General features: G+C 63.2%; 46 protein-coding genes. 25 read left to right on the top strand and 21 right to left on the bottom strand.

The features are described 5' to 3' along the window. Positions 1-1,110: CaiB/BaiF CoA transferase family protein (locus B3M53_RS08560; RefSeq protein ID WP_286800078.1), on the top strand; the 1,110-nt coding region annotated here is incomplete at its 5' end. Position 1,111: 1 nt separating this feature from the next. Here B3M53_RS08560 and B3M53_RS08555 read toward each other — a convergent pair. After that, positions 1,112-1,864, bottom strand: a complete 753-nt coding sequence (locus tag B3M53_RS08555) for a GntR family transcriptional regulator (protein ID WP_022701278.1) — start codon at positions 1,862-1,864, stop codon at positions 1,112-1,114. A gap of 88 nt (positions 1,865-1,952) precedes the next feature. Further along, positions 1,953-2,735: an enoyl-CoA hydratase/isomerase family protein gene (locus B3M53_RS08550; protein ID WP_273021216.1), complete on the bottom strand. Its 783-nt coding sequence runs from the start codon at positions 2,733-2,735 to the stop codon at positions 1,953-1,955. Positions 2,736-2,922: 187 nt separating this feature from the next. On the opposite strand from B3M53_RS08550, the gene B3M53_RS08545 reads away from it, so the two are divergent. Further along, a complete protein-coding gene (locus B3M53_RS08545) occupies positions 2,923-3,138 on the top strand; it encodes a hypothetical protein (protein ID WP_022701280.1) in 216 nt (71 codons plus the stop codon). Between the two features lie 82 nt (positions 3,139-3,220). Here B3M53_RS08545 and B3M53_RS08540 read toward each other — a convergent pair whose 3' ends face one another. Beyond that, positions 3,221-4,408, bottom strand: coding sequence for an acyl-CoA dehydrogenase (locus tag B3M53_RS08540; RefSeq protein ID WP_022701281.1), 1,188 nt, complete (start codon positions 4,406-4,408; stop codon positions 3,221-3,223). 262 nt (positions 4,409-4,670) lie between these two features. Between B3M53_RS08540 and B3M53_RS08535 the strand changes: the two genes are divergently transcribed. The 3 genes from B3M53_RS08535 to B3M53_RS08525 are packed head-to-tail and all read left to right on the top strand — an operon-like array spanning position 4,671 to position 6,999. Further along, positions 4,671-5,114: a thioredoxin family protein gene (locus B3M53_RS08535; RefSeq protein ID WP_273021217.1), complete on the top strand. Its 444-nt coding sequence runs from the start codon at positions 4,671-4,673 to the stop codon at positions 5,112-5,114. Further along, positions 5,111-6,184 (top strand): NAD(P)/FAD-dependent oxidoreductase, encoded by a 1,074-nt coding sequence (locus B3M53_RS08530; RefSeq protein WP_273021219.1) that lies wholly within the window; start codon positions 5,111-5,113, stop codon positions 6,182-6,184. Before B3M53_RS08535 ends, B3M53_RS08530 begins: the two co-directional genes overlap by 4 nt. After that, entirely contained in the window at positions 6,184-6,999 is an 816-nt protein-coding gene (locus B3M53_RS08525; protein WP_273021221.1) for a PhzF family phenazine biosynthesis protein, read from the top strand. The genes B3M53_RS08530 and B3M53_RS08525 overlap by 1 nt, the downstream gene beginning before the upstream one ends. 6 nt (positions 7,000-7,005) lie before the next feature. Here the strand turns inward: B3M53_RS08525 and B3M53_RS08520 are convergent, their stop codons facing one another. Further along, positions 7,006-7,569, bottom strand: a complete 564-nt coding sequence (locus B3M53_RS08520; RefSeq protein ID WP_273021223.1) for a hypothetical protein — start codon at positions 7,567-7,569, stop codon at positions 7,006-7,008. Positions 7,570-7,733: 164 nt separating this feature from the next. Here B3M53_RS08520 and B3M53_RS08515 point away from each other — a divergent pair, with 164 nt between their 5' ends. Continuing rightward, the gene (locus tag B3M53_RS08515; RefSeq protein WP_273021225.1) at positions 7,734-9,032 is read left to right on the top strand and encodes a trypsin-like serine peptidase; all 1,299 of its coding nucleotides are present in this window, start codon (positions 7,734-7,736) and stop codon (positions 9,030-9,032) included. A gap of 9 nt (positions 9,033-9,041) precedes the next feature. Here B3M53_RS08515 and B3M53_RS08510 read toward each other — a convergent pair whose 3' ends face one another. Beyond that, positions 9,042-10,055 (bottom strand): DUF481 domain-containing protein, encoded by a 1,014-nt coding sequence (locus B3M53_RS08510; RefSeq protein ID WP_022701287.1) that lies wholly within the window; start codon positions 10,053-10,055, stop codon positions 9,042-9,044. Between the two features lie 154 nt (positions 10,056-10,209). Between B3M53_RS08510 and B3M53_RS08505 the strand changes: the two genes are divergently transcribed. Beyond that, a complete protein-coding gene (locus B3M53_RS08505) occupies positions 10,210-10,944 on the top strand; it encodes a lysoplasmalogenase (RefSeq protein WP_273021227.1) in 735 nt (244 codons plus the stop codon). Here B3M53_RS08505 and rpoH read toward each other — a convergent pair. Continuing rightward, a complete protein-coding gene (gene rpoH, locus B3M53_RS08500) occupies positions 10,941-11,831 on the bottom strand; it encodes an RNA polymerase sigma factor RpoH (protein WP_160093200.1) in 891 nt (296 codons plus the stop codon). The genes B3M53_RS08505 and rpoH overlap by 4 nt on opposite strands. A 610-nt stretch (positions 11,832-12,441) precedes the next feature. Here rpoH and B3M53_RS08495 point away from each other — a divergent pair. Both B3M53_RS08495 and B3M53_RS08490 read left to right on the top strand, forming a co-directional pair. Further along, positions 12,442-12,960: a GNAT family N-acetyltransferase gene (locus B3M53_RS08495; RefSeq protein WP_273021229.1), complete on the top strand. Its 519-nt coding sequence runs from the start codon at positions 12,442-12,444 to the stop codon at positions 12,958-12,960. A 74-nt stretch (positions 12,961-13,034) separates the two neighbouring features. Continuing rightward, the gene (locus tag B3M53_RS08490) at positions 13,035-13,922 is read left to right on the top strand and encodes a bile acid:sodium symporter family protein (protein ID WP_273021230.1); all 888 of its coding nucleotides are present in this window, start codon (positions 13,035-13,037) and stop codon (positions 13,920-13,922) included. Here B3M53_RS08490 and B3M53_RS08485 read toward each other — a convergent pair. Further along, a complete protein-coding gene (locus B3M53_RS08485) occupies positions 13,919-14,923 on the bottom strand; it encodes an RluA family pseudouridine synthase (protein ID WP_414690715.1) in 1,005 nt (334 codons plus the stop codon). The two genes, B3M53_RS08490 and B3M53_RS08485, sit on opposite strands and share 4 nt — an antisense overlap. Before the next feature lie 186 nt (positions 14,924-15,109). On the opposite strand from B3M53_RS08485, the gene B3M53_RS08480 reads away from it, so the two are divergent. From B3M53_RS08480 to sppA, 3 genes are all read left to right on the top strand, one after another. Then, complete coding sequence (locus B3M53_RS08480) at positions 15,110-17,446, top strand: TonB-dependent receptor (RefSeq protein ID WP_273021233.1); 2,337 nt, start codon at positions 15,110-15,112, stop codon at positions 17,444-17,446. Between the two features lie 137 nt (positions 17,447-17,583). Then, positions 17,584-19,311, top strand: a complete 1,728-nt coding sequence (locus B3M53_RS08475; protein WP_273021236.1) for an alkaline phosphatase D family protein — start codon at positions 17,584-17,586, stop codon at positions 19,309-19,311. Between the two features lie 96 nt (positions 19,312-19,407). Next, the gene (gene sppA / locus B3M53_RS08470; protein WP_273021238.1) at positions 19,408-21,273 is read left to right on the top strand and encodes a signal peptide peptidase SppA; all 1,866 of its coding nucleotides are present in this window, start codon (positions 19,408-19,410) and stop codon (positions 21,271-21,273) included. 61 nt (positions 21,274-21,334) lie between these two features. Here sppA and B3M53_RS08465 read toward each other — a convergent pair whose 3' ends face one another. Beyond that, on the bottom strand, positions 21,335-22,201 hold the full coding sequence (locus tag B3M53_RS08465; protein WP_273021239.1) for a LysR family transcriptional regulator: 867 nt from the start codon (positions 22,199-22,201) through the stop codon (positions 21,335-21,337). Positions 22,202-22,305: 104 nt separating this feature from the next. Between B3M53_RS08465 and B3M53_RS08460 the strand changes: the two genes are divergently transcribed. Continuing rightward, positions 22,306-22,938, top strand: a complete 633-nt coding sequence (locus B3M53_RS08460; protein WP_273021241.1) for an FMN-dependent NADH-azoreductase — start codon at positions 22,306-22,308, stop codon at positions 22,936-22,938. Between the two features lie 60 nt (positions 22,939-22,998). Here the strand turns inward: B3M53_RS08460 and folE are convergent, their stop codons facing one another. After that, on the bottom strand, positions 22,999-23,628 hold the full coding sequence (gene folE / locus B3M53_RS08455; protein ID WP_022701298.1) for a GTP cyclohydrolase I FolE: 630 nt from the start codon (positions 23,626-23,628) through the stop codon (positions 22,999-23,001). Between the two features lie 291 nt (positions 23,629-23,919). On the opposite strand from folE, the gene cysS reads away from it, so the two are divergent. The 4 genes from cysS to B3M53_RS08435 are packed head-to-tail and all read left to right on the top strand — an operon-like array spanning position 23,920 to position 27,090. Continuing rightward, a complete protein-coding gene (gene cysS, locus B3M53_RS08450; protein WP_273021244.1) occupies positions 23,920-25,308 on the top strand; it encodes a cysteine--tRNA ligase in 1,389 nt (462 codons plus the stop codon). Between the two features lie 39 nt (positions 25,309-25,347). Beyond that, positions 25,348-25,785, top strand: coding sequence for an iron-sulfur cluster assembly scaffold protein (locus B3M53_RS08445; protein WP_273021246.1), 438 nt, complete (start codon positions 25,348-25,350; stop codon positions 25,783-25,785). Positions 25,786-25,834: 49 nt separating this feature from the next. Next, on the top strand, positions 25,835-26,191 hold the full coding sequence (gene yidD, locus B3M53_RS08440; protein WP_273021248.1) for a membrane protein insertion efficiency factor YidD: 357 nt from the start codon (positions 25,835-25,837) through the stop codon (positions 26,189-26,191). A 14-nt stretch (positions 26,192-26,205) separates the two neighbouring features. After that, positions 26,206-27,090, top strand: coding sequence for a glycosyltransferase family 2 protein (locus B3M53_RS08435; RefSeq protein ID WP_273021250.1), 885 nt, complete (start codon positions 26,206-26,208; stop codon positions 27,088-27,090). 13 nt (positions 27,091-27,103) lie between these two features. Here B3M53_RS08435 and B3M53_RS08430 read toward each other — a convergent pair whose 3' ends face one another. From B3M53_RS08430 to B3M53_RS08420, 3 genes are all read right to left on the bottom strand, one after another. After that, positions 27,104-27,658: a DUF305 domain-containing protein gene (locus tag B3M53_RS08430; RefSeq protein WP_273021252.1), complete on the bottom strand. Its 555-nt coding sequence runs from the start codon at positions 27,656-27,658 to the stop codon at positions 27,104-27,106. Between the two features lie 102 nt (positions 27,659-27,760). Next, entirely contained in the window at positions 27,761-28,663 is a 903-nt protein-coding gene (locus tag B3M53_RS08425) for a hydroxymethylglutaryl-CoA lyase (protein ID WP_273021253.1), read from the bottom strand. Further along, positions 28,660-30,363 carry an ArnT family glycosyltransferase gene (locus tag B3M53_RS08420; RefSeq protein ID WP_273021254.1) on the bottom strand — a complete coding sequence of 568 codons (1,704 nt, stop codon included), beginning with the start codon at positions 30,361-30,363 and terminating at the stop codon, positions 28,660-28,662. Before B3M53_RS08420 ends, B3M53_RS08425 begins: the two co-directional genes overlap by 4 nt. Positions 30,364-30,474: 111 nt before the next feature. Here B3M53_RS08420 and B3M53_RS08415 point away from each other — a divergent pair, with 111 nt between their 5' ends. Both B3M53_RS08415 and B3M53_RS08410 read left to right on the top strand, forming a co-directional pair. Beyond that, on the top strand, positions 30,475-31,203 hold the full coding sequence (locus B3M53_RS08415) for a glycosyltransferase family 2 protein (RefSeq protein ID WP_273021255.1): 729 nt from the start codon (positions 30,475-30,477) through the stop codon (positions 31,201-31,203). Between the two features lie 60 nt (positions 31,204-31,263). Next, entirely contained in the window at positions 31,264-31,752 is a 489-nt protein-coding gene (locus tag B3M53_RS08410) for a hypothetical protein (RefSeq protein WP_022701306.1), read from the top strand. A 633-nt stretch (positions 31,753-32,385) separates the two neighbouring features. On the opposite strand, the gene phaR is transcribed toward B3M53_RS08410, so the two are convergent. Continuing rightward, positions 32,386-32,982, bottom strand: coding sequence for a polyhydroxyalkanoate synthesis repressor PhaR (gene phaR, locus B3M53_RS08405; protein ID WP_022701309.1), 597 nt, complete (start codon positions 32,980-32,982; stop codon positions 32,386-32,388). Positions 32,983-33,187: 205 nt separating this feature from the next. On the opposite strand from phaR, the gene B3M53_RS08400 reads away from it, so the two are divergent. Together B3M53_RS08400 and B3M53_RS08395 are read left to right on the top strand one after the other, a co-directional pair. After that, positions 33,188-33,910, top strand: coding sequence for a beta-ketoacyl-ACP reductase (locus tag B3M53_RS08400; protein WP_349678832.1), 723 nt, complete (start codon positions 33,188-33,190; stop codon positions 33,908-33,910). Between the two features lie 70 nt (positions 33,911-33,980). Next, positions 33,981-34,712, top strand: a complete 732-nt coding sequence (locus B3M53_RS08395; protein ID WP_273021259.1) for a DUF4908 domain-containing protein — start codon at positions 33,981-33,983, stop codon at positions 34,710-34,712. Between the two features lie 9 nt (positions 34,713-34,721). Here the strand turns inward: B3M53_RS08395 and B3M53_RS08390 are convergent, their stop codons facing one another. Continuing rightward, complete coding sequence (locus tag B3M53_RS08390; protein ID WP_273021261.1) at positions 34,722-35,174, bottom strand: cupin domain-containing protein; 453 nt, start codon at positions 35,172-35,174, stop codon at positions 34,722-34,724. A gap of 62 nt (positions 35,175-35,236) precedes the next feature. Here B3M53_RS08390 and B3M53_RS08385 point away from each other — a divergent pair, with 62 nt between their 5' ends. Beyond that, the gene (locus B3M53_RS08385) at positions 35,237-36,358 is read left to right on the top strand and encodes a hypothetical protein (protein ID WP_273021263.1); all 1,122 of its coding nucleotides are present in this window, start codon (positions 35,237-35,239) and stop codon (positions 36,356-36,358) included. On the opposite strand, the gene gloB is transcribed toward B3M53_RS08385, so the two are convergent. Continuing rightward, positions 36,359-37,126, bottom strand: a complete 768-nt coding sequence (gloB, locus tag B3M53_RS08380; RefSeq protein WP_273021265.1) for a hydroxyacylglutathione hydrolase — start codon at positions 37,124-37,126, stop codon at positions 36,359-36,361. It lies immediately after the preceding gene. A 104-nt stretch (positions 37,127-37,230) separates the two neighbouring features. On the opposite strand from gloB, the gene B3M53_RS08375 reads away from it, so the two are divergent. Then, positions 37,231-38,016, top strand: a complete 786-nt coding sequence (locus B3M53_RS08375) for a class I SAM-dependent methyltransferase (RefSeq protein ID WP_273021267.1) — start codon at positions 37,231-37,233, stop codon at positions 38,014-38,016. Then, positions 38,013-39,092 carry a histidinol-phosphate transaminase gene (gene hisC / locus B3M53_RS08370; protein WP_273021269.1) on the top strand — a complete coding sequence of 360 codons (1,080 nt, stop codon included), beginning with the start codon at positions 38,013-38,015 and terminating at the stop codon, positions 39,090-39,092. The genes B3M53_RS08375 and hisC overlap by 4 nt, the downstream gene beginning before the upstream one ends. Before the next feature lie 76 nt (positions 39,093-39,168). Here the strand turns inward: hisC and B3M53_RS08365 are convergent, their stop codons facing one another. Genes B3M53_RS08365 through ftsE form a run of 5 tightly spaced genes read right to left on the bottom strand, consistent with a single transcriptional unit; the run spans position 39,169 to position 43,150 of the window. Beyond that, the gene (locus B3M53_RS08365) at positions 39,169-40,212 is read right to left on the bottom strand and encodes a DUF2125 domain-containing protein (protein ID WP_273021271.1); all 1,044 of its coding nucleotides are present in this window, start codon (positions 40,210-40,212) and stop codon (positions 39,169-39,171) included. Further along, on the bottom strand, positions 40,209-40,943 hold the full coding sequence (locus B3M53_RS08360) for a lysophospholipid acyltransferase family protein (RefSeq protein WP_040705002.1): 735 nt from the start codon (positions 40,941-40,943) through the stop codon (positions 40,209-40,211). Before B3M53_RS08360 ends, B3M53_RS08365 begins: the two co-directional genes overlap by 4 nt. Before the next feature lie 22 nt (positions 40,944-40,965). Then, complete coding sequence (locus B3M53_RS08355; protein WP_160093224.1) at positions 40,966-41,541, bottom strand: YdcF family protein; 576 nt, start codon at positions 41,539-41,541, stop codon at positions 40,966-40,968. Next, a complete protein-coding gene (locus tag B3M53_RS08350; RefSeq protein WP_022701320.1) occupies positions 41,532-42,434 on the bottom strand; it encodes a cell division protein FtsX in 903 nt (300 codons plus the stop codon). The genes B3M53_RS08355 and B3M53_RS08350 overlap by 10 nt, the downstream gene beginning before the upstream one ends. Further along, the gene (gene ftsE, locus B3M53_RS08345) at positions 42,431-43,150 is read right to left on the bottom strand and encodes a cell division ATP-binding protein FtsE (RefSeq protein ID WP_160093225.1); all 720 of its coding nucleotides are present in this window, start codon (positions 43,148-43,150) and stop codon (positions 42,431-42,433) included. The genes B3M53_RS08350 and ftsE overlap by 4 nt, the downstream gene beginning before the upstream one ends. 68 nt (positions 43,151-43,218) lie before the next feature. On the opposite strand from ftsE, the gene B3M53_RS08340 reads away from it, so the two are divergent. Then, positions 43,219-44,064: a zinc-ribbon domain-containing protein gene (locus B3M53_RS08340; RefSeq protein ID WP_286800070.1), complete on the top strand. Its 846-nt coding sequence runs from the start codon at positions 43,219-43,221 to the stop codon at positions 44,062-44,064. Positions 44,065-44,067: 3 nt separating this feature from the next. Here B3M53_RS08340 and B3M53_RS08335 read toward each other — a convergent pair whose 3' ends face one another. Further along, a complete protein-coding gene (locus B3M53_RS08335; protein WP_273021276.1) occupies positions 44,068-46,596 on the bottom strand; it encodes a DUF4175 domain-containing protein in 2,529 nt (842 codons plus the stop codon). Between the last annotated feature and the right edge of the window lie 80 nt (positions 46,597-46,676).

Genomic DNA, 46,676 nt, shown 5'->3' with positions numbered 1-46,676 from the left:
GGCACGCAATTGTTGGCCTCACTGGGGGCTGACGTGATCAAGATCGAGAACCCGTCGGTCGGCGGTGACAGCGCGCGCCTCGCAGGGCCTTATTTTCTTGGCGATCATGACAGCGAGTTCTTCCAGACCTTCAACCGGGGCAAGCGCTCCATGTCGCTGGATCTCAAGGATCGCGGCGATCGCAGGATCTTTGACCGGCTGGTTATGAGCGCGGACGCTTGCGCCAACAATCTGCGCGGTGATCAGGCCGCGGAATTGAAGGTGGATTACGCCCATCTCAGCGCGGTGAAGCCCGACATCGTCTGTGCGCACCTGTCCGCCTATGGCCGGCAAGGCGAGCGCAAGCATTGGCCGGGTTATGACTATCTGATGCAGGCTGAAGCGGGCCTTATGGCGATGACCGGAGAGCCGGACACGCCGCCCACGCGCTTTGGCATGTCGATGATTGATTATATGGGCGGCACGATGATGGCGCTGGGACTGGTGTCGGCGGTGCTGGGCGCCAAACGCACGGGCCGGGGCTGCGATGTGGATGTGTCGCTGTTTGATGCGGCCCTGCATCAGCTCTCCTATTCAGCGACCTGGTTCCTTAACGAGGGCAAATGCGCCGAGCGCCTTGAACGCTCGGCCCATCCTTCGGTGGCGCCCAGCCAGCTATTCCGGACCGCGGATGGCTGGCTCTTCGTGATGTGCCAGTTGCCAAAATTCTGGGGCGCGTTCTGCAAGGCGGTGGGGCGGCCGGATCTTCTGGATAATCCTTGCTATGCCGACATGGCGGCGCGCCGGGCGAACCGGGCGAAGCTGCAGGATGAGCTGGATGCGTTTTTGTCCACGCGTTCAACAGCGGAATGGATGACGGTGCTGGGCGGCGTGACGCCTGTGGCGCCGGTCAATTCCATGGCGTGTGCGCTCGCCTCGCCCCAGGCGCGGCACATGATCGAGACGGTGCCTCATCCAGACAAGCCGGACGGGCTGAAAATGGTGCGCGATCCATTCCGTATCAACGGCGCGCCGACGCCGACGCGCCGTGCGCCGAAGCTGGGCGAGGATACGCGCGCCATTCTCGATGAAATGCTGTCTGAATCCCATGAAGACCGGGCGGCGGAATAGGCTAGTCCACTTCGCGCTGCATGGTCATTTCATAGGTGAAGCGATCCGCCGGATGCACAGTGTCGGACAGGGCGATGATGCGTCCGCCCTTGTCATAGTAGCGCCGCATGGTGCGCAGCACCGCGGTGCCGGCTTCCGCATCCAGCGCTTCCGCTTCGGTATCGGTCAGAAGTCCGCCTGAAATCGTCTGTTCGATCCGGGCCGTGGGCGCGCCGCGTTCGGTCGCCATCCATTCGGTGACGCCGCCATTCAGTTCCACGAACACGTCCACCGGCGGCGCCAGGTCGGACCGGATATACATGTCGGTCAGAGCCAGGGGCGCCCGGTCGGGCTGGCCGCGCAGGCCATGCACGTGCAGATAGTCGCTGCCGGGCGCAACGCCGAAGGCGCGCGCCACCGCAGGGTCCAGCGGGCCCGTATGCTGACGGATCGGTTTCAGGCGCGCCGCACGCGTGTACTGCATCAGATCATCCACGCTGCCCAGACGCTGGGCGAAACCTGCGCGCGCCTCGGAGGCGACGACGACGGTGCCGGCGCCGCGGCGGCGCGCGATCAGCCCCGCCTCTGCGAGCAGGCGCAGCGCTTCACGCACGGTATGACGCGAGACGCCGTATTGTTCGGTGAGAGCATGCTCGGTGGGTAACAGCTCGCCGACGGCCGGATGGCCGGATGCGATCCCGGAGCGAAGGGTTTCCGCCAGCGTCATATAGCGCGGCGCACTGGAAATCGGTTCTACGCCTGAATGATCGGACACAGGATCCTCCTGCCTGAAAGTCGCGCTAACATAATCGCTGCATCCAGGAATGCGAGGCGCGCCTGCATGGTGCAGGGCAACACGAGGATCAGGGCTTGGGGAAATCCGGACGCCGTTTGTCCAGAAAGGCTTTGTAACCCTCCTGGAAATGTTCGCCGGAAAACGCTTCCAGGAACAGCGCCCGTGTCTGTTCGCAGTCCTGATCCTGCCCGGCCTCGATCAACGCAATCATCTGTTTGGTGATTTTTGCGGTGTGGCTGGAGGCGCGGGTGATATGGCTGACATATTCGTTGACGCTTTCCTTGAGGATTCCCGGAGGCGTCAGCCGATTGATCAGGCCGATTTGCAGGGCGGTCTCTGCATCGATCAACCGCGCGGTGAACAGCAAATCCTTGGCGGCTGCAGACCCGACAGCGCTGACCAGGCGGCGCGTGTCGTTAAAGGGGTACACAAGCCCCAGCCGTGCCGGGGTGACGCCAAAGCGTGCGCCCTGGGCGGCGAAACGCAGATCACAGGCCAGGGCGAGCGCGCAGCCGCCGCCCACGCACGCGCCTTCAATGGATGCGATCGTGGGTTTGGGAAAGTCCGCGAGACCATCCAGCGCGGCGCCGATAGCGCGCGAATAGGCTTCCGCACGCTCGGGCGTGGCGTAGACGTCCTCAAATTCAGAGATGTCCGCGCCCGCCGCAAATGCGCCGCCTTTGCCGCGTACGATCAGCACCTGGATGTCGCTGTCCGCTTCGGCTTCCGCCAGAAGCTCCGAAATCTCCAGCCACATCGCTTCAGTGAGCGCATTGTGCTTGGCGGGCCGGTTGAGCACCAGGGACGCGACCGCGTCGTGTCGGGTGAGATAGACCGGTTCATCGTGCATGGTTTTGCCCTGGAACGTCTTCCAAACTGATTTGTTTCTTGCGCCAGATTGCAGTGAATCGTCAAGAAATTAGGGGTGAGGCGTAATGTCTCCGGTGCGAAAAAATTGTCCGTGTCCTGTCAAAAAACTTGACACTCAAATCCTAAAGTGACAGTTTTATAACGGTGAGCAATCATAGGAGGTCCGCATGTCTCATTTTGTTGGTGTGGGTCTGATCGCCGCCTGGTTGGCTTTTGCTGTGTTGGCGCCGCGTCTGGCGTCTGCAGAAGTGACAAGCCTACTGGCCCTGGTCGGCATGGCGCTGACCCTGGTCGTCCTGTTCGCCACTGGCCGGCTCACTCGGCCGGATCCGCTGGCGTTGAACTTGACAGGACGGCGTCCGTACTGGGAAACGCGCACTTAAGCGTTTCACCTCAGATAGACCCAAGACAAAAAAACCCCGGCGCTTCGGCGCCGGGGTTTTTTGTTGTGATGGCGAGGGTGGATCAGGAAAACGCCTGAAGCCCGGTCATGGCGCGGCCAAGGATCAGGGCGTGCACGTCATGAGTGCCTTCATAGGTGTTCACCGTCTCCAGATTAATGGCGTGGCGCAGGATATGGTATTCCTCGGCGATGCCGTTGCCGCCATGGATGTCGCGCGCCTCGCGGGCGATGGCCAGGGCCTTGCCGCAATTGTTGCGCTTCATCATGGAGATGGCTTCAGGCAGCCAGGCGCCCTGGTCCATCAGACGCCCGAGCTGCAGCGCGCCTTGATAACCCAGCGCGATCTCGGTCTGCATGTCGGCGAGTTTCTTCTGCACCAGCTGGGTGCCGGCGATCGGCTTGCCGAACACGACGCGGTCCATGGCGTAGTCGCGGGCCGCGTGCAGGCAGAATTCAGCCGCGCCCATGGCGCCCCAGGCGATGCCGTAGCGCGCCTTGTTCAGGCAAGAGAACGGCCCGCGCAGGCCTTTGACGTGCGGCAGCAGGTTCTCTTCAGGCACAAACGCGTCACTAAGCGAGATCGAGCCGGTGATTGACGCACGCAGGCTGAGCTTGCCTTCGATCTTGGGGCAATCAAAACCGTCCGTGCCCTTGTCGACGATGAAGCCGCGGATTTCGCCGTCGAGCTTGGCCCAGACCACCGCCAGGTCAGAGATCGGCGAATTGGTGATCCACATCTTCGCGCCGTTGAGCACATAGCCGCCATCGACCTTTTTGGCGGTGGTGCGCATGGCGCCCGGATCTGAGCCGCCATCGGGTTCAGTCAGGCCGAAACAGCCCACATATTCGCCGCTGGCGAGCTTGGGCAGGTATTTGTGTTTCTGCTCTTCGGTGCCGAACGCCTCGATCGGATACATGACGAGCGAGGATTGCACGCTCATCGCCGAGCGATAGCCGGAATCAATGGCTTCCACTTCGCGCGCGATCAGCCCGTAAGCGACATGGGACAGGCCCGCGCCGCCATATTCCTCGGCCACGGTGGCCCCCAGAAGGCCCATCTCGCCCATCTCGGTCATGATGGCGCGATCAAAGCTTTCCTCGCGATAGGCGTCGACCACGCGGGGCAACAGCTTCTCGCGGCAATAACTGCGGGCGCTGTCGGCGATCATGCGCTCGTCTTCGCTCAGCTGCTGCTGCAGATGCAGCGGGTCTTCCCAGGAAAAGCTGAGGCCGGTGTCTTTCGCCGCCATGGGGATATCCTTCTTCGTCTCTTGAAGCCTTATATGGCCCGTCACTGGTCCCAAGGCCAGCCGGGCCGACGGCCTGTCTTTGTCCACGCGGAGGGTGGTAGCGGAGTGAAGGACGTGCGGGCAAGCGAGCCGTAGGGGCTGGGCTGAGATTTTCAGCCGCTAACACAGGCGTGAAGAGGAGCGCCGCCGCGGCCATCTGGACCTTTACCCTTGAAAGGCGCAGGTTTGGGGCTGTTTTGACGCCTGAGTCCGGAGCGCCTTGATGAAACGCCCAATCCTGCCTGACAGCACTGACATTGCGGATACGGCGACGCCTTACGCTTCGGCGCCTGATCCCAGGGGCGCGCTTGGCAACGCCGAATACGCCGCCCGCTCGGGCAAGCGGGTGCTGGCGGTGTTCGGCGCGGACTGGTGCCCGGATGCGCGCCGCTTCGCCAGCGTTCTCGCCCTGCCGCAGCTGCAGGATTTTCTGAGCGAACGCTATGAGGTCGTGCTGATTGACGTGGGCCGGTACGACAAGAATCTCGACCTGGCCGCCAGCTATGGCCTGGACAAGGTTGAAGGCGCTCCCGCCATCATCGTGGCAGATTCTGATGGCCGCGTGATCAATCCTGGCGGCGCGTATGACTGGCGCACCGCCCGGTCTCGCCGCCCGCAAGAATTCGCGGACTTTCTCGCCGTCTACGCCGAGGCGCCCGCCCCATGACACGCCAGGTGGTGCTGGTCGGCGCGGGGCATGCCCATATGGAGGCTCTGAAGAAAGCGCGCCGCTTCGCCAATGCCGGTTTGTCTCTGACCCTGATCGATCCGGGCGCCTTCTGGTATTCCGGCGCGGCGACGGGGATGCTGTCAGGGGCGCTGGACCCGGACGCCGCTCGGCTGAATCCGTCTGATCTCGAAGGACCTTTCGATCATGTGCGCCAACGCGTCGTCGCGGTGGACCCGCAAGCGCGGACCGTCACCTTGCAGGATGGCGAGCGGCGCGCCTATGACGTCTTGTCCTTGAACACGGGTAGCCGCATCGCCGAGACGCCCTTGCTCGCGGCGGGCGCGATACCGGTCAAACCTGTCAGCGCGCTGGCGGGACTGCGCGCAACGCTGGAGGCCAATCTCGGTCAGTTGCGGCTTGCGGTGGCGGGCGCTGGCGCGACAGGCGTCGAGATCGCCTTGTCCATGGCCAGCCTGCAGCGACGCCTGGGCGCGCGCCCGCAAACCTTGCTCGCCGGGCCTGAGCTGATGCCGGGCTGGCCGGATCGGGCGCGGCGCCTGGCGCTGGAAGCGATGGCGCGCTGCGGCGTGGAGTATGTGCCCCATCGGGTCGAGGATCTGTCCATGGGGCTGGTGCATTTCGGGCAGCGCAAGGTCGCGCCCGTGGACATTCTGGTGGCGGCGACCGGGCTCAGCGCCAATGTGCCCGATGGATTGGAGGCGCCCGAGGAAGGTTTGCCGGTCAACGCGGATCTATCCTGGACCGGGGATCCCGCGGTGTTCGCAGCAGGCGATTGCGCTCGCATGGTGGACCATCCCCGGCCCAAGCTGGGCGTTTTCGGAGTGCGCGCGGCGCCGATCCTGGTTCAGAACCTGATCAACGCCGCGACGGGGCGTCAGGCGCGCCGGCATTACACGCCGCAGTCAAGATGGCTGTCGATACTGGATGTGGGCGACGGGACGGGGTTGGCGCGCTATGGCGATCTGGCGTTTTCAGGCAAGCCGGTGTTGCACCTCAAACGCTGGCTCGATAGCCGTTTCCTGCAACGTTACAGGGTGGAGCACTGATGGAATTTCCCTACGCCGAGATGCATGCCTTTCCCGATGGCCAAACCCCGCACACCGGTAACCCTGCAGGCGTGGTGATGCTGCATCGCGACCTGCCCGACGCCGATCTTCTGGGCGTGGCGCAATCAAACAATCTGTCCGAGACCGCCTATCTGAAGGCCATGGGCGAGAAAGACCAGTGGGCGCTGCGCTGGTTCACGCCCGGACTGGAAGTGGAGCTGTGCGGGCATGCGACGCTCGCCTCGGCCGCCTGGTTGTTTGAAACCGGACGGGTGATGGGGCCTGAAGCGCGCTTTCATACCCTGTCGGGTCTTTTGAAGGTCATCCGGCTGGACGATGGCCGCTATCAGATGGATTTCCCGCAGATCGGGTACGCGCCAGGTCAGGCGGATACGGCTGTGGTCGAAGCCATGGGCGGGACTGCGCCCGAAGCGGTGTATGAGATCGAGCGCGTGCACGGCAATCGCTACCAGATGCTGGTGTATGCGGATGAGGCTGTGGTGGTCGGTCTCAATCCCGACATCAAGGCGCTGGCCGCCACGCGCACCAATGTCATAGCAACCGCGCCAGGCCGGGCGACCGATTTCGTGTCGCGCTTCTTCGGTCCGGCCAGCGGCGTCGACGAAGATCCTGTGACAGGGTCGGCGCATTGCACGCTGGCGCCGTACTGGTTCGAGCGGTTAGGGGAAACGGCGCTCAAGGCCCGGCAAGTCGGCCCGCGCCCTGGCGCGCTGGAAGTGCGCGCCGGAGCGGCGGGCCGTGTGTTGCTGGTCGGATCCGCGAAACGGTATCTGGATGGCGTGATCCGGATCTAGCGGGGCCTAGTGACGGCTTCGGCCATGGCCCCGTCCGCGCCCGCGATCATGATGATCCCAATTCCGGCCGCGGCCCCTTGCATGATGATCCCGACCGTGACGGCCGCGCACCACCTGGACCGGCACCGGCCCCCAGCGGGTCTCCACAAAGAACTCGCCCGTGCGGCGGTCCAGATACGCGCGATCCGGGCGCAGCCGTTCGCCGGTACGGCCCTGGCGCAATTCACGGCGGCTGGGGACATACTCCCAGGACCGATCAGGGCAGTCGATGACGCGGCGGTCGCGTCGGTCTTCCCGGCGGTCGCGCCAGCCCGTGTCATAGCGACGGTCGCGGCGATCTTCGCGCAAATCCGGACAGGTTCTAGCGTAGACCATGAAATGACCCTCCGGGCCATTCCAGCGACCGCCGCGATGATGCGGTTCATATCCACGCTGGCGGCCGTAACCCTGAGCGGTCGCAGTCGCCGCCGTCGTGACGCTGGCGGTCGCCGTCTGGGCGACGGCAGGGGCTGCAGTGACGGCCAGTCCCGCGAAGGCGGCGGCCGCAGCAAGTTTGGCGAACATATGCATGGTGTCTCTCCTTCATCGAGGGCCTGGCGGCCTGATGGGATGACACTGCCTGTGCGCGCCTGAACGTGGGCTGGGTCAGGCTTTCATGTTCTATTCAACCAGATGAACGATACTATGCTCAAAGGCGCACGGGGGCGCGCCGCAGATTCATTGGGGACCAGCTTATGATCAAATCCGTCTTGGCCGCTGCGGCGGGGCTCTTGCTGCTCGCGGGCGGCGCGCAGGCCCAGCAGCTTGATTGGCCGCAAGGCTCGACCGACGCGTTCTCCAGTCGCGATTACCAGCGCCTGCTGCATCAGGTGACCAAGCCGGGCGCAAATCCCGTGGCGGGCGCAAGCGCCGTCGCCGGGGATGACAGCTGCCGCTACGCCAATGACAATGAGTGCGATGAGCCGGGGCTGGGCACCGGCGCCTGCTCAGCGGGCACCGACCGGTCTGATTGCTGGCGGTTGATGGCGGGGGTCGAGGATGATTCATGCCAGTGGGCCAATGATGGCGAGTGCGATGAACCGGGCTTTGGCACCGGCGCCTGCGTTCAGGCCACAGACCGCACCGATTGCGGCCCGTTGATTGAACTGCGCTTTCGCAACGACCAGTGCGACACGGCCTTTAACGGCATCTGTGAAGAGCCCGGTGTGGGTAATGGCGCCTGTGCGGAACGGTCTGATCGCGCCGATTGCATTGGCCGCGAGCGTCCCATGTCCATCCAGGATCATTATTTCGGCAATGATGACAGGGTCTTGATGGACACTGGCGTGTTTCCTTGGAGCGTGGTCGGCTATATCGAGTTTGACGCAGGCGGAACCTGCACCGCGACCTTGATTGGCGAAGACGTGCTGGTCACGGCGGCGCATTGCATTTCCGAGGGCGGACGCATCGACGCGGCTGGCGTTTTCCGGACAGGCGAGAATTTGCCCGGCGGCGCGCGATCGGCACGCGTGATCGACTATTTGATGGATGATGACTGGGACGAAGCGGCGTTCAGCGCAGGCGATACGCTGGACGGTACGGACTGGGCGCTCTTGCGTCTGGACCAGCCTCTGGGCGCCGAGCTGGGTCATGTGGGTTATGAAGCGCTGGTGGATGACCAGGGGCCGCGCGCGGCCTTGCGCGCCCCGATCCGTCAGGCGGGGTATTCTTGGGATACCGGGTCGAACCTGTCAGGCAATCTCGATTGCCGCATCATCGAGGTCTTTGACGACAATACGATGGCGCATAATTGCGACACCACACGGGGCGATTCAGGCTCGCCCTTCATGACCGAGCGCAACGGCGAATGGCGGATTGTGGCGACGGATTCAAACTTCCGCTCCAACCCGGACGGCCCCTTCATCTATATCGCCGCGCGGTCAGATCGCTGGGCGCCGATGGTTGAGGATTTTGCCGCGGGCCGGATCGGAAATGGCGGGTTGCGCGCCCAGGGCCCTGGCAAACCGGGCAAGCCTGAGCCGATCAAGAAATAGGTCGAGCGCCTAGAACTCCCGGATCAAAGCGAGGTCGGTGCGGCTGTCACCGGCCTCGAATCCGGGTTCCGGGTCAAACTCATAGCGATAGCGATAGCGCACCTCCAGGGACCATAAATCGCCCAGATCGGTGTTCAGGCGGAACAACTGGTCGGCGCGCGCGCTATTGGAGGCCAGAAGTCGCGTTTCAGATTCAAGGCGCATGGTGTCGCTGAGCTGCAGCTCCATGTCCGATAACAGATCGAACGCGCCTTCCAGATAATCGCCATTATCCACTTCGCTGATATAGCGCAGGCCTGGCGCGGCGCGCAGCGTCCACTCGACAGCGTCTCTCTGCAGCGCGCGATAGCCGGCGCCGACGCCCAGAAACCCGGTCCAGTCAAAGCCCGATAGTTGATCGCGCTCCCATTCAGTGTTGGCGAACAGGGTCCAGCGCTCCCCGGCTTCGCGTTCGCCGCGTGCTTTCACGATCAGCTCGTCGCGTCCCACATTGTCGTCGGTTTCCGAGTAGGAATAGATCGCGCTGGTCTCAAAGCCCCAGCCGACCAGCTCACGTTCTGCGTCCAGACCAAGGGTATAGTCCAGACGCTCGGTGTCGCCGCTATCTGCGCGCACGCCCAGACGAACCTTGCCCGTCCAGAGTTCAGAGTGCGCGCGGGTGATCAGCTCGACGGCGCTCGCCGGCGCCGCGATCCAGAACGGGTCGATCTTGGACGCCTGCGCCGCGTCCAGACCTGCGTCAGTTTCAACGGCGATTACGGCCGGCTCCGGCGCCGGGGTCACGGGCGCCACCGGCAGGCCGAGAATACGGCGGGCGATCACGCCATGGCTGTGTGAGATGCGCGCTGCGCCCGCTGCAATGCGCTCCGCGGACCGGGTCAGCGCCAGCACGGTCACTGCATTGGTGAAAATCGCGATGTCGTCTTCGGCCGCCGCCGCCATCAGCAAAGCCTGATAGGGCGGCTCCAGCCCCTCCGCCGGGGACAGGGCGAGCGCGGAGGCGGCGAGGGCGGGCAAGATCATCGGCGAGAGGCTCCAGACACGGGCGTAATATCAAACACATCAGACGAAATGTGACAAATCCCCGGGCGTGCAAAATGGCTCGGCGACTTGACGCTTGCGCAGGAAAGCGGCACGCCTTTGACCTGAATGGCGCCCAAACATGACGAGACCGTTTATGACCGACCCTGTCGCTGATCGCTACGCCCGCACCGAGCCTTTGTTTCCGGACTGGGCGGCGCCCATCTATCTGTGGGTGTCTGTGGCGGCCTCGGTGATTTATCTGGGCCTGGATCTGACCACCTATTCCATGCCGGGCCTGGCGCTGACCAAGGCGCTGGGGATCATCTTGCTCGGCGTATTCGCGCTTTTGAAGCGGGCGCCGGTGCTGGCTTTGGCGCTGATGCTGTCAGCAGGCGGCGATTATGCGCTGGCGATGAGCCCGCCCCAGCTGGAGGCCGGGATCGGCTTTTTCGGCGCGGCGCACCTGACATATATTGCGATTTTCGCCCTCATGGTCGTGAGCGGCGGTCTGAAGCGCGAAGGGCTGGTCCTGGCGGGCGGCCTGTTTGTCTTCGGCGTCGCCATGTGGTTGTGGCTCAGCCCCGGCATGGGCGCGCTGACCGTGCCTGTCAGCCTTTATCTGGGCATCATACTCGTCATGGCGATGGCGGCGGGCCTGGTCAAAGGTCCCAATCTGATCATCATCGGCGCGCTGTTGTTCGTGGTTTCAGATTCCGTCATCGCCATGCGCTGGTTCGGCGACGTGTTGGTCTTTGAAGACAGCCTCGATTGGGGCGGGGTGATCGTCTGGGTCACCTATTACGCGGCGCAGCTCTGCCTCACCCTGGGCGTGCTTCGCGCCAGGGCTGAGGCTAAAGCTCAAACCGTGGACACGGAAGTCTCCGCCTAGGCGGGCATCAGGCCGCGTTCTTCAGCCAGCCGCTTCATCTCGTTTTGCAGCTTTTCAAACGCGCGCACCTCGATCTGGCGGATGCGTTCGCGGCTGACGCCATAAACCTGCGCCAGATCTTCGAGGGTTTTCGGCTCTTCGGTCAGGCGACGTTCCTGAATGATGTTCTGCTCACGCTCGTTCAGCGCGCCCATGGCCTCCTGCAGCAGGGTCATGCGGGTGCTGAATTCATCAGATTCCGCCAGCTCTTCCTCGGCGTCGTCCGCATCATCGTCGGCCAGCCAGTCCTGCCATTCCGCTTCGCCGTCCGCGCGCATGGGCGCGTTGAGCGAGGCGTCAGGGCCGGACAGGCGCCGGTTCATCGAGATCACGTCGTCATCAGTGACGCCCAGCTTGGTGGCGATATGCTCGACCTGATCGGGGTGCAGATCACCTTCTTCCAGGGCGCGCATCTGGCTTTTCATCCGGCGCAGATTGAAGAACAGCTTTTTCTGAGCGGCCGTGGTGCCCATTTTCACCAGCGACCAGGAGCGCAGGATGTATTCCTGGATCGAGGCGCGGATCCACCACATGGCGTATGTGGCCAGGCGGAACCCCTTGTCAGGATCAAACTTCTTCACTGCCTGCATCAGGCCCACATTGCCTTCGCTGATCACTTCGGCGATTGGCAGGCCATAGCCGCGATAGCCCATGGCGATCTTGGCCACGAGGCGCAGGTGTGAGGTCACCAGCTGATGGGCGGCGTCGGAATCTTCATGCTCCTGCCAGCGCTTGGCCAGCATGAACTCCTGATCTTTTTCCAGCATGGGGAATTTACGGATCTCCGCGAGATACCGCGACAGACCGGCTTCCGGCGACATTGTCAGCGCTGATTTCATATTCGCCATGTGTCACTCCCCAGTGAGCCCTTGGCGCCGACAGAATGAGCAGCGCCGCGTTCATTTAGGTAGCCCATTTCCAGATTAACAGGGGTCACAAGCCGGTGAGGCTGAAACACAATCCGTCAGGCCTTGAGATTAAAGCAAAAAACGGCGCCCGGATTAAGGCGTCTCACGGAAACAATGTATTGCTTTGGCGAACAAGCCTTCAGGCCTGTCCTCCTCGAACCGTTCAGTCCCAGCGCTCAATGCGCGCTGTCACAGGGCGAGCCAGACAATGGCCGCCGCCCCGCCGAACAGTGCGCCGATCACGCCCGCCCTCATCAGCATGCGCGCGCTGACCGTGCTGTCGCCCTTGGTGATCAATCTCATGCCGCCTCCTGTCCGGGCTCGAGGGGCTGGCGAAGATGCGGGCCACGCGCCCGGACGCCAGCGATCAATCTGCTTCAGAGCCTGATTGAAACCCGAAGCCGTTTCACCGCCAAGTCAAAAGCGTTGAGCCCGACTGTGCGGCGCGGGTAGGGCGCGTTTGGATGAAAAGCCGGCAGCTCACTGATTTTTCTGGACGACGAGCCGCCTCGATATTGCCCTCGGACGAAAGCTTGGCGAAAAGAGAGGCATGAGCATTACAGTCAGACCCGCTCGTCCGGGCGATCAGGACGCCCTTGCCCTTGTGGGCGCGGCGACATTTCTGGAAAGCTATGCCGGCGTCGTGGACGGCGGCGCCATCATTCGTCATTGCGCTGAGCGGCATACGCCGGAGGTTTACGCGCAGGCGCTTGAAACGCCCGGCCAGGCGCTCTGGCTGGCCGAACAGGACCCTGGTGCGGCGCCCGTGGGGTATCTTCACCTGACCGAGCCCGATCTGCCGGTTGAAACACGCGCCGCCGATCTTGAGATCAAGCGTATCTATGTTCTTGCGAGCCTGCATCGCTCGGGCCTGGGACGGCGTTTTCTTGACGCGGCGCGTGATCATGCAGGCGCCGCAGGCGCCCGACGCCTGTTGCTGGGCGTCTATCAGGGCAACACCCGGGCGCTCGCCTTCTATGATCGCATGGGTTTTGAGAAAATCGGTGTTCGCCAGTTTGATGTGGGCGGGCGCATCTATGATGACTGGGTGTTGGCGCTGACGGTGTGAGCGCCCCAGGGAACAGAAAAACCACAATTGAAATATGCCTTTATGCGCTCTCTTAAGCGCTTTAGGGTGTGGGCATGGATACTCTGTTCGCGCAAGTTCTGCTCCCGCTCGCCCTGGCCTTCATCATGTTCACCCTCGGGGTGGGGCTGACGCCGGCTGATTTCAAACGCATCGCGCTCCAGCCCAGGGCGTTTCTCGTGGGCACGGCGCTGCAATTCATCTCGCTGCCCTTGATCGCCATCGCGCTGGTGGCGTTTCTGCCGATCCCGCCGATTGTGAAAGTGGGCGTGGTATTGTTGGCGGCCTGTCCGGGCGGAACCACCTCCAATCTGCTCACCCATATGGCGCGGGGCGATGTGGCGTTGTCGGTCTCTTTGACCGCGATCACGTCGCTGGCGTCTGTGGTGACCGTGCCGCTGGTTCTGATGGTGGCGCTGGCGCTGTTCATGGGCCCGGACGCGCCTGAGGTGGGCATGGTGTCCACGGGCGTAGTGATTTTCGCGCTGACTGTGATCCCGGTCGCGCTGGGTATGGTGTTGCGCAAGCTGGCGCCCGGCATTGCGCTGGGGCTGGAACGCAATTCACGCTTCATGTCCGCTTTGGTGTTCACCGCGGTCGTTCTGGCGACCATCATCAATGAAGGGCTGGGCGAAACCCTGCGCCGCCTGACCCAGGCGGGCGCGGTGTCGCTGGCGCTGAATGTGGCGGCCATGGCGGTGGCGTTCGCAGTGTCGAGCTGGATGGCGTTCAAGATGCGCCAGCGCATCGCCCTGACGCTGGAGTGCGGCTTGCAGAACGCCACGCTGGCCATTGTGGTGGCGAGTTCCTTGCTGGGCGATATCGACTACGCCATGCCCGCCGCGATCTACGGTCTGATGATGTTCGCCACGGCGGGCGTGTTCATCCTGTGGGCGCGGCGCTGGTCAAAGGCGGCGGTGCGCGCCCGGGCGATGGCGCGTTAGATCCGCTCCAGAAAGCCTTCCAGCCTTTGCATGTCCTTGGGCAGCTCGGTTTCAAATCTTACAGCTTCGCCCGTCACGGGGTGTTCAAAGCCCAGAACGGCGGCGTGCAGCGCCTGGCGGCGGAAATCCTTGAAGTCCTTGCCGCTGTCGAGTTTCGCCAGCGGGGTGGAGCGGCCCCGGCCATAGACCGGATCGCCCAGCAGTGGGCAGCCGATATGGGCCATGTGCACCCGGATCTGGTGGGTGCGCCCGGTTTCAAGACGGCAGCGCACCAAAGCGCACATGGGATGGCCCACAGACTTGCCCGGCTCCTGGCCAAAGGTTTTCAGCGTCTCGTAATTGGTGATGGCGTGTTTGCCGGCGTTCGACTCCGGTCTGTCTATCACCGCCATTTTCTTGCGGTCATGGCTGGAGCGCGCCAGCCGCGTTTCTATCCGCCCTGTGCGGGGCTGCGGCGCGGCGCGCGTGAAAGCCAGATAGGCGCGCTCGACCGTGTGGGCGGCGAATTGCTCGGACAGCCCCTGATGCGCCTTGTCTGTCTTGGCGGCCACCATGACGCCGGAGGTGTCCTTGTCCAGGCGATGCACGATGCCGGGGCGTTCCACCCCGCCAATGCCTGACAATGATCCGGCGCAATGAAACAGCAGGGCGTGCACCAGCGTGCCGGTCCAGTGTCCGGCGGCGGGATGCACCGCCATGCCGGCGGGCTTGTTGATGACGATCAGATGCTCGTCTTCAAACAGGACCTCCAGCGGAATGTCTTCGGGTGTCGGCGTCGCCTCGACCGGGGCGGGCACGTCGAGACGATACACTGCGCCTTCGCGCACCTTGGCGGAGGGATCGGTCAGCGCTTCGCCATCCACACTCAGACAGCCCTGCTCGACCAACGCCTTGCAGCGCGAGCGGGAGAGGTCGTCCCACACTCCGGCCATCCAGCGATCCAGGCGCGCGCCGGAATCTTCGGCGGTCGCAACCTGTTCTCTGGGCGTATTTTCGTTCAGTTTCAAATGAATGCGCCTATTCGTTTATGCATATTGAGTGGCTTTTGGGTGACATCTGCTGCATTGCTTCATAGCGTAATCATTCTTTGTCCGAGCCGTTAGCGAAGCGTCACACTTCGCCCCTAACAGCAGCGGGTCAGCGTTCCTTGGGGTGAACGCTATGTAACAAGTTCAGGGGTCCTTACAATGACGTTCAAAGCTCGCTTGTCTGCGTGCGCTGCGCTGATCGCGCTTGCGCCCGCCGCACCCGCTTTCGCACAGACTGATGCAAACTCAGAGGTGACGGACGTTATCACTGTCACCACGCAGTTCCGCGAACAGTCTCTGGCCGATGTGCCGATCAATGTCTCGGCGTTTAACGAAGAGCTGATCGAACGTCTCGACATCCGCAATCTCGAAGACATGGCCCTGTTCACCCCGGGTCTCGTCATTCAGGAGCAGAGCCCGAACAATACCGGCTACTCCCTGCGCGGCATCACCACCGATAGCGGCGTCGCCACCGCCGAAGCGCGCGTGGCCATGTTCCAGGACGGCCTGTCCATCTCGCGTTCGCGCGGCTCTTATGTGGAGCTGTTTGATATCGAGCGCCTGGAAGTCGCCAAAGGCCCGCAGCCGACCCTGTTTGGTCGCGGCGCGCTGATCGGCGGCATCAACATCATCCAGAACAAGGCCGATTTTGAAAACTCCGCCAGCGTGTTTGCGGGCCTGGGCAATTTCAACGCCTATGAAGTCGGCGGCCATGTGAACTACGCTCTGGCTGACAATTACGGCCTGCGCTTTGCTGCGGTGAACCGCGTGCGCGAAGGCTATATCGACAATCTCGGCGATGGCGACGATCTGCAGGGCCGTGACGTCCTGGCGGGCCGTCTGGTCCTGTCGGGCGAGCCGATGAGCAATTTCAGCTTCGACCTGATCGCCAACTGGCAGCAGGACAGTGGTCCGGGCACCTCGTTCAAGTCCGGCGTTCTGGCGCCCGTGGGCGGCGACACCTCGCCCTACACGGCTGCGGACCTGCGCGTCATTGACGGCTTCCTGGGCGATCAGGGTCTGGGTCTGGACCGTTGGGTCTGGGGCGTGACCGCGCTCACCAGCTGGGACATCAACTCAAGCTGGAACCTGTCCACGGTCACCGGCTACCGCGCATACGACTCCCTTGAGATCTTTGATCCGATCGGCGGCGGCATCGAATTCCTGAACTTTGCTGAAGACGCCACCGGCCGTCAGACTAGCCACGAAATGCGCCTCAGCTTTGACAATGGCGGCCCGCTCACCGCGTTCGGCGGCGTCACCTATTTCTACGAAGCCAACACCCAGCGTATTCCGGGCATCTACAACGAAGCCGCCGTGCAGGCCTTCTTCGTCGGCGCGGGCTCCTTCGGCGATCCGGCTGTTATCGCGGGCGCCCTGGGCGTGCCGGTTTCAGCCATCACGGATGTGACCAACCCGTACCCCTATTCCATCGCCGCCCTGACAAGTGGAATGGGCCTGGTGCCGCTGCGTCCGAACTATTACGAGGAATCCGCGAACGCCGGCTCGACCGAAGCGCTGGATTTCTTCGCGGACGCATCCTACGCCGTCACGGATCGTCTGACCCTGACCGCGGGCGTGCGCTACACCGATGAGAGCAAGAGCTCGACCGGCTATGGCGGCACGGCCATGGGCCCGAACCGCGTGACCTTCGGTCCGGCCCTGATCCTGACCGCGACGCCGGGCGGCGCAGCCTTCACCGACACTGCCGATTTCGACGCCTGGACCTATCGTGTGAACGCGGCCTACACGCTGACCGACCGCATCAACACCTGGGTCAGCTATGCCCGCGGCCGCAGCCCCGACCTTCTGTCGCTCGACAGCAATTCGCCGACCCTGTTCTCGACCTCCCCGGCGGAGATCGTGGACTCGCTGGAAGCGGGCGCCTTCGTCACGCTTGATCGCGGCACGCTGACCGCATCGGTTTATCGCTCCGAATATGAAAACTTCCGCACCTCGGTCTTTGATCCGCTGACGGCGACCTTCACCCCGCAAAACAATGGTGAAGCCACCCAGACCGGCGCCGAGATCCAGGGCGATTTCCGCGTCACCGACACCTTCGACCTGATGGTCAGCTATTCCTACAACATGGCCAAGTTCAACGACACGTCGGGCGGCCAGCCGCAGGCGCTGGGCGGCAATCGTTTCCGCTATGCGCCGGAGCATTCGGTCGCTCTGGGCGGCCGTTGGGAAGTCGCCGCGGGCGATTGGGGCAATCTGACCGTGCTGCCGAGCTATTCCTGGCAGTCCCACGTCTTCACCGATAACGACAATGATCGTTTCGTCGGCGTGCGTCAGGACGCTTACGGCCTGCTGCGGGCGCGTGTGCGTTATGAGAGCGCGGACGCGGGCTATTATGCGGAAGTCTACGGCAACAACCTCACCGATGAGGAATACCTGATCGACGCCGGCAATACCGGCGCCGGCTTTGGTCTGCCGAGCTTCATCGCAGGTTCGCCGCTGACCTACGGCTTCCGCGTAGGCGCGACCTTCTAGGTCAGCCAGACGAAAAAGGCTCGTCTGGGGGGACGGGGCTGTGGCCGGCGCAAGGAGAGGGGCCTTGCGCCGGCCTTCTTATTTGTTCTCTACTTTTCCGCGACTCGTCGTGGATGAGCGCAATCGGGGGGAAGACCATGTCGGATGAAATGAAACTCACGCGCCGGGCGGCGCTGGCGGGCGTCGCCGGACTGGGACTGGCGGCCACCGCCTGCAGCCGCGAGAGCGCCGCGCCCAGCTTTGCGCCGCGCCCGCCCGCAGACGGGCCTTTCAAGCACGGCGTCGCCAGCGGCGATCCCGATCAGAGCTCGATCATGCTGTGGACGGCGATCACCGCTGACAGCCTTGACGCTCCCGTGCGGGTTCAGCTGGCGGAAGACCCCGACTTCCAGTCCGTCCTGATCGACGCCGAGGCGGCGCCCGCCGCCGAAGCGGTGCGCGCCATGACGCCGTTCAAATTGCTGGCGGACGGGCTGCAGCCGGGCCGGACGTATTGGTACCGCTTCTCCTTTGGCGGCGAGCTGAGCGAAACCGGTCAGACCCGCACCCTGCCTGAAGGCGCGGTGGACAGCTTCAAGATCGCCGCGTTCTCATGCTCGAACTATCCCGCGGGCTTCTTCAACGCCTATCGCGCGGCCGCCGAGCGCGGCGATATCGATCTGGTCGTGCATCTGGGTGATTATCTCTACGAATATGGGCGCGGCGGATACGCCATGGACGACGATGAGCGTCTGGGCCGGGTGGTCGAACCCGCCCATGAGATCGTCAGCTATGAAGATTATGTGCTGCGTTACGCCCAGTATAACGCCGATCCGGACCTCAAGGCGCTGAAAGCCGCTGCGCCCTGGCTGACGATCTGGGACGATCACGAGACGGCGAACAACGCCCATCGCACGGGCGCTGAAAACCATGATCCTGATGAAGGCGAAGGGCCTTGGCCTGTGCGGGTGAACGACGCCATGCGCGCCTATTATGGCTGGCTGCCGGTGCGTGAGCCCGACAATCGTCTGGCGCGTTACGGCGCTCTGGAGATCGGCGACCTGGCCACGCTGATCTTCCTGGAAAGCCGGCTGCTGGCGCGGTCTCAGGAAATGACGATGGAGGGCTTCCCCATCCCGCTCGATTCCGACCCTGAAGACCCCGAGGTGCAGGCTCAAGTACAAGCCTGGCTGGACGAGACGGTCGGTGGCGAGGAGCGCACCTTGCTGGGCGCCGAGCAGTTTGATTTCGTCATTCGCACGCTTGAGCAATCGGTCGCGGCCGGCAAGCCGTGGCGCATCTTCGCCAATCAGGTGTTGATGGGGTCGGCCACCGCGCCGGATTATACGCGGGAGACACCGTTCTGGCTGCGCTGGGGCATGCGGATTGCGGGTGGCGACATCTGGGATTTTGCCCGTCAGACCCAGTTTGGCGTTCCCATGACGCTGGACACCTGGGACGGGTTCCCGGCGGAACGCGAGCGTCTGTTTGAAGCCGCACGAAACGCCAACGCCGATTTCATCGTGCTGACCGGCGATAGCCATAATTTCTGGACGGTGGACCTGAAGACCAAAGCCGGAGAGCGTGTCGGCGTCGAATTTGGCGTCACCTCGGTGACCAGTCCGTCCGACTATGAATTCGTCAATGCGCCGAGCGTGGATTTCGGCCAGATGACCCTGCAGGCCAACCCGCACATCCTTCACCACAGCGTTTACGCCAAGGGCTTTGTCTTGTTGACCCTGACGCCGGACGAGGCGATCGCGGACTTTGTTACGGTCTCCACCATCAAGGATACGGCCTTTGAAGCCGGGCTCGACAGTCGTTGGCGCGTCACGCCCGCTTCTGGCGGGGCCGTGCCGGCGGTCGAGCGACTGCTTGGCGCCTGACCGGGGGTTGCATCATTTTAAGGTTCATACGCCTAGACAGGGGCAGGGCCGTAGGCCAACGTGAACGTTCATTCGGGGGTGAAATAAGGGGTTCCCATGTCGTCTGACGAAAACATTGTGGCGCGCATCTGGCGCTATATCGGCGCCTTCCAGCACGGATTATTGCGCGTCTTCGGAATCTTCGTGATCGGGTTTTTCCTGATCGCCTTCATCGGCAGCCTGTTCTCCAGTGACGAGTTCGACATGGCCGATAGCGGCGTTCTGATCTTCGCGCCTGAAGGTCCGATCGTGGAAGAACCCACCACCCTGTCGCCCAATGACGCCTTCACCGCGTCCTTGCTGGGCGGCGGTCCGGGCGAGGAAGTGCTTCTTCGCGATGTTATCGATGGGTTCCGCCAGGCCGCCGAGGACGATGACGTCACCGCCATTGTGATGAACCTGGAGCGCTTTGGCGGCGGCTATCCCGCAGCCCTGCATGAGGTCGCTCACGAAATGGAGGCCTTCCGCGAGGCCGGCAAAGAGATCATCGTCTATGGCGATAATTTCTCGATGAGCGGCTATTTCCTGGCGGCGCACGCCAGCTCGGTCTACTTGCACGACATGGGCGGCGCGAGCGTCACCGGCTATGCGGTCTATCGCACATTCTTCCGCTCCCTGCTGGATCGTTTGTACGTGACGCTGAACGTCTACCGCGTCGGCACGTTTAAATCCGCTCTTGAACCCTATCTGGGCGATGAGATGTCGGAACCGGCCGCCGAGGCGAACCTCTACGTCTTCGGCGATCTGTGGAACGCCTATCAGGAGCGTGTCGAAGCGGCTCGCGGTCTTCCGGACGGCGCATTGCAGACCTATGCCGACACCTTCCCGGAGCTGCTTGTGGCCCAGAATGGCGACACCGCCGCCGTGTCGCTGAACGCTGGTCTCGTGGACCATGTGATCGGTCGCGGCGCGTATCGCGATCTGCTCTCTGAACGGTTTGGCCGGGATGACGAAAACGGCGGCATCGTCGCCAGCAATTTCTTTGACTATGTGGAAGCCAAGCGCGAGTTCCAGCTGGTCCCTGCGGACAAGATCGTCGTGATCAAGGCTGTGGGCGGCATCGTCGACGGTGATGGCGATGGCGGCGTGATCGGTGGTGACCAGCATGCCGAGCTGGTGCGTCGGGCGCGTCTTGACGACAATGTTCGCGCAATTGTTCTGCGCATCGATTCAGGCGGCGGCTCGGCCTTCGCGTCCGAACTGATCCGCGAAGAGCTGGAAATGGCTCGTCTTGAAGGCAAGATCGTCATCGCCTCCATGGGCGGCGTGGCGGCTTCGGGCGGCTACTGGATCGCAACGCCGGCCCATGAGATCTGGGCGGAGCCGACCACCATCACCGGCTCGATCGGCATCTTCGGCTTCATCCCGACCTTTGAGAACTCTCTGGCCGAGATTGGCGTCTATGAGGATGGCGTCGCCACGACTGCGACCGCTCGTCAGCCCTCTGTGACGGGTGGCGTGACCGAGGAATGGGACACCGTGCTGCAAAGCTCCATCGAAGCAGGGTATGAGCGCTTCCTGTCCATCGTGGCGGAGTCGCGCGATATGACCCGTGATGAAGTGGACGCCGTGGCTCAGGGCCGTATCTGGACCGGTCAGCAAGCGTTTGACCGCGGCCTGGTGGATTCCATCGGCGGGTATGACGACGCCATCGCCGCCGCCGCCGAGCGCGCCGGTCTGGAAGAGGGCGATTACCGGGTCGTGGAATTCCGCGACGAGGTCGATCCTTTCGCACAGATCCTGCAAATGCTCGGTCAGGACGCCCGTCTCGCTGTCTTCGGCGAAGGGCTGCTGGGTTCGGGTTGGCTGGGCGATATGGCCCGCGACGCGCAGGACGAGATCGAAACCATCAACATGATGAACGATCCCAACGGCGTTTACGCCAGCTGCGTGGAATGCAACGCCTTCCGCATCAACCCATAGGCTGACGCACCCCTGTGACGAGAAGGCCCGGCTGGTTCAGCCGGGCCTTTTTTGTTGGGGGTCAGCCTCGAAACTGGGCGCGAAGCCAGCGCAGGAATTTGCGGACCTTGCCGGACTGAAGCGCTTCCTCCCGACCGGCGATCTTGTAGGCGGGGCCCTTCATCCGCATGACGGGGCTCACAGGAACCAGCAAGCCGCGCTGGATGAGAAGGCTCAGCAAATGGGGGCTACCCAAGAGCAGGCCCTGTCCTGCGAGCGCGCACTGAACGGCGTACTGTTCGTCCTCGAAGGCGCGTTCTGTCGCGACCTTGATCCGCGGGCCCGCCGGCTCTGACAGATCTCGCCATGTGGGAGCAGCGCCAATCGGCATCCGCCAGCTTGGGCTGAGCAGATCCACGCTGCGCCCGGCCAGCGCCTTGTCTCTGAGGGCGGGCGTGGCGAAGGCGCCAAATTCATCTTCCACGAGGATGTCCTCATCCCCACGGACCGGCCCATAGCGGATCGCGAGATCAATCTGGGTCGCGCGTTTCAGGTCGACAGGCGCATAGGAGGTTTCGATCCGGAGGCTCAAATCGGGAAGCTCCGCTTCGAGCTGGGCCAACCTGGGCGCCAGCCACAGGCTGGCGAAGGCGGGGGTCACGGCGACGGTGATCCGTCCGGTCTGGGGTTCGAGCTCGGACAGGGCGATATCGATCTCCCTGAAGGCGCCGGCCAGGCGTTCGGCCAATTGCCTGCCTTCAGCTGTGGCGGTCACGCCGCGAGATGAGCGGATGAGCAATGGCAGGCCCAGCTGCGCCTCCAGCGCCTTGATGGCGTGTGACAGCGCGGTTGGCGTCACCCCCAGCTCTTCGGCGGCGCGCGCCAGGGTTCCGTGTCGCGAAGCGGCCTCGAAAGCTCGCAGCGCGCGATGGGAGGTATGAACGGACATGAGAAAATCTCATCTCTAATTGAAGTCATCTCTATAGCGCACCAGCGCGATATGCTGAAATTCATAAGCCTCTTTCAACCCTAAAAGGATTAGAGGTGAAGAAAATGCATGTCTTGAGAGTGGATTCGAGTGTCCGGAAGGACGGCTCGTTGAGCCGGAAAATCGGAGACGCCTTTATGGAGGCGCTCCGGAAAACTCATGCCGCAGTCAAACTGACCGAACGCGATGTGGGTCTGAACCCGCCCTCCATTATCACGTCCGACTGGGTGGCGGCGGCTTTCACGCCTGAGGCGGACAGAAGCGCGGCGCAAGCACAGCTTCTGGAGCGCAGTGATCAGGCCATCGCCGAGCTGCATGCGGCCGAGATCATCCTGATCACGGCCCCCATGTATAATTATGGCATGCCGGCGGGTCTCAAGGCCTGGGTGGACAGCGTCGTACGCAAGGACCAGACCTTCACCTTTGACCTGGCGCGTGGCGACTTTCCCTTGAAACCGGTCCTGTCAGGCAAGACGCTTGTTCTGGCGACGGCCTGGGGCGAGTTCGGCTTTGAGCCGGGCGGCGTGCGGGACGGGCAAGGCCATCTGGTGGGCCATGTGCGTGCGGTCTCGGGCTATCTGGGCGCGGACCGGGTCGAGCATGTGGGCGTCGAGTATCAGGAGTTCGCCGATGACCGCTTTCAGGCGTCCATGCAGGCGGCGCTGGAGCGAGCCAGCGCTCTGGGCGCAAGCCTTTGAAAAACAAAAAAGCCCGGGAGCTGCGCTCCCGGGCTTTTGTCTGACTGCGGTGGTCTGCGCCTAGCGCTTGGACTGCTCGCACAGATTCATGAAGCGCTGGCGCAGTTCGGCGTTCGCCTTGAACTCGCCGCGGAACATGGTGGTGATCGTTGAGACGTTGGGGTGGTGCACGCCGCGGGTGGTCATGCACTGGTGCTTGGCGTCCACGAAGATGGCGACGCCCAGCGGGCTCATCGCGTCCTCGATCGCATCGGCGATCTGGGCGGTCATGGTCTCTTGCGTTTGCAGACGCTTGGAGAAGGCCTCGACCACCTTGGCGATCTTGGAGATGCCCACCACCGCGCGGTCGGGCAGATACGCAACGCACGCGGTGCCCAGGATCGGCGCCATGTGGTGCTCGCAATGGCTCTCCACGTCGATATTGGTCAGCATGACCATGTCGTCATAGCCCTGCACGTCCTCAAAGCGCTTGCCGAGGATCTTGTGCGGGTCTTCGTCATAGCCGCGGAACCAGTCGTTATAGGCGTTCACAACGCGCTTGGGCGTTTCCAGAAGGCCTTCACGGCGTGGATCATCGCCGGCCCAGCGCAACAGGGTGCGCACGGCTTCTTCGGCTTCATCGCGGGTCGGGCGGACGACGCTGTCGTCGGTGACGTTCACCAGGTTTTTCTTATCAGTCATGGCGTCCATGAGTGGCGGATCCTTTCGTTGACGGGCGCCGCCGCATCAACACAGACACGACGACGAAGTACCGGTTTCCGGATCCAGCAAGGGCGTGACGGTCGGAGCCGCAGGCGCGTGCCGGGTCTAGATGGTTTCCTCCGGGAAGCGGTGATCACCGCGTCCAGCGCTTAGTTAGTTTCGGCATTTGAAATGTCCAATGCCGTAAGAAGTCTTTTTCCCAAGCGAGCGACGTTGTAGACCGGCGCACTGGTGCAACGCAAATCCCTGCGCTGCGCTCAGACTTTTGGAAAAGCTCAGATGACCGTCCTTCGACTGTATGACACCGCCGCTCGCAAAAAGCGCGACTTCGTCCCGATCAATCCAGAGCGGGTGACGATGTATGTGTGTGGTCCGACGGTGTATTCTGAAGCCCATATTGGAAATTTCCGCCCGCCAGTGGCGTTTGACGTGCTGTTCCGTCTGCTGCGACACATCTATGGTGCGGACCGTGTGGTCTATGCGCGCAACATCACCGACGTGGACGACAAGATCAACAAGGCGGCGGCTGACGCCGGCGTTGATATTTCCGTGATCACGGACAAATACGCCGCAATCTATCGTGAAGACAGTGCCGCTCTGGCGATCCTGCCGCCTTCACTGGAACCGGCCGCCACCGCGCACATGCCGCAAATGATCGCGATGATCGAAAAACTGATGGCGGACGGCTTCGCCTACGCCGCCGAAGGGCATGTGCTGTTTTCCGTCAGCGCCTATGACGATTACGGCAAGCTCTCTGGGCGGGATCTGGAAGACATGATCGCGGGCGCGCGTGTGGAAGTCGCGCCCTATAAGCGCGACCCTGCTGATTTTGTTTTGTGGAAGCCCTCCAAACCGGGTGAGCCGGAATGGGACGCGCCTTTCGGGGCGGGACGTCCGGGCTGGCATCTTGAATGCTCGGCCATGATCGAGGCGACCTTGGGGGAAACCATCGACATTCATGGCGGCGGCGGAGACCTCGTCTTCCCGCACCATGAGAACGAAGTGGCCCAGTCTGTCTGCGCCCATGGCGGCGCGGCGCTGGCCAATTACTGGCTGCATAACGGCTTCCTCTCCATGGCGTCCGAGAAGATGTCCAAGTCTCTGGGCAATGTGATCAAGCCCAATGACCTGCTGCAGGCCGGGGTTAAGGGCGAGACCATTCGCTACGCCCTGATGACGGGCCATTACCGGGCGCCGCTGGACTGGAACGCCAAGCTGCTCGAGGTCACGCAGCGGTCGCTGGATCGTCTGTATGGCGTCCTGCGGCGGCTCAAGGATGTCGAGGCGGCTGAGGTGGACGTGCCCGCGGCAGTGCTGGAGGCGCTGCTCGATGATCTGAACACCCCCAAGGCGCTGGCGGCGCTGTTTGAGATCGCCGGTCGCGCCAACAAGGCCGAGAGCGAGCAAGAGCAGGCGCAAGCCAAGGGCGAACTGCTGGCGGCGGGACGCCTGCTTGGATTGTTTGAAGCGGACCCTGACGCCTGGTTTGGTCTCGATACGGTCGATGAAGCGCTGCGTGCGGAGATCGACCAATTGCTCGCAGAGCGTCTTGAAGCGCGCCAGGCCAAGGACTTCGCCAAGGCGGACTCCATCCGTGAAATCCTGACGTCGAAAAACGTTCAGGTGGATGATGGTCCGGAAGGCGCCACCTGGCGGCTGAAGGGCTGACGCCTTGAAATCGACCGCTTGGGAGCGGACATAACGCTCATGAGCGACATCTATTCCAACGACCTGCTCGAACTGGCGGCTGATATCCCGCATATCGGCCGCCTGAGCGCCCCTCATGGCAGCGCCCACAAGGTCTCCCGGATTTGTGGGTCCGAGCTGACGCTGGACCTCAAACTGGATGAAGGGCGTATTTCCGAAATCGGGCTTGAGCTGCAAGCCTGTGCGTTGGGCCAGGCCAGCGCCAGCGTGTTCGCCCGGTCGGCGATCGGGGCTGACCTGGACGAAATTCGCGCCGCGCGGGAAGCGCTACGGGCGATGCTGAAAGAGGGTGCGCCGCCGCCAGGCGGCCGGTTTTCCGCCCTGGTCGCGCTTCAGCCCGCCGCCGCCTATCGCCAGCGTCACGGGTCTATACTGCTGGCGTTTGACGCGGCGCTGGAGGCTTTTGAGGCGGCGCTCGCTCAAACTCAGGCCCAATAGGGGACTCGAAACGAGTTTTGGATTGATCACGTGCGGAACTGGGCTTCTAATGTGTAGACGAGCTGGACTTGCACGCTTGCCGACTCGCGTTGGACTGGTATTGCTGCGCGCTTATCAAATCGGACTGTCTCCGATCCTATACGCGTTTGGCGTGCGTTGCCGACACCAGCCCAGTTGTTCGAACTACGCAACCGATTGCGTGCGCGAACAAGGATTGTGGCGCGGCTCCTGGCTGGCGGCGGGTCGAGTGCTTCGGTGTCGACCAGGCGGCAGCTGGGGATATGACCCGGCTCCCGCACCTCGCCCGAGAACGGCGTGGTGGAAAGTCTGGGCGCTGCGCGAGGGGCCAGTGCGAGACAGGCAAGGCTACATACATCCGGCGGATGATGCGCCGGATCGTGAATGAGTGGGGGAACGGACGTGGATCAACCAGTCCGATCGGGCATCTCGGCGGTCATCGTGACCTTTCGTACGGGTGACGTCCTGCTTGAGTGCGTGGATTCCGTGCTGGCGGCGCCCGATGTGGACGAGCTTGTGCTCGTCAATCACGATAATCCGTCAGACATGGTCGATCAGCTCGAACAGCGCGCCCGTCATGACGGGCGGCTGAAGCTGATTCATACCGGCGCCAATCTGGGCTTCTCCCGCGGCTGCAATATCGGGGCGAAGTCCGCCCAAGGCGATGTTCTGTTGTTCCTCAACCCGGATGCGGTTCTGAAACCGGGCGACGCCATCCGCCTGCGAGAGACGCTGCAGGGGCGAACCGAGCCCGCCATTATCGGCGCCCGCCTGATCGGGCCTGATGGCAAGGAGCAGCGCGGGGCTCGTCGCGGCGCCCTGACCCTGGGCTCTGCGTTCACGGGGTTCCTGGGTCTGTCGTGCGCCTTTCACCGCGAACATGAACCGCTTCCCGGCGAGCCGGTGCAGATGCCGACGGTTTCAGGGGCGGCCATGGTGATGACCCGTCATGGATTTGAGATACTTGACGGGTTTGACGAGGGTTATTTCCTCCATGTGGAGGATATCGACATCTGCAAGCGCGCCCGGGACGCGGGCGGTGAGGTCGTGTTTGAACCGCGCGTGGAGATCGCCCATGTGGGATCAACCTCCAAGATCAGCCAGGTGAAGGTGGAAATCTTCAAGGCGCTGGGGCTGGCGCGCTATTTCACCCTGCATGGCGGCCTGATCGGTCCGGTGCAGGGCTTTGTGCTGGGACCGGTCTTCCTGTTGGGCGCGCTGGCGCGCTCGCTTGTCTCGCGCCTGCAGGCGCGCTCTGGCGCCAAGCTGTCAGCGACCGATCTCTGAAGGACAAGCAGCCCTAGGGCGTATCAGCACCTGCCGCATCTTGCACGGTGAGATCGTCTCCGAACTCTGGAACCGGACGAGCGTTCGCCTCGACGTTTGTGGCCGCGACGCCGTTTTCGGCGATATCACGGATCAACCAGTTCATTTCCTCGATCTCGCGCCGTTGAGCTTGAATGATTTCATCGGCCAACTGGCGCACACGAGCGTCTTCAAGAGCTGCGCGTTCGCTCGTCATGATGGCGATGGAATGGTGCGGGATCATCGCCCTCATGTAGGACTGGTCGCCGACAGTGACCTGGGATCGGACCAGAAACAGCGCCAGGATGAAAACCAAGGCGCTGCCGGCGTAGATGCCGAGATTGATTTTGGTGTTCTTGTACATGCCTAGCATGAAGGAGAGCATGACCACCGCCATCGCCGGGCCCATTACAAAGGTCATGTAGAACCGGGTTTCGCTCCAGCGTAGATGCTCGAATGCGAAGGTGTTGAAATACATCAGGATGAACATGATCAGGGATGACGTCCCGATCATGGCGGCGAAGCGCCAGTACTTGTTGTTGTCGGTCATCAGAACCCTCAGTTTCGAAAAACCAGGAGGACTTGCAACGCTGTTCAGGCGCAGTTGTTCCGAGATTTGGGTCTGAAAAACAGACGCGCCGGACGCAGGGCGTCAACGCGGTGGAAACGGCCCTGCCTTGCTGAGCGCGGATTCGATGGGGTGTTTAAGCGCAACCTGTTCGAGCCAGTGGGCTGTCTCAATCATCTTGTCCAGATCAATGCCGGTGCTGAATCCGCCGCGTTCGAGCATGTAAACCACGTCCTCGGTCGCCACATTACCGGTTGCTTTCGGAGCGAACGGACAGCCGCCAATCCCGCCCGCTGACGCGTCGATCACATCCACGCCTGCCTCGACGGCGGCGTAGACATTGGCGATGGCGGTGTTGCGGGTGTTGTGAAAGTGAAGGCGCAGGCGCGCTTTCGGCGCGGCCTCGCGCACGATCTCCACGGCCTTGTTGACCTGCCAGGGCGTCGCAACGCCAATGGTGTCGCCCAGCGCGATTTCGGTCGCCCCGGCGGCTGCGGCGCGTCCGGCCAGCTCGCCCAGGATCGCGGGATTTACTTCACCGTCAAACGGGTCGCCGAACGCGACCGAGATGGTGGCGGACAGGGGAATGCTTGCGTCATGGGCCAGCACCGCGATCCGGTCCAGAAGGTCGGCGGTGTCTTGCGGAGTGGCGTTCTGATTGCGCTTTCCAAAGCCTTCAGAGGCGACCATGACGTAATTGATCTCGTCACAGCGCGACTCGATCGCCTGGCGCATGCCGCGCTCATTCAGCGCCAGCCCGATGAAGGAGACTCCACGATCGCGGGGGACCTGCTCCATCACGGCGACGGAGTCCGCCATTTTCGGCACCGCCTTGGGATTGACGAAGCTGGCCGCTTCCATGCGCTTGACCCCGGCGTCGATCAGCCGGTCGATGAAGTCCAGCTTTACGGAGGTTTCAAGCAGGACCGGGTCGTTTTGCAGGCCGTCGCGCGGTCCGACTTCAACGATCTCGATAGAACGGCTCATGGTCTGCTCCCAGAAGTTTCGGCGGCGCTGGCGTCGCAGCCGGTCGCGGCGATCAGCAACACCGTGTCGTCGCCGCGTGAATAATTGAACCCGTCCACAAGCCGCACCGCACAGGCGCGCTGCACAAACGGGCGCAGGGTCTCCGCCGCATTATCGCTCCAGCGGCTCAGATCAAATACGTAAAGTCGCGGTGTGGAGAAATCGAGGCGCCCGGCCGCCAGATCTGCAGCGATCTCATCCGCATCGCGCAAATGCACCGCGCCGCGCGTCAGGAAGACGAAGCTGGGCTCGGTATAGGTGGAGACGAGCTCTGCATCGCCCACAAGCGCACGCATGTCCGCGACTTCCGCTGCTGCGGGGCCGGAGGGGAACAGGATCTCGGCGGACGGCGCGACCACGCCGCGGCCCAGCCCATGCCAGCTCAGCCCGATCACCACCAGGCCGATCAACGCCAGATCATAGCGCCGCATGTAGAGCGCGAAGGTCGCCGCGAGCCCGCAAAACACCATGATCCCGGTCGCCAGAAAGGCCGCCCATTGCGCGCCGGAAAACCGCCAGGCGAGCGCGATCAGAAGGCCGCTCGCCAAAAGGACGCCCAGGCCCAGCAATCCCAGCCCCACAAGCCGCCAGCGGCGTTCCACCCGCCCCCAGCGGGCCAGACCGAGCCCGGCGATGACCGCGAGGGCGGGATATATCGGCAAGGGGTAATGGGGCAGCTTGGTGGGGATCAGTTCCACCAGCAGCCAGGCAGGCGCGATAAAGGCGACCAGCAGGCGCGCGGCTTGTGCGTCTTGCGTCTGGTCGCGCCAATCCTTGATCAGGCTCGCCAGTCCTGTGGGCAGGCTGACGATCGCGGGCAGGAACAGGATCGGCAGTAACAGGAGATGACTGCCCGGGGGCGCGCCATGACCTTCATGGCCGGAGACCAGCTTGGGGGCCATATCGCCGCCCAGCGCGTCCAACAGAAAGGCGCCGTCCGTGGCGATCTGCACGCCGATCAGCCAGGGCAGAAGGATCAGCGCGGCCAGCACCGGGCCGGGCCAGTAGAAAAACACCTTGAGCCAGATCACGCGGCGTTCGAGCGCACACAGCGTCAACACCGCCAGCCCCATCATGGCGGGCGTCACAGGGCCCTTGATAAGCGCCGCCAGCGCCACGAACACCCACATCAGCACCGCCCAGCGGCGGCGGCGTGAATCCGTTTTCGCCAGCCAGACCTCGACAAAGGCGAGAAAACTCAGCCCGGTCATGGCGCATAGCAGGGCGTCGGTCTTGGCGATGCCGCCTTCAGACGCCAGCAACAGCGTGACGGACACCAGCGCCCCGGCGAAGACGCCCGTGCGATGGTCGTAAAGGCGCCGGCCCGCCCAGAAGGCGCTCAGCGCAGCCAGCATCGCCCCCAGCACCGACGGCAGGCGGTAGGCCCAGATGTCACGCGCCTCCGGCCCGGTGGTCACCGCGACGCTCAGGCTTTGCAGCCAGTAGATCCCGATGGGTTTTTTATGGCGCGGCTCGTCCTGAAACCGGATCTCGACAAAATCGCCGCTTTCGAGCATTTGCGCACTGGCCTGTGCGAAGCGCGCTTCGTCGCGGTCGAGCACAGGCAATGTGAATACGCCCAGAAGACTGGCGATCAGGGCCAGGCCGGCGATGAACAGGCTGGCCCGTTCGGTGTTTATCAGGCGATCTTGCAACGACATGAACGGCCCGGGCGCAGAGAAAAAAGAAAAAGGTCGTGCGTCTGTGTGAATAATCGGTATGAAACGCGGCAAGATATTCTTCAAGCAAGTCCGTCCAAGACGAAGCGTTTCATGACTGATCCCCGCCCAGAGCTGAGTATTATCGCGCCGATGCATAACGAGGCAGGTAACGCTGCGCGTCTTGCCGAAGAAATCTATAGCGTTCTGAAAGACCGTTCGCACGAAATCGTTCTGGTCAATGACGCCAGCACCGATGAGACGCTGGCTGAATTGCTGGCGGCGAAGGCGACCATCCCGACGCTTCGGATCGTCACGCACCGCAAGAACGCCGGGCAGTCTCGTGCGATCCGCACCGGCGTTCTGGCCGCCAAGGCGCCGCTGATCTGCATGCTGGATGGCGATGGCCAGAACCCGCCCGCCGATATTCCAACCCTGGTCGACGCCCTGATGGCGGCGCCGGAGACCACCGGCATGGTGGCGGGGCGTCGCGTGGGACGCCAGGACAGCGCGTGGAAGAAAACCGCATCGCGGCTTGGCAATGGCGTGCGCAAAGCCTTGCTGAATGACGATGCCGACGACACAGGCTGCGGGCTCAAGGCCTTCCGTCGGGACGCTTATTTGCTATTGCCCTTCTTTGATCACCAGCACCGCTTCCTCCCCGCCTTGATGAAGCGCGAAGGCTTTGATGTGGGCTTTCGGGATGTGGGCCACAGGCCACGCACCGCCGGCCAATCGAAATATACCAATCTGGGACGTCTTTTCGCCTCTTTGAGCGATATGCTAGGTATGATGTGGCTTAACAGTCGTGCGCGTCAGCCCGGCGGCTGGGACGAGGCCTGATCAGGCGACCGAGTTCTTCGGCGCCGGTGGTGGACGGGCGACGGGGATAGGAGAACGGTCATGACCGGTCCGACGGGTTCAGGTGTCGCTGTGGGGCTCGCCAGCTCTGAAGCGCAGGTACAACAGAGCGGGGGGCTCAACGTGTTTACGATTTTTCCGAAATTACTCATTCCCATGGCGGTTTACGCCCTGGTCGCCTATAGCGACGCCTTTTTTGGCGGCGAAGGCGCGTCCATGCTGACCAATCCGCTGATCACCCTGGGCCTGCCCAGCGGCGAGTGGGCGGTGTCCGCCGCTGACCTGATCCTCACGCTGGCTCTGGCCATGCTGTTTATTGAAATGGTGGGATCCGCCAGTTCGGGCACGTCGTCCTTGCTCAATCATGGTCTGTCCATGGCGACCTTGCTGGTGGGCATTCTGCTCTTCCTGCTGGTTCCGGTCTTCGCCACCTCCACCTTCTTCCTGCTCATCGTGATGAGTCTTCTGGATGTGGTTGCGGGCTTTACCGTGACGGCGATTTCGGCCCGACGTGATCTGGGCGCCGGCTAGTCTATAAGCCTGACGCAATGAAAACGGCCGGTTCCATGATGGAGCCGGCCGTTTGTGTTTCTGGGGAAGTCTGCGCTCTTGCTTCGGGTCTCAGATCATCACGAACAACAGCGCGAAGACCCAGGCGCCATCCCACAGCGGACTGAACCGGTCCTGAAGGTCTTTCAGCGTGTAGAGCCTGCTCATGCCGACCGCTCCTGCGAACGGGGGGCGGGTTGGCCGCTCACGGTCTGCTGGGCGTGATCATAGGCGCGGGCATACCGGGCCCGTTCACTGGCGTCTGCGCGCAGGCCGCGCCGCGGGTGCGGGAAGTCTGCCTGAACTTGAACCCCCACCGCGCTTGTCGCGCGGGAGACGGCGGGGGGTGGCGCCAGCTCTGCGTCACGTTTGGCTGCGCGACGGTCCGGTCGGCCCGACGCGCGGCGATCCTCGCGCCGGCTCGGCGCGCCCGGCGTCGCAGGCTGAACCTGATCGGCGCGAGAGCGGGCGGGCGCGGGCAGAGCCAGGCGGCGCGGAGAATTGGAACCAGAAACAAACATGGCCTGAACCGAGCAAGGTCCAGGCCAGTTTTAACGCTTCGTTTACGTCTCTAAACGCGTCATTAATCGTGTTCGCGTTTCAAAACGAAACGGATCAGTCCTTATCCGCCAGTTGATCAAGTTTCTGACGCATGGCTTCAAGCTCGGCGCGCAGGGATTGCACATCGTCACTGCGCGGGTTGTCGGAGGCGGGTGCGGGGGGCGCGTCGCCCATGCCGGCGCCCGTGGAGAAGGGCGTGAACATCGACATCGCCTGCTGGAACATCGCCATGTTGCGCTTGGTCTGTTCTTCAAGCATAGCCATGGAATTGCCGCCCATCGCATCCCCCATGGCGCCGGTCATCTTGTCGCGCATGGCTTTGTGCTGGCGCGATAAGGTGTCCATCGACATTTGAAGATAGCTGGGGACCATGGATTGCATCGAGTCTCCGTAAAACGAGATCAGCTGGCGCAGGAACTCCACCGGAAGCAGCGTCTCGCCCTTGGATTCTTCTTCGAAGATGATCTGGGCCAGAACGCCCCGCGTCAGATCGTCTCCCGATTTGGCGTCGATGACCTTGAAGTCACGGCCCTCCCGGACGAGTTCTCGCAGATGGTCCAACGTCACATAACGGCTTGCGGACGTGTCGTATAAGCGGCGGTTCGCATACTTCTTGATGGTTACGACGTCAGACTTTTTAGTCTCGGTCACGCGGTGTCCTCCCTAAGATCCCTCTTGGATACTCCGATGGTCCCACAACATCCGGCTCGACTCAGCTGCAATTCAACGTCATTAATCATAGGGGCGGCGCCAGGGGTCGGAGTGTGGCCGTCACAGCTGGATTGCTGCGCGCGCCACATTGTTATGCTGCGCAGCATAACCCGGATTTGTACTGAAGGACAAAGGGGAAATCGTAATGCGGCGAACAGCTTTGGTGACAGGCGGTACACGAGGGATCGGGCGCGCAATTTCGATTGCATTGAAAACGGCGGGATATTCTGTCGGCGCCAATTATGCGGGCAATGACGAAGTCGCAGCCGCATTCACCGAAGAGACCGGCATTCCAAGCTTCAAATGGTCAGTCGCCGATTACGATGCGTGCGTTGAGGGCCTCAAAGAGGTGGAAAGCCAGCTGGGTCCTGTGGACGTGCTGGTCAACAACGCCGGCATCACCCGTGACGCGCCGTTTCATAAAATGTCCCCCGGGCAATGGCGGGAGGTGATCGACACCAATCTCAGCGGCGTTTTCAATATGACCCACCCTGTGTGGCCGGGCATGCGAGAGCGCGGCTTTGGGCGGATCATCACGATTTCTTCCATCAACGGCCAGAAAGGCCAGTTCGCCCAAGCCAATTATTCCGCCGCCAAGGCGGGGGATCTGGGCTTCACCAAGGCGCTGGCGCAGGAAGGCGCGCGCAAGGGCATCACCGTCAATGCGATTTGCCCTGGCTATATCGCCACGGAAATGGTGATGGCGGTTCCCGAAGATGTGAGGCAGCAGATTATCTCCACGATACCTGTGGGTCGTCTGGGGGAAGCGCAGGAGATCGCGCGTTGTGTGGTGTTCCTGTCCTCTGACGATGCCGGCTTCATCACGGGCGCCACATTGACCGCCAATGGCGGTCAGTACATGGCCTAACTGTCATCGGTCGCAGACACACCTTGCTTGCGCCTCGAAATCGCCCTGAAGCGGCTTAATCTCCATCGCCATGAAACGTGGTATTTTTGGCCTTCTTGTCATTGGCGCCGGGCTATGGGCGCTGGGGACTGCAGAAGGCGTCGCTCAACCCAACCCGTTCCGGCGCATGCTGGGGCAGGAGGTTCAGGCCGTGGAGCGCTCGCTGTGGTTCGAGCGCGCTGATGGTCGTGGCGGCTTCATTTTTGACCGCTCGGCGCGTATGCCGCTGATCCAGGCGGACAGCGATGACGAAGTGCTGGCCGTGCATCAGGCGCGCGCAGCGGGGGGCGGCGAGGTCTGGCTCACAGATACCGGACGCGTGATGTTGCGCCAGTCCAATCTGGGCGGCTGGACCTATTTCCCCTCGGATCGGCCTGATGGCGTGATTGTGGAACCGGTCGGCCAGGCGCGAGGTTTTGAAGTCCAGCCCATGGAAGACTCCGCACTGGAGCGTGCCGCCACTGATATGGCGCAAGCGCTTGCAGAGCTGTCTCGCAACGAGGTGCGCGCCGAGCTGACTGCGCTTGATCCTGAAGGCAACGCGTATATGGCGGACGCCATGCGCATGGTGCGTCGGGGGGCGGATCTGGCGCCGCGGCGCAGTGTCCGCGACTTGCAAGTTGTTCGGCTGGGCGTCGGCGAGCGTCCGCGCGTGTCCTATGACGGACAAGTTCTGGACATCTCCATCACCCCGTCCATGGGGTATGGCGGGCGACCCAGCTCGGCCCTGATCCGTCAGAGCCTTGAGAGTCAGAGCCGCTGATCGGCTCAGCTAGGGCGCGCCGTCCGGGCCGGGACGCCAGTCTTTCGGCGCCATCTCAAATCCATCAAATTCAAATCCTGGCGCGACCAGGCAGCTGACCAGAGTCCAGGCGCCAAGCGATTCCGCCGTCTGCCAGGCGTGCGGCGGGATAATGAGTTGTGGTCGCTCGCCAGATCTCAGATTGGGGCCGAGCCGGAGATTGCGGGCGGACACGCCGTCCTCGCTCCAGCTCAATGACAAGGGCGCGCCGGCCTGCCACAGCCAGGTTTCGGCGGCGTCGACCTTGTGCCAGGCCGAGACCTGGTCAGCAGCGAGCAGAAAATAGATCGCCGTGAAGCGCGATCGGCCGTCCGGACCGGGCGCTGCGCGATGGGTTTCGACATAATGGCCGCCCTCCGGATGGGGCCTCATGCCGAGCATGCGAATGATCTCGTTCACGCCCAAATCACCGGTTGGCGTCATGATGCACTTCCTTTTGGCCTGAAATTTGCAAAGCATTCTCAAAGTAGAACAGGTGCAGGTCCATGGCCCAGAACACGTTCGGAAAACTGAAATTGCTCAAATCAGGCGGCTCGACAAGCCGTGTGATTGATTTGTTGTCGGTTCACGAATGCGCCGGTCCGCTGGGCATGACCAGCAAGACCGCCATGTTCAACACCAAACGCCTCAACACCAGCTTCATTGTGAAACACACTTTGCGGCCGTGGGAGCGCGAACAGCTGAGCGGCGCCCGCATCTCAGCCACGAAGATCATCATCCCGATTTCCGAACGCAATCTGGATACGGGCGGTCATAGCATTTTTGTCGAGGACCCGGCTCTGGATGAGAAGCTGAGCAGCCATCTGGGCGTGTCGCGCGCCTTGCCGCGTTTCCGTGAAGACATCACGCGCCTGCGCGAGCTGTCCAAGCTGCCGTCTTTTGACCCGTATTTGCTGTTTGACCATTTCCGTCTGGATAAGCGCCCGGTGTCTGACGCGTATTTCGAGATGAACGAGCGTGAGCTCAGCGCCATCAGCGAGTTTGTGGCGGGTCAGATCAATCTTCTGGTTCGCCGGGCGATGAATTCAGATCAGGATGGCTCACTGTCCAAGGCGCGCAAGCTGGCGTCGACCCTGTTTGAGGATCACACCTCCTCCAAGCTCGATGTGTTGCGTCTGGCGCTGAACATGTCGCCCGAACAGTATCGCGACGGCGTCAACGGCTGGAAGGGCACGCTGTACTATTGCTGGCGCGCAGGCAGCTGCAATACGGAATTGTCGGAGTTCATCGCATCCCTCAAGCAGCTCAATCTGGGACAGCTGAACGCCAGTGACCGCGATGAGTATCGCCAGGCCATGGGCGGACTCGCCCGGCTGGCGGGACAGCGCTGGGCGCGGGTCCAGAACCGCCTGTCGCAATACCATGAGCAGTTCTCACGCTTCATCAAGGATGGCGACGGCGCCGCCCTGTCGCAATTTTTGATCATGGCGCCGGATATGTTCGTGGAAATGGGCGAGGATATGAGCCGCATCCAGCATGTGTGCGCCTCCTGGCGCTTCTGGGTCGGCGACAGACAAGCCTGTGACCTGCCGGTCGCCGAAGCACGCAGCCTGCTTGAAGATTTCGACGCTGCGCTCAGCCTGGAGCCGCACGCTCAGGCGGCTTGATCAGAACGTGTCCTTGCGCCGCCGCAATTCGGCGAAAACTTGCGCATCGCTGGCCGTTTGAAGGCCGAGGCGCGCCCGCAGCCCCTCATCATCCCATCGTAAGAACGGATTGGCTTCGCACTCCGCCGCCAGAACGGTGGGGATGGTCGGCTGATCGTCTGCGCGCAAGGCGTCCACGCGGCGCGCATAGCTTTGCAAAGCCTGATTGTCGGGATCGATGCTCAACGCAAAGCGGGCGTTGGCCTGGGTGTATTCATGGGCGCAATAGATCACGGTTTCAGGCGGCAGAGAGCGAAGGCGCGCCAGCCCGGCCTGCATCTGCTCGGGCGTGCCTTCAAACATGCGTCCGCAGCCCAACGCGAACAGGCTGTCGCCCACAAAGGCCACCCCCGCATCCTCGAACCAGTACGCCACATGGCCCAGCGTGTGGCCGCCCACATCAATCACTTGCGCGCGCTCATCGCCCAGCATCACCGTGTCGCCGGGGCTGACCGGCTGGTCCACATGACCGATCGTCGCCTGTTCAGCACGCGGCGCGATGATCTGCGCGCCCGTGGCTTTGGCTATGGCGGCGTTGCCGCCAGCATGGTCCCAATGGTGATGGGTGTTCCAGATCGCGGAGATCGGCCAGCCCAGCGTCTGGGCCTCTTCAAGAATGACTTCGGCTTCGGGCGTGTCGATCACAGCGACCTCTCCGGTTTCGGAGCACCGGACCAGAAACCCGTAATTGTCCTGAAGGCAGGGAAACTGCCGGATTTCGAGCGCCATGAAGTCGCCTTTCACAGATTGGACTCTTTGAATGGAGCCAAGCCTTACCCAGATGAAGGGAACAGCCTAGCATGGGGCTGAACCCTGTTTCCATGAGCTGACTGATGCGAACCGACGCGCTGGACATCGCCCGCTTTTACCGCACGCCCCCCGGCCGGGCGGCGCGCGACATGGTGCAGCGCCGGATCCAGGCGCTTTGGCCGGATGTGGAGGGGCTGGACATGCTCGGTTTTGGCTATGCGCCGCCTTTTCTTGAGCCGTTCAGAGACAGGGCGCGCCGCGCCATCGCCTTCATGCCCGCCGCACAGGGGGCGGTGCCCTGGCCGGCGCAAGGCGTGGGCAAGGGCGGCCTGACCATGCTGGGCGATGAACAGCGTTTTGGTTTCAAAGAGGCCCTCTTTGATCGCGTCATCCTGGTGCACGCTCTTGAAGAAGCCGCTGACCCGGCGCGTCTGCTGCGAGAAGTCTGGCGGGTGATGGCCCCTGAAGGCCGGCTGCTGGTGATCGCCGCGCATCGGTCCGGTTTGTGGTCGCGTGTGGATTCAACGCCGTTCGGGCACGGCCGACCGTTTTCGCGCAGCCAGCTTGGCGGTTTGCTCAGCGATGCTTTGTTTGAACCGGTCGCCTGGTCACGCGCGCTCTACGCGCCGCCCTGGCGGTTCGCCTGCGGCCCCAAGACTGTCCGCGCGTTTGAGTCGACAGGTGAGCGGCTCTGGCCGGCCTTCGGGGGATTGATCCTCAGCGAGGCGGTCAAGCATGTGGGCGCGGTGCGTCCGGGCGGCGCGACGCAGCGTGTGCGCAGAAAGAGCCTTGAAGGCGCGACAAGGCCCGCGCTATCTCCTCGCTCAGATACGACCTCGCATTCAGATGAGCAGAAAGGCGCATCATGACGCTTCAGCCCCGTCCCGGTCTTCTCGACATCAAACCCTATGTGCCCGGCGCCGCTGCGCCCGAGGGGGCGGTGAAGCTGTCCTCCAACGAGAACGCGCTGGGGTGCAGCCCGAAAGCCGCCGAGGCGTTCAAGGCGTCGGCGAGCGTCCTGCACACCTATCCGGACGGCGGCGCGACCGCGCTGCGCGAAGCCATCGCCAAGATGGAGAACATCAAGGCTGAGCAGATCGTCTGCGGGGCCGGCTCGGATGAATTGCTGCAGCTGATCGGCAAGGCTTATCTGGCGCCGGGCGACAAGGTCGTTCAGAGCCAGTACGGCTTTCTGGTCTATCGTCTGGTGGCGATGCAATCGGGCGCCGAGATCGTCTCCGCCCCGGAAAAGCATTACACGGCGGATGTGGATGCGCTGATCGAGACCGCGGGCGATGACGCCAAGATCGTGTTCCTCGCCAATCCCAACAATCCCACCGGGACCTGGATTCCGGGCGCGGAAATCCGCCGTCTTCGCGAAGGTCTGCCGGACTCCACGCTGCTGGTGGTCGACTGCGCCTATGGCGAGTTTGTTGATGCGCCGGATTATGAAGACCCGCTGGCGCTGGTGAGTGAATACGACAATGTGGTCGTCACGCGTACCTTCTCGAAAATTCATGGCCTCGCCGGCCTGCGCCTGGGCTGGATGTATGGCCCCAAACAGGTGGTGGATGTCATTCACCGCGTCCGCGGCCCGTTCAACGTCAACCTGCCGGCGATTGAAGCTGGCGTTGAAGCGATCCAGGATGTCGAGTTCGTCGCGAAATCAAAAGCGCATAACGATCAGTCGCTCGCCTTCCTGACCCAGCAACTGGGCGGCCTGGGTCTCGAAGTGACGCCGTCGGTCTGCAATTTCGTGCTGGTCCATTTCCCTGAAACGCCGGGCAAGACCGCTGACGATGCAAATAAATTCCTCGCTGAACGTGGTCTGATCGTACGCGGCGTACAGCCCTATGGCCTGCCCAATGCGCTGCGCATTTCTGTGGGGCTGGACGCGCATAACCGCGCTGTCGTGGATGCGCTGACGGCGTTCACCCAAGGCTAGCCGGGCTCCTCGATCAATTAGAAAAACCCCGGACGGTCATACCGTCCGGGGTTTTTGGTGCTCTCAGCCAAGAGGTCTAATTCAGTGCGCCCAGATCGCCGATCCGGGCCGGCCCCAGGAACAGGCCGCCATCTTGCAACAGGAAGGGCAGGGCGATGCCCTCATCCCGACGCGGCGCCATCATCGCGGCGAGGCGCAGGGCTGCGCCCTGTTCGTCATAGACCAGCCGGGCGTCTTCCAGGGCCGAGATCAGACTTTCGGGATCAGACACGACCACGCTCAGCCGTCCGGCCGGGCGGATCTGGCGATCCAGCGTCACCTCTCCCGAACCGGTCAACGCCGCCGGGCCCCAGTCCAGACGCGTTTGGCGGATGATCAGGCGTCCATCCGCGCGGGTCCAGGCCAGCGGGTCGCCCTCCAGAGACAGGGTGTCAAATTCGGTCAGGACACTGTCGAGCTGCAACAGCTGGACAGTCTCGCCGAACGCAGCCTGTAGCGGATTGTCCAGCCGGGAGTCATCAAAGCGCAGACCTTCCACAATAAACCCGCTGAGCAGTTCTCCGGTCTCGGACATGCGCCCGGTCATAGCGAGGCGGTCCACGGCGGAGGCCAACGGTTGCGGTCCTGACAGCGCTTGCACCGTGAGGCCCGTGATCTCGGCTCCGATCTGGCGGGTGACGCCGTTCCGGGTCATCAGGCTGAACTGCGCCTGCTCGCTCAACAGCTCGTACTGCGCGTCTTCGGCGCCGATCACAGTGTCCAGCACCACGCGCTCGTCCAGGCCGACAATCCAGTGATTGAGGTTGTAGAACTGGGCGCTGGCGGTGGCGTGCTCGACAGAAATGCGCCAGCCCCCAGCACTTGCGGGAGCCGAGACGTCATTGTCAGACAGATGCAGGGTGAAGCGGAACGGATAACCGCGCACGTTCATCGCGCTGTACTCGATTGCGTATCCCGCTTCGATCTTGTCTTCGATCCAGGCTTGCGCCGATTGATGGATCCGCCCGGACATCATGACCCAGTAGACCGCGTGCACCAGGATCGCGGCCGCCAGCAGGGCGAAAGGCACGTAAAGACCAAGCCGTGACGGCGGTGTGTCGGTGGCCGGTTTGCCGATCATGCTGCGTCTTTCTGGTTCGTGTCCGTCAACAGGGCGTCGGACGCGGTTTCAATCCGGGTTTGAAGTTCGGTCATGAAGGCGTCTTTGCTCAGTCCCGGCTCAATAGCGGGCAGAAACTCGACAATGATCAGTCCGGGCTTGCGTACAAAACCATGGGGCGGCCAGTACAGACCCGAATTGAGCGCGACGGGCACGCAGGGTGTTTTCATGGCGTTGTACAGTCCGATCACGCCCGGCTTGTAGGTGTCGTGTTCACCCGGCTCAAGCCGGGTGCCTTGGGGGAAGATCACCACCTGCCGACCTTCGGACGCCCGCTCCCGCGATTGCTTGAGCATGTTGCGCAGAGCCTTGGCCCCGGCGGCGCGATCCACTTTGATGTTTTTGAGCTTCATCGCGTACCAGCCGAAGACGGGCAGGTAGGACAATTCCTTTTTCAGGATGATCGCGGGATCGTCGAGAATCGCCCAGAAGGCCAGGGTCTCAAACATGGACTGGTGTTTGGAGGCGATCAGCGCGCCGCCCTCAGGCAGGTGCTCGCGGCCCCGCACCTCGTAACGGATGCCGCAGATCCAATGCAGGCCGCCGAACACCAGCGCCAAATAGAGCCGCATGCAGGCTTTTACGCCAGAGCGCGGCCCCAGCAAGAAGGGCGCGCATAACAGGCCCATCACAAGCATCAGCCCATACATCCAGACGACAAAAATTGCTGACCTGAGTGCGGCCACAGGCATCTCCCCGACAGTTCAGAAGCGCTTAAAGCGTGCGAAAGCGTTCGCGTCCATAGACGGCGGCGTATTTTACATACTCCACCATCCAGCGCCGGGCCTCGTGGCCGCCGCTCCAGGGCGCCGGCGCGGGCACGCCATAGGCGCTCAGGCGCACATCCGGCATGGCCGCCTGCAGCTCTAACAAGGCGCGCGGCATATGATAATCGCTGGTGACCACGATCAGATGCTCATAGCCGTGTGACCGCGCCCAGGCGGCCGTCTCAGCGGCATTGCCGATGGTGTCAGACGCTTGCAATCCGAAATCCACACAGCATTCAAACAGGTCTTCGGACGCGCCGGCGGCGGCGGCGATGTCGGCGGGCGGGCTGTCGGGGTTCACCCCTGAAATCAACAAGCGCTGGCCTGATCCGTCTCGCAACAAGGCGGCGGCGGAGCTGACCCGGTTCGGTCCGCCAGTGAGCACCACAATGGCTTCTGCACGAACCGTCGCCTCGGGCATGAAGGTGCGCGCCTGGCGCACGAACAGGGCGAAGCCCACCACATAGGCGGTCAGCAGGATGAAGGCGGCAAGCCTGAAGAACCGTCCGCTGCTCATATCCATCTCGCCTTCAAATCACTGGCGACGGCGGAGCGCGCCGCCAGGGCTGCGATCAGCGCCGCGATCAGGGCGGCCAGGGGCGGGATCAGCAAGGCGCTCCAGCCCAGCTCCAGCGTGGGGACGAAGAACAAACCGCCTGACGCTGCCCCCGCTTGCGCGAGCCCCAGGGCGGCGAGCGCTGCAGCGGCTGAGCCCGCCAGCCCTGATTTCAGGCCCAGAAAGAAAAACCGTTCCTGGAACAGGCCGGTGACATAGCGGTCCGGCGCGCCGACCAGATGCAGGGCTTCCGCCACATCCCAGCGCGCGGCGAGCGAGGCGCGGGCGGCGAACGCGACCACGGCGGCGGCGGCGACCGTCAACAGCAGCACCAGTCCCAGCGCGAAATAGCGCACGGCGTTGGCGGCGCGCTGCACCGCATCTTCCCAGCGCTGATGATCATCCACCAGGATCTCATAGGGTTCGTCAGATAACAGGGCTTCAATTGCGCCTGTGGCCGGTGGAGCCTCGGCGTCGATCTGAACCGCGACCAGACGCGGGATGGGCAGGTCTTCAGGCAAATCCGCCGAGCCAAGCCAGGGGCTGACCAGGCGCTCGGCCTCGGCCCGATCCAGCGCGGTCACTCCCGTCACGCCGGGCAGGCGGGCGATGGCCTCAGCAGCGGCCACGGCGTCCGCATCCGCGTCCCGCCCATCACCGGGCAGGATTTGCACCGTGATTTCAGCGGTCAGCTGATCGGTCCAGCCATCCGCGGCGCGCCAGGCGCCTGCCGCGCCAAAGGCGGAGAGGCAGGCGAGAAAGACCAGGATGGCCGCCACCGCAAACAAGGGCCGGTCCCGCCCCGAATCAGGGGGCAGCAAGGGGGCGACGCGCGGGGATTTGCTCTGCTTCTCACTCATGCGGCGCGCACCTTGCCCACCAGCCGGCCGTCAGACAGCTCCAGCACCGGGGCGTTCAGGCTATTGACCAGGGTCAGGTCATGAGTGGCCATCAGAACGGTTGCGCCAAGCCGGTTCAGCTCGACGAACAGGCGCAGCAGACGGCGCGCCATTTCCGGGTCCACATTGCCCGTAGGCTCGTCCGCGATCAGAAGATCCGGCTTTGAGATGACGGCGCGGGCGATGGCGGCGCGCTGTTGTTCGCCGCCTGACAAGGTCGAGGGGAACGCGTCCATACGCTCGCCCAGCCCTACCCAGGCTAGGAGTTCAGCCACATCCTCGGCATAGGCGGAGCGCGCCTGACCCGCCACACGCAGGGGCAATGCCACATTGTCAAACACGGTGAGATGGTCGAGCAGGCGGAAATCCTGAAACACCACGCCGATTCGCCGACGCAAGGTCGGCAGGGCGTCGCGCGGCAAAAGCGAGGCGTCCCGGCCGAACAGATTGATCAACCCGCGGGACGGCCGTTCAGCGCGATAAATAAGTCGCAGCAGAGAAGACTTTCCCGCGCCGGACGGACCGGTGAGGAAATGGAAACTTCCGCTTGGTAACTCAAAGCTTAGGTCGCTGAGCACTTCGGGCCCCCGACCATAGCGCATGCCCACGGAATCAAAGCGCACTGTCGTCTCATTGGCGTGAGCTTCTGGTGTCGTATCGTTCGGGTCTGAGCTCATGGGTCTGGCGTACCGCAGCTTGGCGAGAATTCGAAACTGACTATGCAGGACAAGCGAGGCGTCCGTCCATGATCGTGACCTGTCCCAGCTGCGAGGCGAAATATCGCGTGGATGCAGCAGCCCTGGCCGCCCGCGGCAATAAGGTGAAGTGCGCCGCGTGCGCGCACTCCTGGGTCGTGGAAGATGAAGGCCTGACGCTGAACGAACCCGTGGAGCCAAGCTTTGATGTGAGCGAGGCGGCTCCCGAACCCACTGATGCGGACTTTGAAGACGATCCTGCGCCGTCCATTCGCGAAAAGCCGGCCGCCGCCGTGCGCGCCCGCGCCGAACAACAGCGCCGCAAGCAAGCCATGGCTGTCGAAGGCGCAGGCTGGGCAGGCGTCGCCGCCTGTGTGGCTGTCGCCCTGATCAGCGCGGTGATCTTCCGCGTCAATATCGTCCAGACCTGGCCGCGCACCGCCGGCGCCTATGCGGCGGTGGGCATGGACATCAATCCCTACGGCCTGGAAGTGGGCATGCTGACCGCCAGCTTTGAAGACGGCGGGCTGTATGTGGAAGGCGTTCTGGAGAACATCACTGGCGGGGAACGCCCGACCGTGCCGCTGAACGCCCGTGTGCTTGATTCGCACGGCGCGGTTCTGAACAGCTGGCCGGTGCAGCTGGAATCCGCGGTTTTGCCGGGCGGCGGCGCCGAGCGGTTCTACACCAGCCTGGACACCGTGCCCGAGAGCGCTGTGCGGGTTGAGGTGATTATTGCGGAAGAGGGTGTGGCCGATCTTGCAGACGCTCAGGCGCATGAGGGTGAAACCCACGCTGCGCCAACATCACACGAGACACCGGCTGCAGAAGGCGAACATGGGTCTTCAGATCATGGCCAGCCATCTGCCGAACCGCATGCATCCGAGCATCACTGAGGCTCAGAAACGCTCCAGCAAGCGGTCGATATAATCGAGCTCTTCCTGGGGGCGGCCACGTTCGGCGGCGCGGCGGCGCAGTTCTTCCAAGATGTCACGGGCGCGCTGGCGCTCGCTTTCACTGGGTAAATTGGTGTCCTGACCTTCAGCAGCGCCGCGGCCGAGCGGATCTGAGCCCTCGCCGTCTTCGCCCTGGCGCAGTTCTTCTTCCAGCGCCTGGGCTGCGGACTGGGCGGCGCTGCGCAGACCCGCCAGCGCTTCATCCTGTCGCGCCAGAGCATCCTCGCCATCGCCTTCGCGCAGGGCGCGGGCGGCGTCCTCCATGGCGCGGCGTGCGTCATCGAGCGCCTGACGCGCCTCTTCCCCGGCCTCCCCGCCGGAGAGTGAATCGTCCACATCGTCCAGGCTGCCGGGCAGGTCTTCTTGCGGCCCGGCCAGATCGCGCAGGCTCGCGCCTCCGCCATTGTCCTGACGCTCAAAACTCTGGGCGCCATCATCTTCAGGTCCGCCGCCGGGCTCAGCCTCGCCCGGCGCCAGCGGATCAGACAGGGGATCGCGGCCTGTCTCGCCGTTCTGGCCCTGTTGGCCGTCACGCTGGGCGTTGAAGGTATCCTCCATCAGACCGCGTTGTTCGGTGATGGTTTCGCTCAACTCTTCCAATGCTTCGCGCAGGGCCTGAGCTGCGGCGCTTTCCCCCTCGCCGTCGCCATCGCCCTGACCCAGGGTCACCTGCATGTTGCGCAGAAGTTCTGCGAGCATGGCCAGAGCCTGTCGCGAACCTTGCGTATCGCCCAGCTCCGTCGCTTCACGCAGGGCTTCCAGCAATTGCTCGAGCATGTCCGCGCTCATGCCGCCGCCTCCGCCCTCGGCGAAGCGGCCCGCCTCGGCGGCTTCGCGCATCAGAAGCTGCATATAACGGTCCATGGCCTGCTCGAACGCATCCAGAAGAGCGGAGATTTCGATCTGGTCCGCCCCACGCGCCAGCGCATCCGCCAGAGCGCGTTCGGCGGCGGCGAGGGCGGCTTCCGCATCCGCCAGACTGCCCAGTTCCGCACGCAGGGCGATCTCCCACAGATCGCTCTCCATATGATCAAGTTCGCCCAGCTCACGCGCCCGGCGGACTTCCATCAAGGCGGTCCGGAGTCCCATCCAGACGATGGGATCATCGAAATAGCGCGGCGGCGCGTCGCTGGCGGCGTTCAGCGCCAGCGCCAGTCGCTGGACTTCATCCGGCGCGCGTTCCAGGCGGCGGCGGGGCTGATCATCGAGAAAGCCGGTATTGCGCGGCGGTCCGTCGGGCATGGCCGCATAATCGTTTGAGACCTGGAGAAAGCGGCGGCGTTCACTGGCGACAGAGCGCGCCAGCGGATCCAGAAACACGCGCTGGGGCAGGGTGATCGTCATGTCGCCGCTTTGCCCACGCTGACCGGCGCCGTCGACGCCCGCCAGACGGATCACCACGCGCTCGCCGGCGAGCGGATCGCGCGACAAGTCGATCTCGGCCAGGCTGAACCCATCCTCATCAGACGGACGGATCTGGCCGGGGCTGATCTCATAGCGCTTGAAGTCTGACGCGGTCGCGCCGTCGCTGCCCGTTGCTTGGGCGTATTCAAGATAAATCGTCTCCAGCCCGTAATCGTCCTCGGCGACGAATTCGAGTTTCAGCCGGCCCTGTGCATCGCCTTCGGGTTCTGCCGCGAAGGTCAGGTGGGGCGGCGTGTCCTCAATGAGGGTTAGATCGACAGTTTCGCGCAAACGCCCGGCGCGCAGACTGATCACGCCATCTGATTGCGGTTCGATGCGCGCCAGCTGTACGCCGTCTGAGAGGGTTTCGGTGCTGGATGGCGCGCCGGAAATGCTGGGCGCGCGGTTCAGGCCTGCGATGCGGGCGAACAGCACCGAGCCTTCAGGAATCTCCGCGCTGCGCCGGTCGCGCAGGAACAAGGCGGGGCGGTTCGTGTAGTCCGGCGCCTCAACCCACAGATCCACGCGCGCATCCTGTCCTCCGCCCGCCAGCAGGCGTGGCGCAAAGGCGTCCGACAGGCGCGGTCCCGCCAGCTCGCCTGACAGGAACGCGCCGGTGAGCAGAACCAGCATGACGCTGGCGCGCAAACCATAAGGATCAAGTCGGCCCCAGGCCGCTTTCGGGCGACGCGCATGGGCGTGTTCGAGCCGGGCCTTCATGCGCGCGATATGCGCGTCCCACAGGGCCGGATCGCCGGACGCCGGAACATCGCGCATAGCCTCGAACGGGCGGTCCGTCAGGCCGCTATCATCCTCGATCCGGCGTTCGATTTCGGTCTGGTTCGGCCAGGAAAAGGCAGGCAGGCGCCAGCGGATGAAGGCGGCGGCGCCGCCAAGGGTCAGCGCCAGGCTGATCAGACGCCATGGATCACCCAGACGCTCGAAAACGCCGAACAGAGCCAGCGCGAGATACAGGCCCAGCAGAGCCGCCGGGCCGATCAGCACCGGGGCGGCGCGCTCCCATAAAAGCGCGGCGCGGGCTCGGAAGAAGGCGGTGGCGCGTCGCATGATGTGAAAGCTAGACCGTCAGGCGCGGGTTTGCACGGGGGAATGGCCTAGCGCGTTTGCTCACTTGCAGTGGGTTCGGG

The sequence above is a fragment of the Oceanicaulis sp. UBA2681 genome (genome assembly GCF_002354675.1).
GTDB classification, from domain to species: Bacteria; Pseudomonadota; Alphaproteobacteria; order Caulobacterales; family Maricaulaceae; genus Oceanicaulis; species Oceanicaulis alexandrii.
This window is presented reverse-complemented; position numbering and strand designations above follow the sequence as displayed.

Coding starts and splice junctions, on each gene's coding strand:
- B3M53_RS08550 (WP_273021216.1), bottom strand. CDS start 2,735: ATGCACGATGAACCGGTCTATCTCACCCGACACGACGCGGTCGCGTCC.
- B3M53_RS08545 (WP_022701280.1), top strand. CDS start 2,923: ATGTCTCATTTTGTTGGTGTGGGTCTGATCGCCGCCTGGTTGGCTTTT.
- B3M53_RS08540 (WP_022701281.1), bottom strand. CDS start 4,408: ATGGCGGCGAAAGACACCGGCCTCAGCTTTTCCTGGGAAGACCCGCTG.
- B3M53_RS08535 (WP_273021217.1), top strand. CDS start 4,671: ATGAAACGCCCAATCCTGCCTGACAGCACTGACATTGCGGATACGGCG.
- B3M53_RS08530 (WP_273021219.1), top strand. CDS start 5,111: ATGACACGCCAGGTGGTGCTGGTCGGCGCGGGGCATGCCCATATGGAG.
- B3M53_RS08525 (WP_273021221.1), top strand. CDS start 6,184: ATGGAATTTCCCTACGCCGAGATGCATGCCTTTCCCGATGGCCAAACC.
- B3M53_RS08520 (WP_273021223.1), bottom strand. CDS start 7,569: ATGCATATGTTCGCCAAACTTGCTGCGGCCGCCGCCTTCGCGGGACTG.
- B3M53_RS08515 (WP_273021225.1), top strand. CDS start 7,734: ATGATCAAATCCGTCTTGGCCGCTGCGGCGGGGCTCTTGCTGCTCGCG.
- B3M53_RS08510 (WP_022701287.1), bottom strand. CDS start 10,055: ATGATCTTGCCCGCCCTCGCCGCCTCCGCGCTCGCCCTGTCCCCGGCG.
- B3M53_RS08505 (WP_273021227.1), top strand. CDS start 10,210: ATGACCGACCCTGTCGCTGATCGCTACGCCCGCACCGAGCCTTTGTTT.
- rpoH (WP_160093200.1), bottom strand. CDS start 11,831: ATGGCGAATATGAAATCAGCGCTGACAATGTCGCCGGAAGCCGGTCTG.
- B3M53_RS08495 (WP_273021229.1), top strand. CDS start 12,442: ATGAGCATTACAGTCAGACCCGCTCGTCCGGGCGATCAGGACGCCCTT.
- B3M53_RS08490 (WP_273021230.1), top strand. CDS start 13,035: ATGGATACTCTGTTCGCGCAAGTTCTGCTCCCGCTCGCCCTGGCCTTC.
- B3M53_RS08480 (WP_273021233.1), top strand. CDS start 15,110: ATGACGTTCAAAGCTCGCTTGTCTGCGTGCGCTGCGCTGATCGCGCTT.
- B3M53_RS08475 (WP_273021236.1), top strand. CDS start 17,584: ATGTCGGATGAAATGAAACTCACGCGCCGGGCGGCGCTGGCGGGCGTC.
- sppA (WP_273021238.1), top strand. CDS start 19,408: ATGTCGTCTGACGAAAACATTGTGGCGCGCATCTGGCGCTATATCGGC.
- B3M53_RS08465 (WP_273021239.1), bottom strand. CDS start 22,201: ATGTCCGTTCATACCTCCCATCGCGCGCTGCGAGCTTTCGAGGCCGCT.
- B3M53_RS08460 (WP_273021241.1), top strand. CDS start 22,306: ATGCATGTCTTGAGAGTGGATTCGAGTGTCCGGAAGGACGGCTCGTTG.
- folE (WP_022701298.1), bottom strand. CDS start 23,628: ATGGACGCCATGACTGATAAGAAAAACCTGGTGAACGTCACCGACGAC.
- cysS (WP_273021244.1), top strand. CDS start 23,920: ATGACCGTCCTTCGACTGTATGACACCGCCGCTCGCAAAAAGCGCGAC.
- B3M53_RS08445 (WP_273021246.1), top strand. CDS start 25,348: ATGAGCGACATCTATTCCAACGACCTGCTCGAACTGGCGGCTGATATC.
- yidD (WP_273021248.1), top strand. CDS start 25,835: ATGTGTAGACGAGCTGGACTTGCACGCTTGCCGACTCGCGTTGGACTG.
- B3M53_RS08430 (WP_273021252.1), bottom strand. CDS start 27,658: ATGACCGACAACAACAAGTACTGGCGCTTCGCCGCCATGATCGGGACG.
- B3M53_RS08425 (WP_273021253.1), bottom strand. CDS start 28,663: ATGAGCCGTTCTATCGAGATCGTTGAAGTCGGACCGCGCGACGGCCTG.
- B3M53_RS08420 (WP_273021254.1), bottom strand. CDS start 30,363: ATGTCGTTGCAAGATCGCCTGATAAACACCGAACGGGCCAGCCTGTTC.
- B3M53_RS08415 (WP_273021255.1), top strand. CDS start 30,475: ATGACTGATCCCCGCCCAGAGCTGAGTATTATCGCGCCGATGCATAAC.
- B3M53_RS08410 (WP_022701306.1), top strand. CDS start 31,264: ATGACCGGTCCGACGGGTTCAGGTGTCGCTGTGGGGCTCGCCAGCTCT.
- B3M53_RS08400 (WP_349678832.1), top strand. CDS start 33,188: ATGCGGCGAACAGCTTTGGTGACAGGCGGTACACGAGGGATCGGGCGC.
- B3M53_RS08395 (WP_273021259.1), top strand. CDS start 33,981: ATGAAACGTGGTATTTTTGGCCTTCTTGTCATTGGCGCCGGGCTATGG.
- B3M53_RS08390 (WP_273021261.1), bottom strand. CDS start 35,174: ATGACGCCAACCGGTGATTTGGGCGTGAACGAGATCATTCGCATGCTC.
- B3M53_RS08385 (WP_273021263.1), top strand. CDS start 35,237: ATGGCCCAGAACACGTTCGGAAAACTGAAATTGCTCAAATCAGGCGGC.
- gloB (WP_273021265.1), bottom strand. CDS start 37,126: ATGGCGCTCGAAATCCGGCAGTTTCCCTGCCTTCAGGACAATTACGGG.
- B3M53_RS08375 (WP_273021267.1), top strand. CDS start 37,231: ATGCGAACCGACGCGCTGGACATCGCCCGCTTTTACCGCACGCCCCCC.
- hisC (WP_273021269.1), top strand. CDS start 38,013: ATGACGCTTCAGCCCCGTCCCGGTCTTCTCGACATCAAACCCTATGTG.
- B3M53_RS08365 (WP_273021271.1), bottom strand. CDS start 40,212: ATGATCGGCAAACCGGCCACCGACACACCGCCGTCACGGCTTGGTCTT.
- B3M53_RS08360 (WP_040705002.1), bottom strand. CDS start 40,943: ATGCCTGTGGCCGCACTCAGGTCAGCAATTTTTGTCGTCTGGATGTAT.
- B3M53_RS08355 (WP_160093224.1), bottom strand. CDS start 41,541: ATGGATATGAGCAGCGGACGGTTCTTCAGGCTTGCCGCCTTCATCCTG.
- B3M53_RS08350 (WP_022701320.1), bottom strand. CDS start 42,434: ATGAGTGAGAAGCAGAGCAAATCCCCGCGCGTCGCCCCCTTGCTGCCC.
- ftsE (WP_160093225.1), bottom strand. CDS start 43,150: ATGAGCTCAGACCCGAACGATACGACACCAGAAGCTCACGCCAATGAG.
- B3M53_RS08340 (WP_286800070.1), top strand. CDS start 43,219: ATGATCGTGACCTGTCCCAGCTGCGAGGCGAAATATCGCGTGGATGCA.
- B3M53_RS08335 (WP_273021276.1), bottom strand. CDS start 46,596: ATGCGACGCGCCACCGCCTTCTTCCGAGCCCGCGCCGCGCTTTTATGG.